Origin of the sequence: Lentzea sp. CC55, assembly GCF_021056325.1 — a bacterium.
Classification (GTDB): domain Bacteria; phylum Actinomycetota; class Actinomycetes; order Mycobacteriales; family Pseudonocardiaceae; genus Lentzea; species Lentzea jiangxiensis.
The window spans coordinates 111,752-165,667 of the sequence record NZ_JAJCXE010000027.1 but is presented as its reverse complement, the minus strand read 5'-3'; the positions used below and the strand labels follow the sequence as shown (position 1 = coordinate 165,667).

The 53,916-nt window shown below is 68.9% G+C and carries 64 protein-coding genes (1 of these 64 running past the window's edge); 31 read left to right on the top strand and 33 right to left on the bottom strand.

Going from position 1 to position 53,916, the window contains the following annotated elements; all coding sequences use genetic code 11:
- Window positions 1-44: 44 nt before the first annotated feature.
- Window positions 45-410: a hypothetical protein gene (locus tag L6E10_RS23465; protein WP_236221684.1), complete on the top strand. Its 366-nt coding sequence runs from the start codon at window positions 45-47 to the stop codon at window positions 408-410.
- 120 nt (window positions 411-530) lie between these two features.
- Window positions 531-2,450, top strand: coding sequence for an ATP-dependent DNA helicase (locus tag L6E10_RS23460; RefSeq protein ID WP_236221747.1), 1,920 nt, complete (start codon window positions 531-533; stop codon window positions 2,448-2,450).
- Here L6E10_RS23460 and L6E10_RS23455 read toward each other — a convergent pair.
- From L6E10_RS23455 to ctaD, 8 genes are all read right to left on the bottom strand, one after another.
- On the bottom strand, window positions 2,419-3,015 hold the full coding sequence (locus tag L6E10_RS23455; protein WP_236221683.1) for a hypothetical protein: 597 nt from the start codon (window positions 3,013-3,015) through the stop codon (window positions 2,419-2,421). The two genes, L6E10_RS23460 and L6E10_RS23455, sit on opposite strands and share 32 nt — an antisense overlap.
- A gap of 48 nt (window positions 3,016-3,063) precedes the next feature.
- On the bottom strand, window positions 3,064-3,363 hold the full coding sequence (locus tag L6E10_RS23450) for a hypothetical protein (protein WP_236221682.1): 300 nt from the start codon (window positions 3,361-3,363) through the stop codon (window positions 3,064-3,066).
- On the bottom strand, window positions 3,360-3,665 hold the full coding sequence (locus tag L6E10_RS23445) for a helix-turn-helix transcriptional regulator (RefSeq protein ID WP_236221681.1): 306 nt from the start codon (window positions 3,663-3,665) through the stop codon (window positions 3,360-3,362). The genes L6E10_RS23450 and L6E10_RS23445 overlap by 4 nt, the downstream gene beginning before the upstream one ends.
- Before the next feature lie 10 nt (window positions 3,666-3,675).
- Entirely contained in the window at window positions 3,676-4,245 is a 570-nt protein-coding gene (locus L6E10_RS23440) for a VOC family protein (protein WP_236221680.1), read from the bottom strand.
- Window positions 4,246-4,267: 22 nt separating this feature from the next.
- Window positions 4,268-5,656 (bottom strand): phospholipase D family protein, encoded by a 1,389-nt coding sequence (locus L6E10_RS23435; protein ID WP_236221679.1) that lies wholly within the window; start codon window positions 5,654-5,656, stop codon window positions 4,268-4,270.
- Window positions 5,657-5,686: 30 nt separating this feature from the next.
- On the bottom strand, window positions 5,687-6,364 hold the full coding sequence (locus L6E10_RS23430) for a peptidyl-tRNA hydrolase (RefSeq protein ID WP_236221678.1): 678 nt from the start codon (window positions 6,362-6,364) through the stop codon (window positions 5,687-5,689).
- Complete coding sequence (serB, locus tag L6E10_RS23425) at window positions 6,364-7,578, bottom strand: phosphoserine phosphatase SerB (protein ID WP_236221677.1); 1,215 nt, start codon at window positions 7,576-7,578, stop codon at window positions 6,364-6,366. The genes L6E10_RS23430 and serB overlap by 1 nt, the downstream gene beginning before the upstream one ends.
- 81 nt (window positions 7,579-7,659) lie before the next feature.
- Complete coding sequence (ctaD, locus tag L6E10_RS23420; RefSeq protein ID WP_236221676.1) at window positions 7,660-9,450, bottom strand: cytochrome c oxidase subunit I; 1,791 nt, start codon at window positions 9,448-9,450, stop codon at window positions 7,660-7,662.
- Between the two features lie 143 nt (window positions 9,451-9,593).
- On the opposite strand from ctaD, the gene L6E10_RS23415 reads away from it, so the two are divergent.
- Both L6E10_RS23415 and L6E10_RS23410 read left to right on the top strand, forming a co-directional pair.
- Window positions 9,594-10,100 carry a DUF305 domain-containing protein gene (locus tag L6E10_RS23415; RefSeq protein WP_236221746.1) on the top strand — a complete coding sequence of 169 codons (507 nt, stop codon included), beginning with the start codon at window positions 9,594-9,596 and terminating at the stop codon, window positions 10,098-10,100.
- Between the two features lie 16 nt (window positions 10,101-10,116).
- The gene (locus L6E10_RS23410; protein ID WP_236221675.1) at window positions 10,117-10,893 is read left to right on the top strand and encodes an aminoglycoside phosphotransferase family protein; all 777 of its coding nucleotides are present in this window, start codon (window positions 10,117-10,119) and stop codon (window positions 10,891-10,893) included.
- Here the strand turns inward: L6E10_RS23410 and L6E10_RS23405 are convergent.
- The 5 genes from L6E10_RS23405 to L6E10_RS23385 all read right to left on the bottom strand — a co-directional run bounded on the left by L6E10_RS23405 (window position 10,890) and on the right by L6E10_RS23385 (window position 14,529).
- The gene (locus L6E10_RS23405) at window positions 10,890-11,609 is read right to left on the bottom strand and encodes an LPXTG cell wall anchor domain-containing protein (RefSeq protein ID WP_236221674.1); all 720 of its coding nucleotides are present in this window, start codon (window positions 11,607-11,609) and stop codon (window positions 10,890-10,892) included. The two genes, L6E10_RS23410 and L6E10_RS23405, sit on opposite strands and share 4 nt — an antisense overlap.
- A 200-nt stretch (window positions 11,610-11,809) precedes the next feature.
- Window positions 11,810-12,478, bottom strand: coding sequence for an LPXTG cell wall anchor domain-containing protein (locus L6E10_RS23400; protein ID WP_236221673.1), 669 nt, complete (start codon window positions 12,476-12,478; stop codon window positions 11,810-11,812).
- A 247-nt stretch (window positions 12,479-12,725) separates the two neighbouring features.
- Window positions 12,726-12,917 carry a hypothetical protein gene (locus L6E10_RS23395; RefSeq protein WP_236221672.1) on the bottom strand — a complete coding sequence of 64 codons (192 nt, stop codon included), beginning with the start codon at window positions 12,915-12,917 and terminating at the stop codon, window positions 12,726-12,728.
- Window positions 12,917-14,170, bottom strand: coding sequence for an HEXXH motif-containing putative peptide modification protein (locus L6E10_RS23390; RefSeq protein ID WP_236221671.1), 1,254 nt, complete (start codon window positions 14,168-14,170; stop codon window positions 12,917-12,919). The genes L6E10_RS23395 and L6E10_RS23390 overlap by 1 nt, the downstream gene beginning before the upstream one ends.
- A 206-nt stretch (window positions 14,171-14,376) precedes the next feature.
- The gene (locus tag L6E10_RS23385) at window positions 14,377-14,529 is read right to left on the bottom strand and encodes a hypothetical protein (protein WP_236221670.1); all 153 of its coding nucleotides are present in this window, start codon (window positions 14,527-14,529) and stop codon (window positions 14,377-14,379) included.
- Between the two features lie 157 nt (window positions 14,530-14,686).
- Here L6E10_RS23385 and L6E10_RS23380 point away from each other — a divergent pair, with 157 nt between their 5' ends.
- From L6E10_RS23380 to L6E10_RS23350, 7 genes are all read left to right on the top strand, one after another.
- Window positions 14,687-15,484: a FadR/GntR family transcriptional regulator gene (locus L6E10_RS23380; protein ID WP_236221669.1), complete on the top strand. Its 798-nt coding sequence runs from the start codon at window positions 14,687-14,689 to the stop codon at window positions 15,482-15,484.
- A 90-nt stretch (window positions 15,485-15,574) separates the two neighbouring features.
- Window positions 15,575-16,708 (top strand): hypothetical protein, encoded by a 1,134-nt coding sequence (locus tag L6E10_RS23375; protein WP_236221668.1) that lies wholly within the window; start codon window positions 15,575-15,577, stop codon window positions 16,706-16,708.
- A gap of 195 nt (window positions 16,709-16,903) precedes the next feature.
- Window positions 16,904-17,887, top strand: a complete 984-nt coding sequence (locus tag L6E10_RS23370; RefSeq protein ID WP_236221667.1) for a LacI family DNA-binding transcriptional regulator — start codon at window positions 16,904-16,906, stop codon at window positions 17,885-17,887.
- A 108-nt stretch (window positions 17,888-17,995) separates the two neighbouring features.
- Complete coding sequence (locus L6E10_RS23365; RefSeq protein WP_236221666.1) at window positions 17,996-19,333, top strand: ABC transporter substrate-binding protein; 1,338 nt, start codon at window positions 17,996-17,998, stop codon at window positions 19,331-19,333.
- On the top strand, window positions 19,334-20,191 hold the full coding sequence (locus L6E10_RS23360) for a carbohydrate ABC transporter permease (RefSeq protein WP_236221665.1): 858 nt from the start codon (window positions 19,334-19,336) through the stop codon (window positions 20,189-20,191).
- Window positions 20,188-21,021: a carbohydrate ABC transporter permease gene (locus L6E10_RS23355; protein ID WP_236221664.1), complete on the top strand. Its 834-nt coding sequence runs from the start codon at window positions 20,188-20,190 to the stop codon at window positions 21,019-21,021. Before L6E10_RS23360 ends, L6E10_RS23355 begins: the two co-directional genes overlap by 4 nt.
- An 11-nt stretch (window positions 21,022-21,032) precedes the next feature.
- Window positions 21,033-22,514, top strand: a complete 1,482-nt coding sequence (locus tag L6E10_RS23350) for a glycoside hydrolase family 13 protein (RefSeq protein ID WP_236221663.1) — start codon at window positions 21,033-21,035, stop codon at window positions 22,512-22,514.
- A 37-nt stretch (window positions 22,515-22,551) separates the two neighbouring features.
- Here L6E10_RS23350 and L6E10_RS23345 read toward each other — a convergent pair whose 3' ends face one another.
- From L6E10_RS23345 to L6E10_RS23330, 4 genes are read right to left on the bottom strand one after another with little or no spacing between them, the layout of a single operon-like run.
- Window positions 22,552-23,427, bottom strand: coding sequence for a WXG100 family type VII secretion target (locus L6E10_RS23345; RefSeq protein WP_236221662.1), 876 nt, complete (start codon window positions 23,425-23,427; stop codon window positions 22,552-22,554).
- Window positions 23,424-23,762: a type VII secretion target gene (locus L6E10_RS23340; RefSeq protein WP_236221661.1), complete on the bottom strand. Its 339-nt coding sequence runs from the start codon at window positions 23,760-23,762 to the stop codon at window positions 23,424-23,426. The genes L6E10_RS23345 and L6E10_RS23340 overlap by 4 nt, the downstream gene beginning before the upstream one ends.
- Window positions 23,763-23,767: 5 nt before the next feature.
- Entirely contained in the window at window positions 23,768-24,232 is a 465-nt protein-coding gene (locus L6E10_RS23335; RefSeq protein WP_236221660.1) for a YbaB/EbfC family nucleoid-associated protein, read from the bottom strand.
- Window positions 24,233-24,718 carry a DUF6346 domain-containing protein gene (locus L6E10_RS23330; RefSeq protein ID WP_236221659.1) on the bottom strand — a complete coding sequence of 162 codons (486 nt, stop codon included), beginning with the start codon at window positions 24,716-24,718 and terminating at the stop codon, window positions 24,233-24,235. It abuts the gene before it with no gap.
- A gap of 276 nt (window positions 24,719-24,994) precedes the next feature.
- Here L6E10_RS23330 and L6E10_RS23325 point away from each other — a divergent pair, with 276 nt between their 5' ends.
- From L6E10_RS23325 to L6E10_RS23285, 9 genes are all read left to right on the top strand, one after another.
- Window positions 24,995-25,756, top strand: coding sequence for a DeoR/GlpR family DNA-binding transcription regulator (locus L6E10_RS23325; protein ID WP_236221658.1), 762 nt, complete (start codon window positions 24,995-24,997; stop codon window positions 25,754-25,756).
- 72 nt (window positions 25,757-25,828) lie between these two features.
- Window positions 25,829-27,163 carry a sugar ABC transporter substrate-binding protein gene (locus L6E10_RS23320; protein ID WP_236221657.1) on the top strand — a complete coding sequence of 445 codons (1,335 nt, stop codon included), beginning with the start codon at window positions 25,829-25,831 and terminating at the stop codon, window positions 27,161-27,163.
- A 1-nt stretch (window position 27,164) separates the two neighbouring features.
- On the top strand, window positions 27,165-28,097 hold the full coding sequence (locus L6E10_RS23315) for a carbohydrate ABC transporter permease (RefSeq protein WP_236221656.1): 933 nt from the start codon (window positions 27,165-27,167) through the stop codon (window positions 28,095-28,097).
- Window positions 28,094-28,909 carry a carbohydrate ABC transporter permease gene (locus L6E10_RS23310; protein WP_090098417.1) on the top strand — a complete coding sequence of 272 codons (816 nt, stop codon included), beginning with the start codon at window positions 28,094-28,096 and terminating at the stop codon, window positions 28,907-28,909. The genes L6E10_RS23315 and L6E10_RS23310 overlap by 4 nt, the downstream gene beginning before the upstream one ends.
- On the top strand, window positions 28,906-29,895 hold the full coding sequence (locus L6E10_RS23305) for a zinc-dependent alcohol dehydrogenase family protein (protein WP_090098419.1): 990 nt from the start codon (window positions 28,906-28,908) through the stop codon (window positions 29,893-29,895). The genes L6E10_RS23310 and L6E10_RS23305 overlap by 4 nt, the downstream gene beginning before the upstream one ends.
- Before the next feature lie 119 nt (window positions 29,896-30,014).
- Window positions 30,015-30,239: a hypothetical protein gene (locus L6E10_RS23300; protein WP_090098420.1), complete on the top strand. Its 225-nt coding sequence runs from the start codon at window positions 30,015-30,017 to the stop codon at window positions 30,237-30,239.
- Window positions 30,218-32,092 carry a sensor histidine kinase gene (locus tag L6E10_RS23295; RefSeq protein WP_236221655.1) on the top strand — a complete coding sequence of 625 codons (1,875 nt, stop codon included), beginning with the start codon at window positions 30,218-30,220 and terminating at the stop codon, window positions 32,090-32,092. The genes L6E10_RS23300 and L6E10_RS23295 overlap by 22 nt, the downstream gene beginning before the upstream one ends.
- Window positions 32,092-32,748 carry a response regulator transcription factor gene (locus L6E10_RS23290; RefSeq protein WP_236221654.1) on the top strand — a complete coding sequence of 219 codons (657 nt, stop codon included), beginning with the start codon at window positions 32,092-32,094 and terminating at the stop codon, window positions 32,746-32,748. Before L6E10_RS23295 ends, L6E10_RS23290 begins: the two co-directional genes overlap by 1 nt.
- Before the next feature lie 72 nt (window positions 32,749-32,820).
- Window positions 32,821-33,366 carry a radical SAM protein gene (locus L6E10_RS23285; protein WP_236221653.1) on the top strand — a complete coding sequence of 182 codons (546 nt, stop codon included), beginning with the start codon at window positions 32,821-32,823 and terminating at the stop codon, window positions 33,364-33,366.
- Here L6E10_RS23285 and L6E10_RS40915 read toward each other — a convergent pair.
- From L6E10_RS40915 to L6E10_RS23265, 4 genes are all read right to left on the bottom strand, one after another.
- Entirely contained in the window at window positions 33,353-33,463 is a 111-nt protein-coding gene (locus tag L6E10_RS40915) for a DUF397 domain-containing protein (RefSeq protein ID WP_236221652.1), read from the bottom strand. The genes L6E10_RS23285 and L6E10_RS40915 overlap by 14 nt on opposite strands.
- A 201-nt stretch (window positions 33,464-33,664) precedes the next feature.
- Complete coding sequence (locus L6E10_RS23275; RefSeq protein WP_236221651.1) at window positions 33,665-33,838, bottom strand: DUF397 domain-containing protein; 174 nt, start codon at window positions 33,836-33,838, stop codon at window positions 33,665-33,667.
- Entirely contained in the window at window positions 33,813-34,658 is an 846-nt protein-coding gene (locus L6E10_RS23270; RefSeq protein ID WP_374237331.1) for a helix-turn-helix domain-containing protein, read from the bottom strand. The genes L6E10_RS23275 and L6E10_RS23270 overlap by 26 nt, the downstream gene beginning before the upstream one ends.
- A 61-nt stretch (window positions 34,659-34,719) precedes the next feature.
- Entirely contained in the window at window positions 34,720-35,655 is a 936-nt protein-coding gene (locus L6E10_RS23265) for an asparaginase (RefSeq protein WP_236221649.1), read from the bottom strand.
- A 23-nt stretch (window positions 35,656-35,678) separates the two neighbouring features.
- Here L6E10_RS23265 and L6E10_RS23260 point away from each other — a divergent pair, with 23 nt between their 5' ends.
- Window positions 35,679-36,167, top strand: a complete 489-nt coding sequence (locus L6E10_RS23260; protein ID WP_236221648.1) for a GNAT family N-acetyltransferase — start codon at window positions 35,679-35,681, stop codon at window positions 36,165-36,167.
- On the opposite strand, the gene L6E10_RS23255 is transcribed toward L6E10_RS23260, so the two are convergent.
- From L6E10_RS23255 to L6E10_RS23230, 6 genes are all read right to left on the bottom strand, one after another.
- Window positions 36,152-36,829, bottom strand: coding sequence for a polysaccharide lyase family 7 protein (locus L6E10_RS23255; protein WP_236221647.1), 678 nt, complete (start codon window positions 36,827-36,829; stop codon window positions 36,152-36,154). The two genes, L6E10_RS23260 and L6E10_RS23255, sit on opposite strands and share 16 nt — an antisense overlap.
- Before the next feature lie 111 nt (window positions 36,830-36,940).
- Window positions 36,941-37,504, bottom strand: a complete 564-nt coding sequence (locus L6E10_RS23250; RefSeq protein WP_236221646.1) for an acireductone dioxygenase — start codon at window positions 37,502-37,504, stop codon at window positions 36,941-36,943.
- Window positions 37,501-38,097 carry a methylthioribulose 1-phosphate dehydratase gene (gene mtnB / locus L6E10_RS23245; RefSeq protein WP_236221645.1) on the bottom strand — a complete coding sequence of 199 codons (597 nt, stop codon included), beginning with the start codon at window positions 38,095-38,097 and terminating at the stop codon, window positions 37,501-37,503. The genes L6E10_RS23250 and mtnB overlap by 4 nt, the downstream gene beginning before the upstream one ends.
- On the bottom strand, window positions 38,094-38,750 hold the full coding sequence (gene mtnC / locus L6E10_RS23240) for an acireductone synthase (protein WP_236221644.1): 657 nt from the start codon (window positions 38,748-38,750) through the stop codon (window positions 38,094-38,096). Before mtnC ends, mtnB begins: the two co-directional genes overlap by 4 nt.
- Window positions 38,747-39,748 (bottom strand): s-methyl-5-thioribose-1-phosphate isomerase, encoded by a 1,002-nt coding sequence (locus L6E10_RS23235; RefSeq protein ID WP_236221643.1) that lies wholly within the window; start codon window positions 39,746-39,748, stop codon window positions 38,747-38,749. Before L6E10_RS23235 ends, mtnC begins: the two co-directional genes overlap by 4 nt.
- Window positions 39,748-40,848, bottom strand: a complete 1,101-nt coding sequence (locus L6E10_RS23230) for an acyl-CoA dehydrogenase family protein (RefSeq protein WP_236221642.1) — start codon at window positions 40,846-40,848, stop codon at window positions 39,748-39,750. Before L6E10_RS23230 ends, L6E10_RS23235 begins: the two co-directional genes overlap by 1 nt.
- A gap of 140 nt (window positions 40,849-40,988) precedes the next feature.
- Here L6E10_RS23230 and L6E10_RS23225 point away from each other — a divergent pair, with 140 nt between their 5' ends.
- Window positions 40,989-41,192 (top strand): cold-shock protein, encoded by a 204-nt coding sequence (locus L6E10_RS23225; RefSeq protein ID WP_090098440.1) that lies wholly within the window; start codon window positions 40,989-40,991, stop codon window positions 41,190-41,192.
- Between the two features lie 487 nt (window positions 41,193-41,679).
- On the opposite strand, the gene L6E10_RS23220 is transcribed toward L6E10_RS23225, so the two are convergent.
- Entirely contained in the window at window positions 41,680-42,426 is a 747-nt protein-coding gene (locus tag L6E10_RS23220; RefSeq protein ID WP_236221641.1) for a hypothetical protein, read from the bottom strand.
- Window positions 42,427-42,926: 500 nt separating this feature from the next.
- On the opposite strand from L6E10_RS23220, the gene L6E10_RS23215 reads away from it, so the two are divergent.
- Entirely contained in the window at window positions 42,927-44,123 is a 1,197-nt protein-coding gene (locus L6E10_RS23215; RefSeq protein ID WP_236221640.1) for a PI-PLC domain-containing protein, read from the top strand.
- 30 nt (window positions 44,124-44,153) lie between these two features.
- Window positions 44,154-45,230, top strand: a complete 1,077-nt coding sequence (locus tag L6E10_RS23210) for a PLP-dependent aminotransferase family protein (RefSeq protein WP_236221639.1) — start codon at window positions 44,154-44,156, stop codon at window positions 45,228-45,230.
- Here the strand turns inward: L6E10_RS23210 and L6E10_RS23205 are convergent.
- Complete coding sequence (locus L6E10_RS23205) at window positions 45,196-46,020, bottom strand: glycosyltransferase family 2 protein (protein ID WP_236221638.1); 825 nt, start codon at window positions 46,018-46,020, stop codon at window positions 45,196-45,198. The two genes, L6E10_RS23210 and L6E10_RS23205, sit on opposite strands and share 35 nt — an antisense overlap.
- Before the next feature lie 92 nt (window positions 46,021-46,112).
- Between L6E10_RS23205 and L6E10_RS23200 the strand changes: the two genes are divergently transcribed.
- The 6 genes from L6E10_RS23200 to L6E10_RS23175 all read left to right on the top strand — a co-directional run bounded on the left by L6E10_RS23200 (window position 46,113) and on the right by L6E10_RS23175 (window position 50,102).
- Entirely contained in the window at window positions 46,113-46,691 is a 579-nt protein-coding gene (locus L6E10_RS23200; RefSeq protein ID WP_236221637.1) for a TetR/AcrR family transcriptional regulator, read from the top strand.
- On the top strand, window positions 46,688-48,019 hold the full coding sequence (locus L6E10_RS23195; protein ID WP_236221636.1) for an FAD-binding oxidoreductase: 1,332 nt from the start codon (window positions 46,688-46,690) through the stop codon (window positions 48,017-48,019). The genes L6E10_RS23200 and L6E10_RS23195 overlap by 4 nt, the downstream gene beginning before the upstream one ends.
- An 11-nt stretch (window positions 48,020-48,030) precedes the next feature.
- A complete protein-coding gene (locus L6E10_RS23190) occupies window positions 48,031-48,855 on the top strand; it encodes an alpha/beta fold hydrolase (protein WP_236221635.1) in 825 nt (274 codons plus the stop codon).
- Window positions 48,856-48,924: 69 nt separating this feature from the next.
- Window positions 48,925-49,374 (top strand): MarR family winged helix-turn-helix transcriptional regulator, encoded by a 450-nt coding sequence (locus tag L6E10_RS23185; protein WP_236221634.1) that lies wholly within the window; start codon window positions 48,925-48,927, stop codon window positions 49,372-49,374.
- Window positions 49,371-49,766 (top strand): DUF5313 family protein, encoded by a 396-nt coding sequence (locus L6E10_RS23180; protein WP_236221633.1) that lies wholly within the window; start codon window positions 49,371-49,373, stop codon window positions 49,764-49,766. The genes L6E10_RS23185 and L6E10_RS23180 overlap by 4 nt, the downstream gene beginning before the upstream one ends.
- Before the next feature lie 6 nt (window positions 49,767-49,772).
- Window positions 49,773-50,102: a hypothetical protein gene (locus L6E10_RS23175; RefSeq protein WP_236221632.1), complete on the top strand. Its 330-nt coding sequence runs from the start codon at window positions 49,773-49,775 to the stop codon at window positions 50,100-50,102.
- Here the strand turns inward: L6E10_RS23175 and surE are convergent.
- The 4 genes from surE to L6E10_RS23155 form a co-directional block, all read right to left on the bottom strand.
- Window positions 50,065-50,820 (bottom strand): 5'/3'-nucleotidase SurE, encoded by a 756-nt coding sequence (surE, locus tag L6E10_RS23170; protein WP_236221631.1) that lies wholly within the window; start codon window positions 50,818-50,820, stop codon window positions 50,065-50,067. The two genes, L6E10_RS23175 and surE, sit on opposite strands and share 38 nt — an antisense overlap.
- Before the next feature lie 4 nt (window positions 50,821-50,824).
- Entirely contained in the window at window positions 50,825-51,679 is an 855-nt protein-coding gene (locus L6E10_RS23165; RefSeq protein WP_236221630.1) for a PfkB family carbohydrate kinase, read from the bottom strand.
- Between the two features lie 109 nt (window positions 51,680-51,788).
- On the bottom strand, window positions 51,789-51,974 hold the full coding sequence (locus tag L6E10_RS23160) for a hypothetical protein (RefSeq protein WP_236221629.1): 186 nt from the start codon (window positions 51,972-51,974) through the stop codon (window positions 51,789-51,791).
- 24 nt (window positions 51,975-51,998) lie between these two features.
- Window positions 51,999-53,726, bottom strand: coding sequence for a family 20 glycosylhydrolase (locus L6E10_RS23155; protein WP_236221628.1), 1,728 nt, complete (start codon window positions 53,724-53,726; stop codon window positions 51,999-52,001).
- Between the two features lie 146 nt (window positions 53,727-53,872).
- Here L6E10_RS23155 and L6E10_RS23150 point away from each other — a divergent pair, with 146 nt between their 5' ends.
- Window positions 53,873-53,916 carry the 5' portion of a DUF6461 domain-containing protein gene (locus L6E10_RS23150; RefSeq protein WP_236221627.1) on the top strand. Its footprint extends 1,504 nt past the window's final position, so only the first 44 of its 1,548 coding nucleotides appear in the window; its start codon is at window positions 53,873-53,875; its stop codon lies beyond the right edge, outside the window.

Sequence of the window (53,916 nt, the reverse complement as noted above, 5' to 3'; positions counted from 1 at the left end):
ACATCGAAGGCAAGGTGTGCGCGGCACTCGGGAACGTAACTCTCGTGAACAAGGAAAAGGGTCACCACTTCGCACGCCCCTACATGACGGCCTACCAGCTCGCGCTCAAGGTCCACGAAGTCGATCCGGACCTGGCGGATCAGCTCGACAAGAAGCTGGGCGGCTCGGACGGCGACCAGCGGGACAGCCTGGCGCGCTACCTCGCCAACCAGCTGTCCAGGCGGATCAAGCGGCAGGGCGAGGGCTTTCCCGTGGAAGGTGCGTTTCTGTCGAACGACCGGGTGGAGGCGCTCCAGTACACGACGAGCGACGGCAAATCCTTGACCAGCAGCGTCAGCCGCACCGGGAAGGACCTGTCGTTGTTCCGCTTGCGCGAGACGCCGGAGCCCGACCCACTCCGCCACTCCTGACCGGGGCTGTCGGACCCGCCGGGTACGGTCTGTCCCGTGCCTGAAGTCCCCCCCACCCTGAGCCTGCTCGAAACCGCCGTCCACGCCGTCGGCGGTGCGGAGCGCCCCGGTCAGGTGGAGATGGCCGAGGCCGTCGACCACTCGATCCGCACCGGCGAGCACCTCGCGGTCCAGGCGGGCACGGGCACGGGCAAGTCGCTGGCGTACCTGGTGCCGTCGATCCGGCACGCGGTGGCCGAGGAGGAGACGGTGGTGGTCTCGACGGCCACGATCGCCCTGCAGCGGCAGCTGGTGGACCGGGACCTGCCGCGGCTCGCCAAGGCGCTCAAGAAGGATCTGGGGCGGGAGCCCACGTTCGCCATCCTCAAGGGCCGCAGGAACTACCTGTGCATGCACCGCGTGCACAACGGGGCGCCCGACGAGCCGGAGGACGACGCGCTGTTCGACCCGTTCGCGGTGTCGAAGCTCGGGCGTGAGGTGAAGCGGCTGCACGAGTGGTCGTCGGACACCGAGACCGGTGACCGCGACGAGCTGGTGCCCGGTGTCAGCGAGCAGGCGTGGCGGCAGGTCAGCGTCACGGCCAGGGAGTGCCTCGGGGTCAGCAAGTGCCCGATCGGGTCCGACTGCTTCGCGGAACGGGCGCGAGCCGAGGCGGGCAAGGCCGACGTCGTGGTCACGAACCACGCGATGCTCGCCATCGACGCGTTGGAGGGCTACCAGATCCTGCCGGACCACGACGTGGTGGTCATCGACGAGGCGCACGACCTGGTCGACCGCGTCACGTCCGTGGCCACCGAGGAGCTCAGCGGCGCGTCCGTGTCCATGGCGGCGCGCCGGTGCGGCAGGCTCATCGACCAGGACATCGCGGACAGGCTCGCCGAGGCGGGCGACGGGCTCGCGATGATCCTCGAGGACATGCCGTCCGGCCGGCTCGACGCGCTGCCGCGGGCGCTCGCGGGGGCGCTGGCGGCGACGCGCGACGCGGCGCACAACTGCGTGTCCGCGATGGGGCCGGAGAGGAAGGAAGACCCGGACGGGGCGACGGCGCGCAAGCTCGCGCTGGCGTTGCTCGAAGAGGTCCACGACTGCGCGGTGCGCGTGCTGGAGGCGTTCGACGAAGAGCGCGACGTCGTGTGGGTGTCGGGCGACTTCAACCAGAAGGCGCCGTCGCTCAGGGTCGCGCCGCTGGGTGTGGGCGGGCTCCTGAGGGAGCGGCTGTTCGCCAAGCGCACCACGGTCCTGACGTCGGCGACGCTGACGCTCGGTGGCGCCTTCGACGCGATGGCGCGCCAGTGGGGGCTGCCGCCGTCGGAGAAGGTCCGCAAGATCGAGGGCGCGGCGACCGAGAAGGACATCGACGGTCCGAAGTGGACCGGTCTCGACGTCGGCTCGCCGTTCCAGCACGGCACGAGCGGAATCCTCTACGTGGCACGGCACCTGCCGCAGCCGGGCAGGGACGGGCTGCCGCCGGAGTACCTCGACGAGATCGAGGGCCTCGTGAACGCGGCGGGCGGTCGCGCGCTCGGGCTCTTCTCCTCGATGCGGGCGGCGAAGGCGGCCACGGAGGCGTTGCGGGACAAGCTCGACCACCCGATCCTCTGCCAGGGCGACGACGCGACGGGCCTGCTGGTCAAGAAGTTCGCCGAGGACGAGCGCTCGTGCCTGTTCGGCACGCTGTCGCTGTGGCAGGGCGTCGACGTGCCGGGCCCGAGCCTCCAGCTCGTGATCATGGACCGGATCCCGTTCCCGCGCCCGGACGACCCGCTGGCCTCCGCACGGCAGAAGGCGGTGAACTCCCGTGGCGGCAACGGCTTCCTGACCGTCGCCGCCACGCACGCGGCCCTGCTGATGGCCCAGGGTGCGGGCCGCCTGCTGCGGTCGATGTCGGACAAGGGCGTGGTGGCCGTCCTCGACCCGCGCATCGCCACTGCGCGTTACGGCGGTTTCATCCGCGCCTCCCTCCCCCCGTTCTGGACGACCTACGACCCCGAGGTGGTCCGGGCGGCCCTCAAGCGCCTGGACGCGGCTCGGACGAAGTGATCCGCTCGACCAGCTCGTCGCGGTAGGCCTGGGCTTCCGGCAGTTCCGGTTCGGAGCCGTCGGCCTGCTTCAGCGCGCCTTCGAGGAGCTTCAACGCCTGCCGCTCGTCCCCGCGCGCGTCCGCCTGCCGGGCCGCGTTCTCCAGAGCTCGGGCCAGCTTCGTGCGCGCCTCGGGTTCCTGGGCCGCCTTGGTGATCCGGATCCAGTTGCCGGCCGGGTCGACGACGGCGAACCCGGTGTACCGGTCGTTGCGCACCCGCGGCCGGGTCATCCGCGGGATGCCGGAGATGAGCACCTTCCCGTGCACCGCGCGCATCCCCGCCGCGAACGCCTCGTACAACGGCCCGGTGTCCTCGACGACGACCACGCACGTGCTGTGCGAGTTCTCCGGAACGTGTCCCTCCAACCCGTAGAAGTGCAGGTTGAGGTCCTCACGCTGTAACGCGACATACGGGTTCGGCCGGGTCTGCCGATAGGTGACCGAGAAGCCGAGCATCTCGTAGAAGGCCGCCATCTCGTCGATGTCGGCACAGGGCAGGAGGGGGATCGTCAGTTCGTTTGCCACCGCCCGAAGCTAAGCCTGGCATCGTCGAAACGACACCGAGCTATTTGCTCAAGCGAACAGCATCACGATGCCGCCGAGCAAGAACAACGCCGACACCACGGCGATGGCGAGCACCCGTCCACGCGACGCCCCGGCGTGCTTCAAAGCGATTCCCAACGGACCGATTCCAGCCACAACAGCCCCTTTCGAAGGCATGGCAACGGCGGCGCGCACGGTCCCGAACGCCACCCCCAACGGCGACATGCCGAGTTCGTGCGCCCCTACGACATCTGCTTCCCACTGCTCGCGATAACGGTCATCACCCACAACCGCCGCCGCGAACCGCACCAACAACAACGCCGCTCTCACTGCGCCGTCCTCGGCACCAACCGCGGCGCCGGAGCAGCCCGCGCCACCACCCGGCGCGCTTCCGCCGCACCTTCGGGCGTCAGCCGGTACATGCGCCGGCGCGGCCCACGCCGTTCGGCGTCGTCGTCCCAGGCCGAAGTGACCCAACCGGCCCGCTCCAGGCGGTCCAGCAGCGGGTAGACGCTCCCGGACGGCCTGCCGGTGAGCTTGATGACCTCCAGGCCCCACCGCGGCTCCTCGGCGTCGAGCAGCACCTCGAGCACGTCGACCGTGGCCTTGCCGATGCGTTGCAGTGGCTCCACGCCACTAAGACTACCTATGTAGATTAAGGCGTTCAAGCAGCTCTTCGCGGAACCGCAGCGCCGACGCCCGCTCCTCCTCCGAGGCGTGCACCTCCCGCGCCAGCGCACCTTCGAGGATCTTCAACGCCTGCCGCTGGGCACCGTGCGACCCGGCCAGCGTCACCGCGCTGGTCAACGCCCGCGACAGGCCGTTCGACCGCACGGATTCCGGCACGGCCGGCACCACGCGGATCCAGTTGCCGCCGGGATCGACCACCAGGAACCCGTCCCGCCGGGGCCGAGTCATCCGCGGGATGCCGGTGAGCAGCACCTGCCCGTACACCGCGCGCATGCCCGCGGCGAACACCTCGTACAGCTCCCGCGGATCCTCCACCTGGATCAGGCACGAGCTGTACGACCGTTCGGCGTCGTGGCCGGGGACGCCGAAGAAGTGGAGGTTGATCTCCTCGCGCCGCACCGAGAGGTAGGCGTTCGGCCGGTGCTGCCGATAGGTGACGGTGAACCCGAGCATCACGTAGAACTCGGCCACCTCGTCGATGGACTCGCACGGCAGCAGCGGGATCGTCACCTCGTTGGCCACGCCGCCACGCTAGACCCGCAGGTCAGCCGTCGACCAGCAATCCGCGCAACGGTCCTTGCAATCTTCCGGCACGGCGGGACACGCCGGGCAGCGACGTCACCCGCGCCGGACGCTCCAGCGCCGGACGCCACATCCCGTCCACGACCTCGTGCACGGGACCGGAGACGTCGCCCTCGAGGCCGTGCAGGTGCTCCGCCCACAGCTGGAGCCGCGTCGCCCGCACGACGTCCGCGTCGTCGGTCACGACGTTGACCTCGGTGTCGTTGAACAGCGAGTGCTCGTTGAGGTTCGCCGAGCCGACGGACATCCACTTGTCGTCCACGATGCACAGCTTCGCGTGCACGTAGACGGGCGCGTCACCGTGGGAGACGAGGGTCGCGGCGAGGACGTGCTTGCCGGGATCGGCGTCGAGCATCCGGCCGAGCTGCCCGCGCGTGGTGTCGGCGCCGTTGCTCGGCTTCTGCGGCAACACCAGCACCAGCCGGAAGTCCGGCGAGGGCGGGTTGCTCAGCTTCTCCAGCAGCACCTCGGTGATCTCGGGCGACCACAGGAACTGGTTCTCCACGTACACGAACGACTCCGCCGCCCGCAGCGCCCGCAGGTACGAGTCGAGCAGGCTGAAGTCGCCGTGCGGGGAGAAGTCGTAGGTCTTCTCCGGGACCGTGCGGACCAGCTGCACCGACGAGGACCCGGCCTCGGGCGGCACCTCCGGCGCGGGCAGGGTCTCCCCCGCGATCTCGAGCCAGCGCGCGGCGAAGTGCGCGGCCACCTCGGCGACGACGGGCCCTTCGAGGCGCGCGATGTGGTCGTGCCAGCCGAGGTCGCGCGGCGGGTGGTCCGGCGAGTCGTGGCGGTCGCCCTCCACGGCGGTCATGTCGAGGCCTCCGACGAACGCCACGTCGTCGACGATCACGATCTTCTCGTGGTGGCAGTGCAGGGTGCGTTCGCGCGCGTCGAGCTCGCAGCGGACCGCACCGCACTCCAGGAACGCCTTCTGCGCCGCCAGAGCGCGCTTCCGCGTCGGTTCGAAGAACGGCACGGGCGGGCCCGCCCACAGCAGCACGCGCACCGGCACCCGTTCCGCGGCGGCCGACAGCAGTTCGCGCAGCTGCGGCGCCCCCGGTTCGCGGGTCAGCCGGAAGTCGGGCGACGCGTGCCAGTTCGCGATGTGGACGTACTTCTGCGCGCCCTCGATCGCCTTCGCGATGACGGGGAACGCGTTGGCCCCGTCCACCAGGACCTCGATGCGGTTGCCGTGCTGCACCGGACGGCGCGGGGTGAACCACCCCGCGCCGTCGCCTTCGAGCACGTCGCCCCACCCCAGCCGCCGCAGTCTTCGCGTGTGGTGAGAGCAGAGCAGATTCTCCAGCCCGTCGCCGAGCCGGGCGTCGAGAACGTCGAGTAGGCCCACGAGACGCGGATTTACCCGATTCACGCGCTTCTAAACAGCGAGCACCGTGGTCGTGCCGGGTTCGACCTCCGTGAACCCCGCGTCCCGCACCGCCACGACGTCGTCACGGCCGAGCAGCGCGTCCCACTCGGCCGGGGACGGCGTGCGCACGGCGCAGCGGTAGTCCAGGTCCGCCCACGCCTTGAGCTCGGTCTCGGACAGCCGTGGAGCCAGCAGCATCGACGCGTGCCCGACCTGGGCCGCGAGCTTGCCCGCGGACATCTCGACGCGCGGGTTCACGTACAGCAGCCGGGCGCCCTCCGGCACCTCCCCCGGCTCGTCCACGGGCAGCTCGGAGCCCGAGATCTGCAGCTTGGCGACCTCGCGGGGCGTCTCGGACACCAGCACGGGCAGCAGCGACCGCACCGACGCCCCGTCCACGGTGATCGTCACACCCGGCAGGTCCTGCACGGCCTCCCACTGCACGCCACGAGCCCGCCGCGACACCTTGCGGATGCGCCCGGCCACCCAGGCGCGAACGGCCTCGTGCCACTCCCCGCCCACGTCGGCACGGGGGTCGAGGCACACCGCGACCGCCGAAGCGGCCGCGGCCTCCAGCAGCGCCGTCCTGGACGGCGGGTCGACGCGTTCGATGCGCAGCACCATCGGCATCGCGCGGACTTCGGACTCCTCGGCGTAGTTCCGGGAGGCGATCAGGTCGAGGATCATCACAGCCGGGTCAGCTCCAGGCCGTCCGCGGCGTCCGCGGCCTCCACCTCGGCCCGCGTGACGCCGAGGATGAACAGCACCGCGTCGAGGAACGGGTGCGACAGCGCGGTGTCCGCCACCTCGCGCAACGCCGGCTTGGCGTTGAACGCGATGCCGAGGCCCGCCGCGTTGAGCATGTCGATGTCGTTCGCGCCGTCGCCGACCGCGACGCACTGGGCGAGCGACACGCCCACCTCCTCGGCGAACCGGCGCAGCGCGACCGCCTTGCCCGGCCTGTCGACGATCTCGCCGACGACCTTGCCGGTCAGCTTGCCGTCCACGACCTCGAGCGTGTTCGCGGCGCAGAAGTCGAGCTGCAGCTCGTCGGCGAGGCCCGTGATCACCTTCGTGAACCCGCCGGACACGACGCCGCAGAAGAACCCGAGGCGCTTCAGCGTGCGGATCGTCGTGCGCGCGCCTGCCGTGAGCTCCAGCGACGCCGCGACCTCGTCCAGCACCTTCTCGTCGAGGCCCTCCAGCAGCGCGACCCGCCGGCGCAGCGACTCGGCGAAGTCGAGCTCACCGCGCATCGCGGCCTCGGTGATCTCGCGCACCTGCTCCTCGCACCCGACGTGCGCGGCCAGCATCTCGATCACCTCGCCCTGGATGAGCGTGGAGTCGACGTCGAAGACGACCAGGCGCTTGGCGCGGCGGGTCAGCCCGGCGCGTTCGACGGCGATGTCGAGGCCCACCCGCACCGACACGTCGGCGAGCGCGGACCGCAGCTCGGCGTCGTTCTCCAGCGTGTCGTCGGCGACCGAGACGCGCAGCTCCAAACCCGTGACGGGGTAGTCGGCGACACCGCGGATGGCGTCGATGTTCACGCCGAGCGACGCCAGCCGGCGCGCGACCTCGGTGAACGCCTTCGCCGTGACCGGGCGGCCCAGCACGATCAGCACGTGCGAGGACTCCAGGCGCGCGCTGCGCTTCGAGTCGGCGCCGACCTCGATCTCCACCTGCATCGAGACGGTGGCCATGGCCTGCTCGACCGACTCCTGCAGGCCCTCCGGGTCGTGGTCGGTCGAGACCAGCGCGCCGAGCACCAGCCGGCCCCTGATGACGACCTGCTCCACGTCCAGCACCTCGACGCCGTGCCTGGTCAGCACGGCGAAGAGCACGGAGGAGACACCGGGCTTGTCGGGTCCGGTCACGGTGATGAGCACGGGCGTTTTCACGTCGTCGTCTCCTCGTAAGACGCGGCGAGCCCCGGCCGCGCGAAGCAGCCGGGGCTCGTCGTTGAACCTGTGAAGAGCAGGTTACTTGTCGTGCTCTGAATCGTCCTTCTCGGAGGCGGTGCCCGACTTGATCGCCGATGCAGCCATCTCCGACAGCGCCGGCGGCGCCTGCTCGTGCGGGATCGTCTTGCCGGTGAAGGTCACGTGGCCCTCGTTGCGGATCCGCTCGATCATGTGCGGGTAGTGCAGCTCGAACGCCGGGCGCTCCGAACGGATCCGGGGCAGCTCGGTGAAGTTGTGCCGCGGCGGCGGGGACGACGTCGCCCACTCGAGCGAGTTGCCGTAGCCCCACGGGTCGTCCACCGTCGTGACCTCGCCGAAGCGGTAGCTGCGGAAGATGTTCCAGATGAACGGCAGCGTCGAGGCACCCAGCAGGTAGGCGCCGATCGTCGAGACCATGTTCAGCGTCGTGAAGCCGTCGGACGCGAGGTAGTCGGCGTAGCGGCGCGGCATGCCCTCGTTGCCCAGCCAGTGCTGGACGAGGAAGGTCGCGTGGAAGCCGATGAACGTCGTCCAGAAGTGCAGCTTGCCGAGCGGCTCGTCGAGGAACCGGCCGGTGATCTTCGGGAACCAGAAGTAGATGCCGGCGAAGGTCGCGAACACGATCGTGCCGTAGAGCACGTAGTGGAAGTGCGCGACGACGAAGTACGTGTCGGACACGTGGAAGTCGATCGCGGGCGCGGCCAGCAGGATGCCGGACAGACCACCGAAGAGGAACGTGACGATGAAGCCGATGCTGAACAGCATGGGCGTCTCGAACGTGAGCTGGCCCTTCCACATCGTGCCGATCCAGTTGAAGAACTTCACACCGGTCGGGACCGCGATGAGGAACGTCATGAAGGCGAAGAACGGCAGCAGCACGGCGCCGGTCGCGTACATGTGGTGCGCCCACACGGCGACGGACAGGGCGGCGATGCCGAGGGTCGCGTAGACCAGGCCGTTGTAGCCGAAGATCGGCTTGCGGCTGAACACCGGGAAGATCTCCGACACGATGCCGAAGAACGGCAGCGCGACGATGTAGACCTCGGGGTGGCCGAAGAACCAGAAGAGGTGCTGCCACAGGATCACGCCGCCGTTGGCGGGGTCGAACACGTGGGCACCGAGGTGGCGGTCGGCCAGCAGTCCGAGCAGCGCGGCGGTGAGGATCGGGAACGCGAGCAGCACCAGCACCGACGTCACCAGGATGTTCCAGGTGAAGATCGGCATCCGGAACATCGTCATGCCGGGCGCGCGCAGGCAGACCACGGTGGTGATCATGTTCACCGCGCCGAGGATGGTGCCGAGACCACCGACCACCAGGCCGGAGATCCACAGGTCGGCGCCGACACCCGGCGAGTGGATGGCGTTGCTGAGCGGGGTGTACGCGAACCAGCCGAAGTCAGCCGCACCACCGGGGGTGATGAAGCCCGCCATCACGATCAGGCCGCCGAACAGGTACAGCCAGTACGAGAAGGCGTTGAGCCGGGGGAACGCCACGTCGGGCGAGCCGATCTGCAGCGGCAGGATGAAGTTCGCGAAGCCGAAGACGATCGGCGTCGCGTACAGCAGCAGCATCACGGTGCCGTGCATCGTGAAGAGCTGGTTGTACTGCTCCTGGCTCAGGAACTGCATGCCAGGCCGGGCAAGCTCGGTTCGGATCAGCATGGCCATCGCGCCGCCCACCATGAAGAAGGCGAACGAGGTGACCAGGTACATGATGCCGATTTGCTTGTGGTCCGTGGTGCGGAACATCCGCAGCAGGAAGGACCCCTTGACCGCAGTGCGCGTCGGATAAGGACGCGTTGCGATCGGCTGCGGGGCTACGGCCGTCACGGTGCCTCCAGGCCTTGGTGGGACCAGTCGTTCGGGAAACTCCCCGGGATATTAGACGCAACCGATCAGCTCCATTCGGGTGGGCCGGGGCCGATGGCCAGCGGCGTAGCGCAGGTCACACGTATTCTGCCGCCGTGCTCCGAATGCTCGCTGTCGCTTCCGTCCTGTCGCTGGCCGCCTGTGGCACCCCCGCCACGCACAACTCCGCGGACGTCGCGTTCGCGCAGGGCATGGTCCCGCACCACGAGCAGGCGCTGGAGATGAGCGGCCTCGTCGGCGACCGCACCGACAACCCCCGCCTCGCCGACCTGGCGAAGCGCATCTCCGCCGCCCAGCAGCCCGAGATCGACCGGATGAACGGCTGGTTGCGGACCTGGGAAGCGCCGGTCCAGGCGTCGTCGCACACGTCGCACGGCCACTCGGAGTCGCACGGTCTGGTCGACCTGGGCAACCTCGCCGAGCTCGAGGGCACCGAGTTCGACCGCCAGTGGCTCTCGCTGATGATCCAGCACCACCGCGGCGCCGTGGAGATGGCCCGCAAGCACCTGACGGCCGGCACCGACCCGGAGACGCGCAAGCTCGCCCAGGACGTCGTCAGCCTCCAGGAGAAGGAGATCGCGGAAATGGAGTCGCTCCTCCCCCAGGGCTGATGCCAGCCTTCCGCCCGTGGACGCTCTGTCAGCCGCGGTCTCGTTGGCAACCTCACACGGCCTGGTCTCCTCCGACCCGGTCGTGCTGAAGCGGGGCAGCAACGTGCTCGTGCACCTGCGTCCGGCCCCGGTCGTGGCCCGCGTGGCCGCACGCACGGCCCTGGTCAGGCCTTCCGTCGCCGACCACTTCGCGCGAGACCTGTCGATCTCGGCGTTCCTGGCGGCTCGCGGCGTGCCGGTCGTGCCACCGTCCAGCGAGCTGCCCGCAGGACCGCACGCGTTCGGGGGCTTCGTGGTGTCGTTCAGCACGTATGTCCCGCACGAGTTCGGTGCCCGGCTACCGCGCGAGGACGTTCTCAAGCTCCTACCGGACTTGCACGCCGAACTGAGGCACTACGAGGGCCCGCTCCCCGTTCGCGGCCCTCTGGACGACGTGGACAACGTCCTGGCCTACCTGGCCTGCTGTGGCGTGCCGGACCTCGGCAGGTTCCACGCGTGGCGCGACTCGCTGGCAGCCCGCTGGACCGAGCACCACCGCGACGTCCAGCCCCTCCACGGCGACGCCCACCCCGGAAACCTGCTGCTCACCCCGACCGGCCCCGTCTGGAACGACTTCGAGGACGCCTGGCTCGGACCGGTCGCCTGGGACCTGGCCTGCTCCACAACCGAAGAAGCCGTCCCACGCGCCGTAGAGCTGTACGGCGGCGGAGCGGCTCCTTCGGACGTGGAGTTCCACGTGGAGACACGAACCATGTTCGGCACGCTCTGGGGCGTGCTCGTGGAGTGGTCTTAGGCGCGACGCCTGCGCAGCACGAGCAGCACGGCGGCACCGGCGGCCACGAGCGCGGCACCGAGGCCGAGCAGCCAGGCGGACCCGAAGCCGGTGGCGGCGAGGTCCCTCACCTCGGCGACCGGCACGGGCGCGACGGTGGTCGTCGTCGTGGGCGCGGCCTCGGCGGAAGGAGACGACGTGGCCGGCTCGGAGCTCGAAGCGGAAGTCGGCGCCGACGAGTGGGTCGCGGTCGACTCGGACGTGGTGGTCGTCGTCGTGGTGGTGGTCGTGGTGCTGGTGGGCGGCTGTTCGACAGCGATACCGCACCCGAACCACTGGCCGATCTCCGGAAGGGCGCCGCCGTCGACGACCGGCGCGCGGAGCTCGTTCCACGGCAGCGTGTCTCCGAGCTCGTCGGCCAGGTAGACGTTGAAGACGTCCCCCGCCTTCACGAGCATGCCCGTGACCTGCACGTCCTCGGGCAACCCGGTGATGTTCAGGTGCTTCTGGTTGTCGCCGCCGGTGTGGACGAACTCACCGGGTAGGACCACGTTCCCGCTCAACCCGCCCACGGCGCAGGCATCGGGGTGGTTGACGTCGACGAACTGGAAGAACGGCTGCGCGCGCGGGTCGTCCGTGGTCACCTCGTCGGCGGACGCGCTGGTCGCGAGCACCAGCGAGGCCACGGCCGCCAGAGCGGCCGAGGCGAGCAGGCCGGAACGTCTCAGAGGCGTCACACACATCGGTCACTCCGTGGGGGTCGGCGGATGCCGCGATCCAAGACGATCGATGTCCCCCGAACGGGTTAGATGACGATCAACAGTGCACCTCGTGGCCGAGTTGTTATTGCTCCGTGAGGTGTAACCCCAAACGAAAAGCCGCCCCACGCGCCGTAGTGATCTACGGGCGCGTAGGGCGGCCCCTTTACGGCCTGGGCTTAGGCGCGACGCCTGCGCATCACGAACAGCACGGCGGCACCGGCGGCCACGAGCGCGGCACCGAGCCCGAGCAGCCATGCGGACCCGAAGCCGGTGCTGGCCAGGTCGTCCTCGTCGGCGACGGGCACGGGGGCGACCGTCGTGGTCGTCGTGGGCGAGGCCGCACCGGAAGTCGTGGTGGTCGTCGTCGAGCTCGTGCTGGAGCTGGGCGACGAGGAGTGCGTGACCGTCGAGACCGTCGTGGTGGCCGTCGTCGTGGTCGTGGTCGTGGTGGTGGTCGTCGTCGTGTCCTTGACACCGCAGCCGTACCAGTGGCTGATGTCCGGAACCTTGTCGTTCTTCAGCGGCGACCGCAGGTCGTTCCACGGCAGCGACCCGAGCTTGCCGGCGAGGTAGACGTTGTAAGCGTCGGCGCCCTTCACCACGATGCCGGTGACCTTCACGCCCTCGGGGCCGGCGGTGATGTCGAGGTCCTGCTTGTCCACGCCACCCGTGAAGGTGAACTTGCCAGGCGCGATCGGGGTGCCGCTCAGCCCACCGACGGTGCAGGCGTCGCTGTGGCTGATGTCGACGTTGCCCGCGTACGCGACCGCGCGGTCGTCGCCAGAGCCGGGAGCCGGCTGGTCAGGCCGGGCGGACGCGGTGGCGACCAGCGTAAGGGTGGCCACGGCAGCCACGGCTGCGGCACCGGCCAAGCCGGATCTTCTCAGGGGCGTCAGGCGCATCGTCATTACTCCGTGAGGGTTGGCGGATTCGGCGATCTAAGACGATCGACGTCGCCCGATCGGCCTAGATGACGGTCAACTACACCCTTGTGGCCGAGTTGTTATGCGTCCGTGAAGTTGAATCCTGAACGACCGAACGCCGAAAGGGCCGCCGCGGCGGCCCTTTCGGGTGAAAACAGCACTGCGGCGCTCAGTCGTTCTGCTCGACCTCGGCAGGACGCAGGAACACGGTGCCACCGCCGGTCGGCATGCGCCGGAACCAGTCCACGGAGCTCACGGGCTGGCCGATCACCGGGCCGGCCCCGGTCGGAAGATGAGGGAGCGAGGCGCCTGCGCTGTGCGGAGCCTGCGGCCGGCGAAGTGGTTCGTTCGGGGTGGTCATCATTCCTTCTCGGATGTATGTGCTGGCTCGATGAGGGACCACGACGCCAGCGAACCGATCGTGGTTCTCAAGCGCCGCAATGCGAGATCCGAGATGGTCTGCCATTCCTCGCACGCCTGTGGCAGGAGGAGCTCAACCGATCTTGGGGTTTTGTCGTTGAGTTGGCCTACAACCCAGCTCGCGTCGGGATCGAGCCAAAAGATGCCGGGTGGCTGGGTGGCACGGCCGACAACCGCGCGTCCGGTGGACGCACGCCGGATGCGCACGTCCGGATGGAGGCGGAAGTGGCCGTCATCAAGGGTCTCGTCGCAAAGGGTGGCACAGTCCACTTCGGATCGCCGAATCACGTCACCAGCGGGTGAACCGAAGAGGCCGTGGAGCAGCTGACGCGCGTCGGAGAGCAGGACTTCTTCGTGCTCCAGCAACCAATCACCGATCTCGGTCGCCCGCGCGCGGGCGACCGGGAGCAGTGAGAAGGGGCCGGGCGGTTCGGTGCCGGCGGACGTGCTGAACTGCGCGAGGCAGGTGTAGGCGTGCCATGCCGCGAAGGTCTGTTCCAGCGGCCATCGAGCGTGCGACCACGAGTTCTCGAAACAATCGGCGTCTTCCGCCCTGGCGTCAACAAATTCTTTCACGATCGCCAGGTCGAAGAACTTTTCGTGCGCACCCTCGTGGACCAGTGCCTCCGCGACTTCGAGCGGAGTGGACGGTTCGTCGATGAGCACGATCCCCGGGACGTAGCGCGACGATGCCGAGACGACACCGCCTGACGTCTCCCGCTTGAGCACGGCAAGCATCGACACGTGCGCAAGCAGGTCGTCCGCCATTTCCGGAGCGATCTCGCGGAACAGCCGGACTCCCTCGGACACCATCCCCAGAGCGTTGCCGAACCTCGCTCCGTCCGCCTCGGTGAGCGGCTCGGGACTGACGCCGGGTGGTGCCACGATGCGCAACGGCGCTTCGACCAACCGGGCCGCGGCAGGGTCGGACACCACGGCGACGCCGACGTCGCACACGCGCACAGCCGCGGCTTCAGCCAGCCGCTCCAGGTCGAGGTGGCCCTGCCCGGCGAGCACGCGGCCGATCTCGTAGCGGACGATCGGGTGGTCGGCGAGGTTGTCCGACAACTCGGCACCGGGCGCGAACAGGTCGACCGCGAGCCGGTAGAGCGCGCGTCGCTCATCGACCAGCGCGGCCGCGGGTGCGATCGCGGCATGCAGTGCATGCGTGCTCGCAACTGGCGAACCAACCACCGAGACTCCGTAGTGACAGACCCGTGCCGACGTCCCCCGATGAAAAGAAAGTCAGGGACACCCCTGCACGTGCGGCGCGTCCCTGATCGCGCGAAGCGTACGGCACGTCGTGATGCGCGCAACACATCGGGAGGCCGCACAAAGGCCGGTGCCCCGGCTCGCGTCTGGCGACGCGGACCGGGGCACCGACTTCCCGCTGGTCTTTCTCACCCGAACATGATGCTGGTGACGTTCACGAAGCCGACGACGGCGAGCGCGATGACCGACACGACGATCATCGTGAGCACGGTGCGCCAACCGATAGCGGTGACGGCGACTGCTACGGCGGCTGCTATTCCGAGTGCACTCCCTGCAGACATCTCGTTACCTCCCGACCAGGCGAGCGTGGGCTCCCAGGAGTGGGCGGTCCTGGGCGTCTCACCTGTGTTCAGGGTCTCGCCTTGTATGTTGTCTGTCAACCGTCGACTGGTTGCCAGACAAGTTGCAACCTGTCCGCAGCAGGCCTAAGCTGGACCGATGTCCGCCGACGACACGCATCTCGGTGAGAGCTGGGCGCTCTCGCCGGACTCGCGACGGCCTCTGCCGGAACTGATCGAGCAGAAGCTCCGCGAGCAGATCATCGGCGGCACCCTCAACGCGGGAGACCGCCTCCCCACCGAACCGGAACTGGCCCGCAAGCTCGACGTCGCGCGGTCGTCGCTGCGCACGGCTCTGCAGCGCCTCCAGCTCCAGGGCATCGTCGAGGTGCGACGCGGTCTGGGCTGGTTCGTGCGCCGCACCGACCTGACGGCCGTGGAGGAACACCTGGAAGGCCGGCTCGCGGCCCGCCAGTTCTCCCAGTCGGACCTGCTGGAAGTGCGGATCGCGCTCGAGACCACGGCCACCAGCCTGGCCGCGGTCCGGGCGGGGGACGGTGAGCTGGACGAGCTGGCCAAGCTGAACCGCCGCTACCAGCGCGCGCCCGTCGACGACGTCCAAGAGGTCCTGGAGTCGGACGAGGAGTTCCACTCGGCGCTGATCCGGGCCAGCCACAACGAGCTCCTCGAGCAGATGTACCAGGCACTCGTGCCCGGCCTGCAGGACTGCAAGCGGCACGCGCACCCTTCTCGTGAGGTGCACATCCGTTCCGCCAACGAACACGACCAGATCGTCTGGTTCCTGCGCCGGCACGACGAAGTGGGCGCGAAGAGCGCGATGACCACGCATCTGCTGGGTCTGTACGACGACGTGGCAGCGGACGACACGACACCCAGGGCGACTCTCAGCACGTACGTAGGGGTGTCGGACAACCCGATCTGGGGCAAGTCGCGCTGATACGGCGTGCACCGAAAGGCTCTGGCGCTCGTCCCCCATCACTCCCACCATGTATGCACGAACGCGGAGTGAGGGGGCGGGCGGCGAGTGGTGGCGGCGCGCAGGCACAAACAAGCGCTGGCTGTCGCGATCGCGTTGCTCGTCCTGGCAGCCGCGGACCTGGCGGTCGCGTTCCTCTGGCAACCGGAGACCCGCAACCTCCTGCACGACGTTCTCGTCGTGTTCTGGCCGTTGCCCGCGCTGGCCGGCTTCCTGCTCCTCGCCTACGAGCTGTTCCTGCACCGCCGCCTGGTCAGCGAGCTGAGCCAGATCTCAGGTCCGAGCATCGTCGAACACCTGCTGCCGAACGACGTGCTGCGCACGTTCCTCTCCTCGATCTACGGCTCGCACGAGGCGAACCAGGACGTCGTCTCCGGCGTGCTGGGGGGCGACGGCCTGCGCCCGCACGGCAAAGACCTCACGATCAGCACGAACACGACGGTGAAGCTGGAGCTCCAGGGCATCAACGCCAAGACCTACCACCTGATCACGACGCAGAGCTACCAGTTCCGGCACAGCGTTCCGGTCGACCGGTTCGTCATCTTCGCCACCAGTGACGTGCTGCTGCGGGACACCATCAGCGCCGCCTGCCGCTACCCGCTCTTCGAGCTGTACTACATCACCGACCCGTCGCTGTTCCTCGACTCGGTCGACGACGTCCTGCACTCGACGAAGATCGCCATCGACTACATCGACCACGACGGCGTGAGCCGTTCCGCCGCACCGAGCCAGATCCCGCTGCTCGAGGTGAAGTTCGACCAGTGGCCGAACTACCTGACCTTCTTCCGCGAGTCCACGAGCACCCAGCCGAAGCGGAGCCCGCACAGCCACCTCGGGGACCTGCGCATCTTCGAGTGCGACCTCAGCGGAATCGCCGAAGACCACCTGGTGAGCGCGATCCGCGGGTTGACGATCACGTCGCGGATGTTGCAGCGGACCAACGAGGGCTTCTGCTACTGGCAGGCGCCTTATCCGTCCTATGTGGAACAGATCTGCTTCGAGGCACGAGGGCTCGCGGTCGACCACTCCCCCGGGCACGAGTTCTCCATCATGCCGTTCCTGTTCCGCTCCAACACGGTGACCGGGCAGTGGCTGAAGGCGGACGACCTGGACGACCTCACCGTTCGGTCGTGGCTGCTCCCCGGTCACGGGGTGGCTCTGATGTGGCGGGAGGCGCGGCATTGACGGTGCCGCCGTTCGGCATGCGCCGGAACCAGTCCACCTGGTGCACGGACTCGCCTTGAGGGCGAGGCACCCGAGGAAGCAAGGAACCCGGCGATGTCCCCATGCCCGGGCTCGCGAAGCGCGTGGCCGCGGTCGCCTGCCGAGCGGGTGAGCGCGGCTTGCAAACGGACGCAAGAAATTGCGTACACTTGCGCCATGACGCAACGGAGGCTGGCCGAGGTCGCGGCCAAGGTCGGGGTCAGCGAGGCCACCGTCAGCCGGGTGCTGAACGGCAAGCCGGGTGTCTCGGACGCCACGCGCAGCGCTGTGCTCACCGCACTTGACGTGCTGGGATACGAGCGGCCGACGCAGCTCAGGGGTGAGCGGGCGAGGCTCGTGGGGCTCGTGTTGCCCGAGTTGCAGAACCCGATCTTCCCCGCGTTCGCGGACGTGGTCGGGAACGCGTTGGCGCAAAGGGGTTTCACGCCCGTGTTGTGCACCAGGACGGCCGGCGGGGTGACGGAGGCCGAGTACCTGGAGCTGCTGCTCGAGCAGCACGTCAGCGGGATCGTGTTCGCCGGCGGGTTGTACGCGCAGAAGGACGCCAGTCACGGGCACTACCAGCAGATGATGTCCCGGAAACTGCCCGCGGTGCTGGTCAACGCCGCCATAGACGACCTGGCGTTCCCGCGGGTCTCGTGCGATGACGCGGTGGCGGTCGAGCAGGCGTACGGGCATCTCACGTCGTTGGGGCACAGGAGGATCGGGGCCGTGCTGGGACCGCCGGACCACGTGCCCAGCCAGCGGAAGCTCGAGGCCATCACCAAGAGTGGCGGTGCGGACGTCGAGCACGCCATGTTCAGCCTGGAGGGTGGGCAGGCGGCGGCCACGAAGCTGGTGCAGCGCGGGGTCACGGCGATCATCTGCGCCAGCGACCCGTTGGCGCTGGGTGCGATAAGGGCCGTCAGGCGGGCCGGGCTGGACGTGCCCAAGGACGTGTCGATCATCGGGTACGACGATTCCGCCTTCATGACCTGCACTGATCCGCCGCTGACCACCGTTCGCCAGCCCATCGAGTCGATGGGGCGGGCAGCTGTGGAGCTGCTGGCCAACCAGATCTCCGGCAACGCCGTGGCACCGGACGAGCTGCTCTTCGAGCCCGAGTTGGTGGTGAGGGCGTCGACCGCTCCAGCCAGGTAGCAGGTCAGTCGACTTCTTGCGAGTTTTCGTCTGGATATTGCGTTCAGATGTAACGGCGTCTTATGGTCGCCGTCACATCGACGCGCTCGCGAGAAGGGCGGCTCCACCATGAAGAAGTCCGCTGCCGTGCTGATTGGCGGTGTCCTGGCCCTGAGCTCGGTCGGCTGTGGGAGCGATTCCACGCCCGAGTCCGGCGGCAAGGTCCAGATCAACGTCAACGGTCAGCCGCCGCAGACGCAGGCGTTCGACCGCAAGGTCTTCGACGAGGACGTCGCGGAGTTCGAGAACGCGAACCCGGACATCGACCTCGTGCCGCACGAGGGGTTCATGGACCCGAAGACGTTCTCCGCCAAGCTCGCGGGCGGACAGCTGGAGGACGTCTTCTACGTCTACTTCACCGATCCCGCGGCGCTCATCGCGCGCAAGCAGGCCGCCGACCTGACGGCCTACGTCAAGGACGTGCCGCACTACGGCGACCTCAAGCAGGAGCTCAAGGACGTCTTCACGGTCGACGGCAAGGTCTACGGGCTGCCCACCGCCAACTACACGATGGGCCTGCTCTACAGCCGCACCAACTTCACCAAGGCGGGGCTCGACCCGAACTCGCCGCCGAAGACGTGGGACGAGGTCCGGCAGGCGGCCAGGAAGCTCAAGGACGCCGGGGTCACCGGGTTCGCGGAGTACAGCAAGAGCAACCAGGGCGGCTGGCACTTCACGACCTGGATGAAGTCCGTCGGCGGTGACATCGCCCGCAGGGACGGCGACAGGTACGTGGCCGACTTCGACAACGACAAGGGCAGGGAGGTCCTGCGCAGGCTCAAGGAGATGCGCTGGGACGACGGCTCCATGGGCGAGAAGCAACTCCTGGAGATCGGCGACGTGCAGAACATGATGGGCGCGGGCCAGCTCGGCATGTACCTGGCCGCGCCGGACAACGTCGCCGCGATCGTCAACCAGTTCAAGGGCAGGTACGACGACTACGGCCTGGCCGCGATCCCGGAGCAGAAGGGCACCCTGCTCGGCGGCGAGGGGTACATGATCAACCCCAAGGCGTCGCCGGAGAAGATCAAGGCCGGCTTGAAGTGGATCCAGTGGAAGTACCTGAACCCGGACCGCCTCGAGGGCAACCTGCGGAAGTACAAGGACCGCGGTCAGCCCGTCGGCCTGCCGATCCCGCCGATCTCCGACATCTGGACCGGTGAGCCGCGCAAGCAGCAGGAAGAGCTGAAGGCCAAGTACGCCACGATGCCGGTGCAGAACTTCCAGGCCTACGTGGACGGTTCGGAGAGGACCAGGGGCTCGCTCGAACCGCCGCAGGCGCAGCAGGTCTACGCGATCCTCGACAGCGTCGTGCAGGCGACGCTCACGAACAGGGACGCGGATCACGCGGCACTGCTGAAGGATGCGGAGACCAAGGTCAACGCCGTCCTGGCGCAGGTGAAGTGAGTGCGGCGCCACGTCACCGCGTACGGCTTCCTGAGTGCCGCGCTGGTCGTCTTCGCGGTCTTCTCCTGGTATCCGATCGTGCGCGGGGTGGTCCTGAGCTTCCAGCAGGTCGACTTCGTCACGAGTCCCGACTGGGTGGGCTGGGAGAACTTCGAGCGGCTCTTCGCGGACCCGCTGTTCGGGGTGGCGTGGCGCAACACGTTCTACTTCACGGTCCTGGCCCTGCTCATCGGGTTCGGGGTCCCGTTCCTGACGGCCGTGGTGCTCAACGAGCTGCGGCACGCCAAGGGCTACTTCCGGTTGCTGGTCTACCTGCCGGTGATGCTGCCGCCGGTCGTCACGGCACTGCTGTGGAAGTGGTTCTACGACCCGGGACCGGGGCTGTTCAACTCCGTCCTCAGAGGACTCGGCCTGCCCCCGCTGCAGTGGCTGGACTCCGCCGGCACCAGCATGATCAGCCTCGTCCTGGTGATCACCTGGGCGAACATGGGCTCGGCGACGCTCATCTACCTGGCGGCGCTGCAGACCATCCCCGGTGAGCTGTACGAGGCGGCGGACCTGGACGGCGCGAGCCTGGTCAGGAAGGTCTGGCACATCACGGTCCCGCAGACCAAGTTCGTGATCCTGATGCTCCTGCTGCTGCAGGTCGTGGCGACCATGCAGATCTTCACCGAGCCGTTCATCATGACCGGCGGCGGCCCGGAGGAGTCGACGGTCACGGTGCTGCTCCTGCTCTACCGCTACGCCTTCTACTACAACGACTTCGGCACCGCGAGCGCGCTGAGCCTCATCCTCTTCGCGGTGCTGGGCGTCTTCTCCTTCCTCTACCTCCAGATCACGAAGAAGGCCGACGGATGAGGACGCTCACCAAGAACAACGGCCCGCTCTACTGGGTCGTCCTCGCCGGCACGCTGGTCCTGTTCACCGCCGCGTTCCTGTTGCCGCTGGTCTGGGTGCTGCTCGGCGCCTTCAAGCCCCCGGCGGAGCTGGCGCGGCAGCCACCGACGATCCTGCCGGAGACGTGGGAGCCGGGCGCGTACGCCGACGCCTGGAACTACATGGACCTCGGCCGGTTCTTCCTCAACACCTTCGTCGTCGCGATCGGCGCGTGGGCGGTGCAGATGGCCGTGATCGTTCCCGCGGCCTACGCGCTCAGCAAGCTCCGGCCGATGTTCGGCAACGTCGTCATGGGCCTGATGCTGGCGACGCTGATGCTGCCGTCGACGGCCGTGCTGGTGCCGGTGTACCTCACGCTCACCGACCTCGGCCTGCTCAACAACCCGGCGGGCATCTGGCTGCCGGCCGCCGCCAACGCGCTGAACGTCTACCTGCTCAAGCGGTTCTTCGACCAGGTCCCCGAGGAACTGCTGGAGGCGGCCAGGATCGACGGCGCGGGCACGTGGACGACCCTGGTCAGGGTCGTCCTGCCGATCTCGCGGCCCATCCTCGCCGTCGTCTCGATCTTCGCCGTCGTGGCGGCGTGGAAGGACTTCATCTGGCCGTTGCTCGTGTTCCCCGACCCGGCGCGGCAGACGCTCAGCGTCGCGCTCCAACGCTTCGCGCCGGACACCCCGATCAACCTCCTGCTCGCGGGCCTCGTGCTGGCGAGCCTGCCGATGGTGGCGCTGTTCCTGGCGTTCCAGCGGCACATCCTCGCGGGGCTCACCGCGGGCGGCGTAAAAGGCTGAAAGGACACCAGATGAGTTGGTGGCGCAACGCATCCATCTACCAGGTCTACCTGCGCAGCTTCGCGGACGGCAACGGTGACGGCATCGGCGACATCGCGGGCCTGCGCGCCAGGCTCCAGCACATCGCGAGCCTCGGCTTCGACGCGATCTGGCTCAACCCCTGGTACCCGAGCCCGCTGGCCGACGGCGGCTACGACGTGGCCGACTACCGCGACATCGAGCCGGTGTTCGGGTCGCTCGCCGACGCCGAGAAGCTCATCGCGGACGCGCACGGGCTCGGCATCCGGGTCATCATCGATCTCGTCCCGAACCACTGCAGCGACCAGCACCCGTGGTTCGAGAACGGCCTGTGGGACCGCTTCCACATCCGCGAGGGCGAGGAGATCCCGAACGACTGGCAGTCGCGCTTCGGCGGCCCGGCGTGGAGCAGGCTCGACGACGGCCGCTGGTACCTGCACCTCTACGCCGCCGAGCAGCCGGACCTCAACTGGGAGAACCCGGTCGTCCACGACGAGTTCGACGACATCCTGCGGTTCTGGCTCGACCGCGGCGTCGACGGGTTCCGCATCGACGTGGCCGACGGCCTGGTGAAGGACTTCTCCAAGCCCGACGCGGAGCTGCCCTACTCCGACCAGGACGGCGTGCACGAGATCTACCGGCGGTGGCGCCGGATCGTCGACTCCTACGACGGCGACCGCATCCTGGTCGGCGAGATGTGGCTGCCGGACCCGGAGCGGTTCGCCCGCTACCTCCGCCGGGACGAGATGCACAGCGCGTTCAACTTCGACTTCCTCTGCTGCCCCTGGAACGCCCGGGAGCTCAGGAAGGTCGTCGACAGCACGCTGGCGGCGCACGAACCCGTCGGCGCACCGCCGACCTGGGTGCTCTCCAACCACGACGTCACGCGGCACGTGACCCGCTACGGCCGCGAGAAGACGGGTTTCTCGTTCGCGGACAGGCAGCACGGCGCCCCCACCGACTTCGAACTGGGCACCCGCCGGGCACGCGCGGCGATCATGCTCACGGCGGCGCTGCCCGGTGGCGTCTACGTCTACCAGGGTGAGGAACTCGGTCTCTGGGAGGTCGAGGACCTGCCGGACGAGCTGCGCGAGGACCCGGTGTGGCACCGTTCCGGCTTCACCGACCGGGGGCGCGACGGCTGCCGCGTGCCTCTCCCCTGGTCGTCGGAAGACGGTCCGAGCTGGTTGCCGCAGCCCGAGAACTGGCAGCGGTTCTCGGTCGAGGCCCAGACGGACGACCCCGACTCGATGCTCGCCCTGTACCGCGAGGTGTTCGCGCGGCGCCGCGGCATCAGCGGCGACCTCGAGTGGCTCGACCTCGGCGAGGACGTGCTGGCGTTCAGGCGGGGCGGCCACACCTGCGTCGTCAACCTGTCGGAGAAGCCGGTGGAACTCCCCGCCGTGCCGTCGTTGTCCAGCGTTCCGCTCAGCAACGGCCAGCTGCCGCCCGACGCCGCGGCCTGGCTCGGCTGAGAGGACCGGGGGTGGCCGGGAGGCCACCCCCGGAGCGTCACCTCGTCGCGTAGGGTGAGTCGTCGGCCTTCGCGGCCTCGGTCGGCAGGTTCTTCGCGATGCCGATGGCCGTCGTGTCGACGATGGCGTCCGCCGCGGCTTTCGGCATGATCGCCTGCAGGCCGGTCTTGCACTTCTCCAGGATCTCGAAGATCTTGTCGACGACCTTCGAGAGGTTGCGGATGGTCGTGATCACCTTGTCGAGCCAGTCCGAGACCTTCTTGGCCCACTTCATGACCAGCCGGATGCCGTCGGCGACGATGCCCGGCGTCGCGAGCCCGACCGTGAGCAGCGCGGCGGCCGCCCACCTGATCAGCGCCTGCACCAGCTCGCTCATCGCCATCGAGATCAGGTCGCGCACGATCGTCCGGACCGTGGCGACGGCGACGCCCGCACCGGTCAGCGCGGCACCGACGCCCTCGGCGGCGAGACCGGCCGCCTTCACGCCGGTCGCCTCCGCCTTGGCCACCGCGCTGTAGGCGGTGATCGCGGCACCCTGCCACGCGCTGGTGTCGTTCTCGACCACCCGCGTCATGTCCTCGCCGGCCCTCTTGAGGTGATCGGCGACGTTGCCCCAGGTCGCGGCGTTCTGGTTGATCACGCCCGGGTTGCCCGCCAGCGAGTCCAGCATCGACTTCAACGGCTCGACGTGCTCGATGAACCACGCGAACGCCGACGACAGCAGCGTGCCGAACGGGTCGGTCAGGAAGCCCAGCGCGTCGATGCCCGCGCCGAGGACGTTGATGCCCGCCTCGGCCCAGTCACCGCGCTGGACGGCGGCGACCGCGTCCGCCGCCGGCTCGACGAGGTTGAGGCCGGCGAGCGCGCCCGGAGCCTCCGGGGCGGCGGCCACCAGCGGGTTCGGTGCGGTCATGACGTCAGCTCCCCGAGCTTTTCGACGATCTTCGTGAAATTGCCGCCGAGCGCCTGGTCGACGGTGTCGTAGGTGTCGGCCATCCCGTTGACACCGTCCACAGTGGCGTTGACGACGCCGTGCGCGGTGGTGACGGCACCGGTGCCGGCCGCCTCGATGGTGCCCATGATCGGCTCCAGCAGCGGGCTGCAGAGGATGCCGTACGCGTTGGCGCCGTTGATCCGCGCCTGCCCGATGGCCTGCTGGGCCGTCTCGATCTGCCTCACGATGCCGTCGAGCCGCCTGGCGTGCTCGCGCATCGCCTGCGTCTGGACGTTGAACCCCGGCGCGGTCATGCGCCTCACCACCCCTTGTCGTCGCGGGCGAAGTTGTGCCCGCCGAAGTCGTCGTCGTCAGCGGGACCGGTGGGACGCGGCGGCGCGACCGGTTCCCCGGGCGGGGGCTCGGGGAAGCGCTCGTGGTACCCGCCCACCAGCGCGCCCATGGTCGCGGAGTCGTCGCCGATGATCGGCGCCATGGCCTCCTGCATCCGGGACGCGATCTGCGCCTGGGCGGTGCGCATCACGCCGAGGATCTCGGCGGACAGCCGCGCGGGCTGCTTGCGCAGCGCCGCGTCGGTCAGGTCCAGCGCCGAGACGACACCGTTCTGGTCGACCGTCACGGACACCGAGCCGTCGGAGGAACGCTGCGTCACCCTGACCGCGTTCGCGACCTGCTTCATCTCGTCGGCCTGCCGGAGCTTGGCCTGGATCTGCGCGTTCCACTGACGCATCATCGCGTCGGGATCGGCTGCTGCCGGGTTCATCTAGTAGTCCCTCTCCTGTGCCTTCTTGCGCCGGGAGGCGGCCGCTCCCACCACGGCCAGCGCCCCGATCCCACCTACCGCCAGACCCCCGAGCACCGATCCGATGCCGAGCACGACGCTCGGTTCGAAATCGGCGCGGTACACCGGCGCATTACCGGAGCCGCCCCGGACCTTCCCCTCACCCCGCTGCACGACGGGCACCGCGGCGCCCTCGTCGGACGGTGTGAGCTGGCCCGGCTCGGCCGTCACCCGCGCCGTGGTCCCGTCCTCCCACTCGACGTCGGCCCGGCAGATCCACCAGGTGCCGAAGCCGTGCCTGCTGACCGGTCCCCTGCTCGTGCAGTCGGTCACGCGGGCGACACCCCGGTCCGCGACCGGTCTGGTGTTCGTCCCCGCGACCGGGTCGAACCGCGTGAAGCCGGTGAGACCCAGCCACACCCCGAGCCACAAGACCACCAGGGCGAGCGGCCCAGCGATCCACCTCATGCGCCTCGTCCCCTCGTCCGTCCTGGTTGGACTTCGTCCCGGTCCGCCCGGTTCCACCGAGTTCGGCGGCCACCTGGAGACCATTCGGGCAGCTCTGGGGGCCAGTTCGGGCGTGCCCAGTCTGGCCGAACTGTGTGAATGCGGTCTCACCTGGGACGAAGCGGGCGAAAATCGGGCAGGATTGCACCCAGTTGTGGTAGCGACCACAGTGTTACCAGGGTGTTTCATCTATGCACAGCCCGAACGGGCATACCGATAGCCGAGTGGGCAGGTGAAATGCGAGCCGAGGAACGCAAACGTCGCATCCTGGCCAGGGCCCGCGCCGACGGCCGCGTCGACGTGGTGGAGATGGCGCAGGAACTGCGCGTCGCGCCCGAGACGGTTCGACGCGACCTGCGCGTGCTCGACGAGCACGGCTTGGTCCGCCGCACGCACGGCGGCGGCGTCCCGGTCGAGAGCGCCGGCTTCGAGACCGGCCTGAGGTTCCGGGCCGGATCGCACGTCCCGGAGAAGCGCCGCATCGCGAAGGCGGCCGCCGAACGGCTCGACGACGCCGAGACCGTCTTCATCGACGAGGGTTACACGCCGCAGCTCGTCGCGGAGGCGCTGCCGACCACCAACCCGCTCACGATCATCACCGCGTCGCTGCCGACCGCGGCGGCGATGTCCGAGCACCCGTCGTGCACCGTCCTGCTGCTGGGCGGGCGCGTCAGGGGCCACACACTGGCCACTGTGGACCACTGGACCACCAGGATGCTCGGCGAGATGGTCATCGACCTCGCCTACATCGGGGCCAACGGCATCTCCCGCGAGCACGGCCTGACCACACCCGACCCGGCGGTCGGCGCGGTCAAGGCCAAGGCGCTCAGCTCGTCCCGGCGCAAGATCTTCGTCGGGACGCACACGAAGTTCGGCGTCTCCAGCTTCCACCGGTTCGCCGAGGTCTCCGACCTGGAGGCGATCGTCACCGACAGCGGCCTCAGCGCCCACGAGGCCCACCGCTACACCCTGCTAGGCCCCAAGGTCATCAGAGCCTGACCTGCCCTCACCCCTTCGGGCGCTCCATCCCCCTTCTTCAGCGCGCCCGAAAACCCTGGAAAGGAACCGACGATGTCGTCGATTCGCACACTCGGAGCCGCCACCGCGGTGTTGCTGCTGGCTTCCGCCTGCTCCGGAGCAGGCGGCGGGGGTGGTGGTGAGAACTCGGTGAACGTGCTGATGGTGAACAACCCGCAGATGCAGGACCTGCAGAAGCTCACCGCGGACAACTTCACCAAGGACACCGGCATCAAGGTGAACTTCACCGTGCTGCCCGAGAACGACGTCCGCGACAAGATCAGCCAGGACTTCTCCAGCCAGGCCGGCCAGTACGACGTGGCGACGATCTCCAACTACGAGACGCCGATGTTCGCCAAGAACGGCTGGTTGGCGCCGATGGACGACTTCGTCGCGAAGGACAGCGCGTTCGACCAGGCCGACATCCTGGAGCCGATCCGCCAGTCGCTGACCGCCGCCGACGGCAAGGTCTACGCGCAGCCGTTCTACGGCGAGTCGTCGTTCCTCATGTACCGCAAGGACATCTTCGAGGCCAAGGGCGTCACGCTGCCCGACAAGCCGACCTGGCAGCAGGTCGCCGAGGCCGCCGCGAAGGTCGCCACCCCCGAGGTCCGCGGCATCTGCCTGCGCGGCCAGCCGGGCTGGGGCCAGGTCATGGCGCCGCTCACGACGGTCGTGAACACCTTCGGCGGCACGTGGTTCACCAAGGACTGGCAGGCGCAGGTCAACGCGCCGGAGTTCAAGGAGGCCACCAAGTTCTACGTCGACCTCGTCCGCAACCACGGCGAGAACGGCGCCCCGCAGGCCGGCTTCGCCGAGTGCCTCAACAACATGACGCAGGGCAAGGTCGCGATGTGGTACGACGCCACGGTCGCCGCCGGTCTGCTCGAGGCGAACGACTCGCCGGTCAAGGGCAAGCTCGGCTTCACCCAGGCGCCGGTCGTGAAGACCGACAGCTCCGGCTGGCTCTACACCTGGGCGTTCGGCATCCAGAAGGCGTCGAAGAAGCAGGAGAACGCCTGGAAGTTCGTCTCCTGGGCGTCGGGCAAGGGCTACGAGGAGCTCGTCGGCAAGAACCTCGGCTGGTCGAAGCTCCCCGACGGCAAGCGTGCGTCGACCTACCAGCGTCCCGAGTACAAGCAGTCCTCCGGCAGCTTCTCCGCGATGGCCGAGGCCGCGATCAAGAGCGCGAAGCCGCTGAACCCCGGTGTGCAGGAGCGCCCGGCGCCCGGCATCCAGTTCGTCGGCATCCCCGAGTTCACCGACCTGGGCACGCAGGTGTCGCAGCAGATCAGCTCGGCGATCGCGGGTGCGACGTCGGTGGACGACGCGCTGAACAACGGCCAGGGTCTCGCCGAGAAGGTCGCGGCGAAGTACAAGGGACAGTGACATGGCCGTCCTGACGCGCGAGGAGCGGTCGGTCGTCGACCGGCCGCCCCCCGTCCCCCGCAAGGGGTACTCGAAGTGGGCCCGGCGGGCGCCGCTGCTGCCCGCCCTCATCTTCCTGATCATCGTGACGCAGCTGCCGTTCGTGGCGACGCTCGTCATCTCGTTCATGAAGTGGAACTCGCTCGACCCCACCAACCGCGGGTTCGCCGGGTTCGACAACTACGTCAACGTGTTCACCGACCCCGACCTGCGTTCGTCGGTGGTCAACACGATCGTGCTCACGGCGTCGGTCGTGATCATCAGCCTGGTCCTCGGGCTGGGCCTGGCGCTGCTGCTGGACAAGAAGTTCGCCGGTCGCGGGTTCGTGCGCACCATGCTCATCGCGCCGTTCCTCGTGGTGCCGGTCGCGGCGGCACTGATCTGGAAGCACGTGCTCTACAACCCGGAGTACGGCCTGTTCAACGGAATCCTGAACTGGCTGGGCTTCGACGCCCAGCCGGACTGGATCTCGACCATGCCGATGAGCGCCGTGGTGCTGTCGCTGGTGTGGCAGTGGACGCCGTTCATGATGCTGATCCTGCTGGCGGGCCTGCAGTCCAAGCCGGTCGAACCCGTCGAGGCGGCCACGATCGACGGCGCGTCGTCGTTCCAGGTCTTCCGGTACCTGACGTTCCCGCACCTGCGGCAGTACCTGGAGCTCGGCGGTCTGCTCGGGTCGATCTACGTCGTGCAGAACTTCGACGCGGTCTTCACGATCACGTCCGGTGGTCTGGGCACGGCGAACCTGCCGTACATGATCTACCAGACCTTCTACCAGGCCCACGAGTACGGCGAGGCCTCCGCGGCCGGCGTCATCGTGGTCGCGGGCTCGATGGTCATCGCGACGTTCGCGCTGCGCGTGGTGTCCTCGCTGTTCAAGGAGGAGAAGCGATGACCGCCAAGTGGGTCGGACGCGGCTGGGGTGTCCTCGCCTGGCTCGCCGGCGTCGTGTTCTTCGCGCCCGTGGCCTGGATGTTCCTGACCTCGCTGCACAGCGAGACGGACGCCGCCACGAACCCGCCGTCGATCGCGGCGCCGCTGACGCTCGACGGCTACGCGGAGTTCTTCGACTCCGGCGCGTGGCCTCCGCTGATCAACTCGTTCAGCGCCTCGATCGGGTCGACGATCATCGTGCTGCTGCTGGCGATCCCGGCCGCGTACGCGTTGTCGATCAAGCCGGTGGAGAAGTGGACGGACGTCCTGTTCTTCTTCCTCTCCACCAAGATGATGCCCGTCGTCGCGGCGCTGCTGCCGATCTACCTGATCGCGCAGTTCTCCGGGATGCTCGACAACATCTCGTTCCTCACGCTGCTGTACTGCTCGATGAACCTGCCGATCGCGGTGTGGCTCATGCGGTCGTTCCTGTCCGAGGTCCCGAAGGAGATCCTCGAGGCGGCCTCGATCGACGGCGCGGGTCTGCTCACGATCCTGCGCCGGGTGGTGGCGCCGATCGCGATGCCCGGCATCGCGGCGACGGCGTTGATCTGCTTCATCTTCAGCTGGAACGAGCTGCTCTTCGCACGGGTGCTCACCGGTGTCGTCGCCGGCACCGCGCCCGTGTACCTGACCGGGTTCGTCACGTCGCAGGGCCTCTTCCTGGCCAAGGTCTGCGCCGCGGCGGTCGTGGTCTCTCTGCCGGTGCTCATCGCCGGGTTCGCCGCCCAGGACAAGCTCGTCCAGGGCCTTTCGTTGGGAGCGGTCAAGTGAAAGCAGCAGTGATCACCGGCGTCGGATCCGTCGAAGTGACCACTGTGGACGATCCCACGTGCGGTCCTCGCGAGGTCGTCGTCCAGGTGGCGGCCTGCGGCCTGTGCGGCACGGACCTGCACATCCTGCAGGGCGAGTTCGCGCCGACCCTGCCGGTCGTGCCGGGTCACGAGTTCGCCGGCACGGTCGTCGAGATCGGTTCGCAGGTGAACGAGGTCGCCGTGGGCGACCGGGTGGCCGTCGACCCCTCGCTGTACTGCCACGAGTGCCGGATGTGCCGTTCCGGCAGGAGCAACCTCTGCGAGCGCTGGGCGGCCATCGGCGTCACGACCTCCGGTGGCGCGGCGGAGTTCGCGAAGGCCCCGGTGGCGAACTGCGTCAAGCTGCCGGACCACGTGCGGACCGAGGACGCGGCGCTCATCGAGCCGCTGTCGTGCGCGGTGCGCGGCTACGACGTGCTGCGCTCGCAAATGGCGTCGCGGGTGCTGATCTACGGCTCGGGCACGATGGGCCTGATGATGCTGCAGCTCGGCAAGCTGACCGGCGCGTCGTCGATCGAGGTCGTCGACCTCAACCCGGAGCGGCTGGAGACGGCGAAGCAGCTCGGCGTCACGGCCGTGGCGGCGACGCCGGACGAGCTCGACCGGCCGCAGGGCTGGGACGTCGTCATCGACGCGACCGGCAACGAGAAGGCCATCCAGGACGGTCTCGGGCGCGTCGCCAAGGGCGGCACGTTCCTCCAGTTCGGCGTCTCGGACTACTCCGCGCGCGTGACCATCGAGCCGTACAAGATCTACAACCAGGAGATCACCATCACCGGCTCGATGGCGGTGCTGCACTCGTTCGAACGGGCGGCGGACCTCTTCGCGACCGGGGTGCTCGACCCCGAGGTGTTCATCAGCGACAGGGTGCCGCTGGACGACTACGCGGGAGCGTTGGACCAGTTCAAGGCGGGCAAGGGCCGCAAGATCCAGGTCCTGCCCTGAGTCCGTCGTAGGAAGTCCGCCGGAGTTCGTGGGCACTCGTGTATCCAGACGAGTGCCCACGACTCCTTCCAGACATGTCGAAGTCCGGGCAGAAAGTAGTACCGCCGTACTTTTCGCACATGTCCGACGAAGAGCTCCTCGCGTGGTACGCGGAGCTTCAGGCGCGGGCGATGAACCCGCAGCCTGGGGACGTCGATTTCGACCACGTCCACAAGGCCGCCGAACCGGTGTCCGTCGAGCAGCTGCGCCACCGCATCATGACGTTCCAGGGCTGGCCGGGAGGTCTCTCCACGCTGGACGCCGGATCTCCGTTCCACAACCTGTGGCACTGGCTCAGCGACTGACGCGGCGCGAGGTCACCCTCGCTCGCGTCATCGGCGCCCTGGTGGCCGCCGGCGTGCTCTACGCCGTCGCGCTCGCTGCGGTCACCGGTGCCGTCTCACATCCGCGGAACTGGCTGGTCGCGGTCGCCTGCACCCTGCTCGGGGTGCGGGTGATCGGTCACGTCCGCAGGTCACCGGTCGGGTGGCTGTTGCTGGTCATGGGCGTGTTCGGCGCCATCGCCGTCGCGGCCGCCGGTCAGCCGGAGAACCACCCCGCCCGCTGGCTCGAAGCGTGGATCTGGTGGCCCACGTACTCGTTGCTGCCCGCGGTGGCGCTGGTGTTCCCGAACGGCAAGCCGCTGAGCAACCGCTGGTGGATCGCCATCGGCGCGTCGCTGTTCAGCACTCTCGTCGGAACCATCACGATCGCGTGGGCGTCGTGGGGCAACCCCGCCGAGTTCTGGCAGCTGAGCGGGGACGGGCTCGCGAAGACGATCACGAAGATCGCGGTGCTCGCGGCCGGCCTGTCGGTGGTCGCGGCCGTGGCGTCGTTGTTCCTCCGCTGGCGGCGGGCCGAGGGGGACGAACGACGCCTGCTCGTCTGGGCGTTCGCGCTGCTGGTGTTGGCCGTCGTGGCGACCGTTGTGGAGACGACGGACGGGCACGTCGCCTGGATCATCGGTGTGCTGGCGTTCCCTGCTGCCGCGGTGATCGCCATCGTGCGGTACGGCCTGTACGACATCAGCCTGCTCATCCACCGGTCGTTGCTCTACGGCTCGTTGACGGTCGTCCTGCTTCTCGTCTACCTCGGCGTGATGGTCGCGGCGGGCGCGCTGCTCACCGACGACGCCGAGGTCGTCGGGGTAGTGGCGGCGGGTCTGGTGTTCGCGCCGATCCGCAGCTGGGTGCAGCGCAAGCTCGACCGGTGGTTGTTCGGTGAGCGCTCCGACCCCTATGGCGCTTTGTCGACTTTGAGCGAGAAGCTCGAACGGTCGCAGGACGTGCTGCCGACGGTCGCGCAGACCGTCGCCGAGTCGCTGAAGCTGCCGTACGTGGCGATCCGCGGTTCGTCGGTGCTGGCCGAGCACGGGCGCAGCCGCGGGTGGCCGCAGCTCCGCTTCCCCATGACCTACCGGGGCTCGCACGTCTGCGACCTCGTCGTCGAGCCGCGCGCACCGGACGAGCGCCTCAGCGACCGGGAGCTGACCCTGCTCGGCGACCTCGCCCGCTCCACCGCTCCCGCCGCGCAGTCGATCAGGCTGACCGCCGACCTGCAGCTCGCGCGCGAACGGCTGGTGCGGGCGCGCGAAGAGGAACGGCTGCGGTTGCGACGCGACCTGCACGACGGCGTCGGACCGGCACTGGTCGGCATCCGGTTGCAGCTCAAGGCGTTGCGCCGCTCGCTGGGCGACGTGCTCGACCCCGTGCTGGCCGACGTCGACACGACCGCCGTCGAGGTGCGCCGGCTCGTGGACGGCCTGCGACCGCCGATCCTCGACCAGGGCCTGGCGCTGGCCGTGCGGGACGAGGCCGCGCGCTTCCGCGGCGACCTGCTGGTCGAGGTCGACGCCGAGCAGCTCGACGGGCTGTCGGCCGCCGTCGAGGTCGCCGCCTACCGGATCGTCGCGGAGGCGCTGACCAACACCGCACGCCACTCCGGAGCGTCGACCTGCACGATCAGCGTGCGGACCGACGGCGACCTGGTCGTGGAGGTCGTGGACGACGGACGCGGCGTCGCGGCGGACTCCAAGCCGGGTGTCGGCCTCGACTCGATGCGAGAACGCTGCGCGGAACTGGGTGGATCGTGCACAGTGGGACCCGCTCACCCCCGAGGGACGCGGGTGGTGGCGCGGATCCCGTTGGAGGCCCAGTAGTGGCAGGCACAGCGACTCGCGTTGTCATCGCCGACGACCACCCGGTGTTCCGGCGCGGTCTGAAGGCGTTGCTGGACGGCGAGGACGGCATCTCCGTCGTCGGCGACGCCGCGGACGGGCAGGAGGCCGTGCGCGTCGTCCTCGACCTGGAGCCGGACGTCGTCGTGATGGACCTGCACATGCCCGTCCTCGGCGGCGTCGAGGCGGCCAAGCGGATCCAGGCGGCCCTGCCCGGCGTCGGTGTCCTCGTCCTGACGATGCACGAGGACGACGAGCTCGTCTTCGCGGCCATGAAGGCCGGTGCGCGCGGGTATCTCGTGAAGACCACGGACGACGACGAGATCGTGCGCGCGGTGCAGGCCATAGGAGCCGGAGAGGCGATCTTCAGCGCCACCATCGCGCAACGCATGATGGGCTACTTCACCGCGATCTCCTCCTCGGAGGTCGTGGCGTTCCCCCAGCTCACCGACCGGGAGCGGGAAGTCCTGAAGCTGATGGCGTCCGGCCTCGACAACCCGTCCATCGCGCACAAGCTGCACCTCTCCGGCAAGACCGTCCGCAACCGCGTGTCGGCGATCTTCACGAAGCTCCAGGTGGCCGACCGGGCGCAGGCCATCGTGCGCGCCCGCGAGGCGGGACTCGGAAGTCCCCGGTAAGTCGGGACAACGGTCACCTGACGGCGGGACAAGACCCCCGGTGGGATCGGCGTATCCGCCGAAGGGGGCCCGATGGACATCACCTGGGACGTCGCACACGCGCGGCTCAGCCACGACCGAATGCTGCACGTCGCCCAAGCGCTCATCTCGATGCGCCCGGAGACCGTCACGCTGGGCGGCGGCGAGCCGCTCGGCGTGCCCGGCCTGTTCGAGATCGCCGCACTGTTCCGCGAAGCCGGAATCGACCTCGTCCTGCGCACGTCCGGCAAGTCGCTGCACCCGTCGATGGTGCGGACGCTGTTGGAGTCGTGCGTGCGCATCGAGGTGTGCGCGATGGCGTTCGCCCACGCCATGCACGCCCTGCACCTGCTCGACGTCGGCGCCGCCAAGCTCGACCGGCACGCCGCGTTCGGCCTCGACGCCACCGGCATCCGGCGCGGCTTCGACCGGCTCGAGGACTTCTGCGCCACGACCGCGTTCGAACTGCCGCACCTCTCGTTCATCGCGTTCAGCGACACGATCGGGCCGGACCACGCGCAGTACCTGCAGTCGCTCGCGCCTCAGACCGTACGGGTGACGGTCGAGACCGCGAACACCTCGGTGGTCAGAGCGAGCTGAGCAGAGCGCGCCAGGCAGGGGTGGAGAACGCGAGAACGTCACCGCTCGCGTTCTTCGTGTCGCGGACGAGGACGTCCTGGGCCAGCGACACCTCCACGCAGCTCTCTGCGGTGCCGCCGTTGCTGTAGCTGCTCTTACACCAGGTCCGGTCCGCCGTCATGGGAATCCTTTCGAATCCTCCTGGTTCGCGCGACAGCCGTGCTGTCCTGCGAATACACGCAGCGTGCTGACGCTCCCGGACAGCCGCTCGCGCCTCAGACCGTACGGGTGACGGTCGAGACCGCGAACACCTCGGTGGTCAGAGCGAGTTGAGCAGGGCGCGCCAGGCAGGGGTGGAGAACGCGAGAACGTCACCGCTCGCGTTCTTCGTGTCGCGGACGAGGACGTCCTGGGCCAGCGACACCTCCACGCAATTGCCGGAGCCGCTGCCGCCGCTGTAGCTGCTCTTACGCCAAGTCCGTTCCTGGAACATCTGAGTCCTCTCGCAGGCCACTGATGCACTCCATCAGCTTGCTCCGCGATTGTTCCTCATCCAGGGCAACGGCATCCAGCCGCTGAAAGAGCCGCTTCGCCCGCGCGACGGCGGTGTTGTCCTGCGCGAACACCTTCGCCATGTCGGTCTCGCAGTACACGACCGATGATGCCTTCTCGAACTCGTACAACACACACGGCGAACGGAACGCGGTCATGTGCGCAGGCACCACGCGGAGGATGTGGGTGTTGAAGAGGAGACGCAGGTACTGGTCTTCACGGAGTGAGGCGCTGCCCAGCGGCATCCGCAGCGCCAGCTCGTGCACGTAGAACAAGCACTCCGGGCGATTCGGCCGCCTCAAGATCGCCTGTCGCTCCATACGCGCCCGGACGAACTTCTCGATGTCCTCCGGCGCTTCGATGTGCGAGTCGACGAACAACTCCCGCGTGTAGCCCTCGACCTGCACAAGACCGGGCACCGTCATGATGTCCAGGCTGATGATCTTCGTGGCCATTGCCTCGGTCATCGCGAGTGTGCGCAGTTCGTCCGGCACCTGAGCGAAGAACCGGTCGAAGGCGTTGTAGTAGCGGCTGCGGAACTCGTTGACGAAGTCGATGTCCTTGCCGCACGTCGCCAGGTACTGGACGAGGTCGATCTCGCTCGCGCGGGCCTTGCCGAGCTCGATGTCGGACACCTTGCTCGGGTCCCAGCCGAGCTGGACGGCCATCGCACGGCCGGTGAACGAGGTGCACGACTCGCGGACCCGGCGCAGTTCGTCGCCCAGGCACCGGCTGTACGGGGTGGAGATGGTGGCGGTCATGCCCTTCGACGGTAGGGCTTGGATTCGATCCACACCACTGGCTCATTCGGGTGAAAACAAGCTAGAAAATGCCGCCGCGAGCAGCGAAAACGTCCTCGATAGGCGCCATAGCGCCGAGGGCGAGACGCAGCAGCACGCGTGCCTTGCGGGGACATAGCCAGCCGGCCATCACGGCGCCGCGCTTGATCAGGTCCGACTCGGACCCGACGAAGCCGTAGGTGTCGCGGAACGTCGTGCCCGCGCCCGTCCGCGTCGCCACCACCACCGGGAACCGGGCTCGTGAGATGGCCTCCGCCATGCCGGCCGACACGTGGCCGACGCCGGTGGCGGCGACGACGGTTCCCCCGACGTTGAGCCAGTCGAGGATCGAGCCGTCGTCGTCCACAGTGGCCTCGATGAGCGGAACCGCCGGTGCGTCGAGAGGTCGCGGCAGCGCGGTCAGCCTGTGCGCGGGGTGGAAGTACCGCGGCGAGCCCTCGACGACGAGTCCGAGGGGGCCGGGGAACGACTCGAAGGCGTTGGGGAGGCTGCTGTGCGTCTTGCGGACCCAGCGCGCGGCGTGGACCTCGTCGTTGAGGACGAGCAGGGCGCCGCGGCCGCGTGAGTTGGGTGCCGCCGCGACCGCGACGGCGGCGGCGAGGTTGGCGGGGCCGTCGGCGCCGGGGAGGCCGGGGTTCCGCATGGCGCCGGTGACGACGACCGGTTCGTCGTGCGGCCACAGGCAGTCGAAGAAGTACGCGGTCTCTTCGAGGGTGTCGGTGCCCTGGACGACGACGACACCGGCGGCGCCTCCGGAGACCTGCTCGTCGGCCCAGTCGAAGGCCTCCAGCAGGGTGGTGAAGGTGAGCGAGGCGCCCGGGACCGTCGCCAGGGTCGCGATCTCCCCCACCTCCAAGCCCCGCACGAGGTCCCCGGCGCCCAGGGTCGGCGACACCGCGCCGGAGCCCGTCATCGTGATCGTGCCGCCGAGCGATGCCACCGCCACCTGTGAGCTCATGACCTCACTCTAGGTTGGACGTCATGACCGGACCCGCCGCCTGGCCACCTGCGCCGATCCGAACCGAACGGCTCGTGCTGCGCGAGTCCGAGGCGCGCGACCGGGACGCGTTCCTCGACCTGTTCTCGTCGCCGGAGGTGGGCACCTACACCGGTGGCTCGAAGCCGCGCGACGAGGTCGACCGCACGGCGCCCCCGATCCCGGGCCGGCGGCACGGATTCTTCGTCGTCGCGCTGGACGGCGCGATGATCGGCATGGTCTCGTTCGACGTGGTGGACGAGGAACGGTTGCTGGGCTACCTGTTCCTGCCGTCCGCGTGGGGCAAGGGTTACGCGTACGAGGCGTGTGCGGCGGCGCTTGACTGGTACGCCGCCGCACACCCCGGTGAGCCGCTCGCGAGCATCACCCGAACGGCGAACGTCGCCTCGATGCGCCTCTTGGCGAAGCTGGGCTTCACCGAAGGCGAGCGCTACGAGGCCTACGGCGCCGAGCAATGTCACTGGCGCCAATAGGTGATGTTGCGGAAACGGGCCTCCGCGCGACCGCTGCCGTGGTGGTAGACGCCGTTCTTGAAGTAACGCGTCGCCGGACCTTCGTCCTGGTGCGTGAGTTTCAGCGAACCGTTGTAATAAGTCCGCACCGTGCCCCGGCCACCCGCGACCGCGGTGTGTTCCACGCGGATCTTGAACCATTTGTTGTAAATGCCGGTGGCGATGACCTGGTTGCTGTCCTTGCGCAACGTGCCGCCGTCGATGTCGGCGACGTTGAGCATGACGTCCGTGGCGCGGGTGCCGTCCGGACGGCTGCCGCGCAGGATCTGCACGACCGTCGGGCCGCTGACGCCGGACGGGACGTAGATCTCGCCCTCCCAGGCGCGTGAGCCGCTGGAGTACTCCTGGTGGAAGCGCAGCTCGGTGCGCGGATCAGTCGGGCTGCCCTGGGTGTGCGGCTGGTCGTAGTCGTAGACCCACATGGTGTGCACGCCGCCTTCGAACTTGTAGCGCGCGCTGGTGGCGAGGTTGTACGGCTTCTGCACGGTGTAGGTGTACGGGGCGCTGACCCACTGCGCGGACGGCGGCTGAGCGAGGGCCTGAGCCGCCGGGGCCACGAGCAGGGGTGCGGTCAGCGCAAGCGCCAGAACGGAGCGTCGTGTGTGGAGTGCAGGGGTTTCCACGGTGAATCCCTCCGACCTTCGACAAGTGGTCTGCACCACTGTGAGGGCAGGAAGGCGGAGGGATCAACACTTACCGGAAATTCCGGAACAATGTTCAGGTGGGCGAACTTTTCACATTCCTGAACGGAGCTCGTCGAAAGTCGGGAACTTCGTGGCGATGTCGCTACCGGTGAAGTTGCCGATCCACCCGTCGTCGTCGTGGAAGAACCGGATCGACACGTAGTCGGGCTCGGTGCCCATGTCGAACCAGTGCGTCGTGTTCGCCGGGACGCTCAGCAGGTCGCCCGCCTCGCAGAGCACCGCGTACACCTTGTCGCCGATGTGCAGGTAGAAAACGCCCGCGCCGCGGGCGAAGTAGCGGTCCTCGTCGTCGTCGTGCGTGTGCTCGGCGAGGAACTTGTTCCGGAACTCGACGGCCTTGGCGCGGTACTCGTCGGTGTCGGCCGGGGTCATCTCCATCGCGTCGACGTAGCCGTAGCCCTCGGTCTCGCTGACGCGGGCGATCTCCTTCTCGAAGACCTGGAGGGCGTTCTCGGCGGTCACACCGTCCACAACAGACCAGCGGCTGAAGCGCACGCCGTGTTCCTTGAGGGTGGTCGTGATCTCCTCGGCGTCGGTGGTGCGCAGGACGGTCTCCTCGGGGCCGGTTTCCGGCCACACCGTCAGCAGCGTCATGAGTGCCTCCCCGTAAAGATGTCCCGTGTCTCCACCTTGAAGCGCAGCAGCCACTCCAGGCATTCCAGGCGGTGCCGTGCCTGCACCAGGTCGTCGCCCCACACGTACACGCCGTGACGTGCGACGAGCAGCGCCGGAACCTTCGGGTCGAAGCCCTTCTCGAAGGCGTCGCCCAGTTCGGCCATGTCCTGCGAGTTCTTCACGACCGGGATCACGACCTCCTCGTGGGCGTACCGGCCGAACCCCTTGAGCATCTCCAGGTCCTCGAGCACCACGCCGTTCGGCCAGTGCTCCGCCGCGACGACGGGGGCGAGGGCGTGGACGTGCACGACGGCGCCCGCCCCGGCCACGCGGGCGATCCGCGCGTGCAGACCGGCCTCGGCGGACGGGACCTTGGCGCTGTCCACGGCGTTGCCGTCGGCGTCGATGACGACGCTGTCCTCAGCGGTGATCTCGCCCTTGTCGACGCCGCTGACCGTGACGGCGAGGCGGAGCGGATCCCGTTGCAGCACAACGGAGAGGTTGCCGCTCGTGCCGCGCATCCAGCCCATCTGCGCGTAGCGGACGCACTCGCGCGCGAGCTCCGCGGTCATGAAAGCTCCCACACCGTCGGGTGGGGCGTGAAGTCGGCGTTGCCGTACGGCTCGCCCGCGCGCGCGACGCCCACCGTCTTCCAGCCCGCCTCCGACGCGGCGTGCAGCTCGGCCGGGACGTCGCTGTAGAACGTGATGTCGTCGCTCCGCAGCGTTTCCGCGATCTTGTGATAGGACGCGGCTTCGCGCTTCGGGCCGGCGTTGACCGTGTCGAAGTGGTGCTCCAGCAACGGCGTCAGGTCGCCGTCGGTGGTGTGCCGGAAGAACGCGATCTGGCCCGCGACCGAGCCGCTGGAGAAGATCGCGAGCTTCACGCCGTCGTCGTGCCACTTGCGGATGGCCGGGACGACGTCCGGGAAGAACTCCGCGACCAGGTCGCCCTGCGCGTAGCCCTGCTGCCAGATGAGGCCCTGCAACGTCTTGAGGGGCGTGACCTTCTGGTCGGCGTCCATCCAGTCGTGCAGCGCCTTGACGACGTCGTCGTGGCCGGACAGCTCCTTGACCTGCCGCACGGCGTCGGCGACCACCGGGTCGTCACCGTGCTGCTCGATCCACGGCCCGAGCCGCGGGCGCGCGTAGTCGTAGAGGACGACCAGCACCTGGTCCGTCGCGCTCAGCGTGCCCTCGATGTCGAGCACGACCCACTTGCTCACCGCTGTTCTCCCTCGTAGTACTTGTCCAGCTCTCCGGCGCGGTAGACGCCCCTGTCCGTCACCACGTCCGTGACGAAGCGCGGCGGCGTCACGTCGAACGCCGGGTACAGCCCCTTCACCCTCGGCGTGGCGCTGGGCCTGCCGAGGACCTGCAGCACTTCCGCGCCGTCGCGGTACTCGATCTCCACGTGCTCGGTCGTCGGCGCCAGGTGGTCCGGCGCCTGCACCTGGGCGTGGAACGGCACCCCGAACGCGTGGGCGGCGACGGCGAGACCCAGTGTGCCGACCTTGTTGACGACGTGCCCGTCCATGGTGACGCGATCGGCCGCCGTGACCAACGCGTCGACCTCGCCGCTTTGCAGGACCGCGGCGCCCATGCCGTCCGTGATGAGGGTCGTGTCGACGCCCATCTCGACCAGCGTCTCCGCGGTGAGCCTCGCCCCCTGCAGGTACGGCCTGGTCTCGGTGCAGAAGAACCGCAGCGTCTTGCCCTGCTCCTGGGCCGCCCGGACGGTTTCCGTCAGGTACAGGTCGGCCCAGCAGTGGGTCATGACCGTGTCGTTGTCCTCCAGCAGGTTCGCGGTGTGCTCGCCCAGCGCCCGGCTCTTCGCGCGGTACCGGCGGTCGCCCTCCTGCGCGCCTTGCAGGGCGTGCGCGACGTCCCGGGCGGCGTCCACGTGCTCCAGGACGATCGCGGTGGCCTTGCGCAGGGCGTTGTTGGTGCGCCTGGTGTTCTCGAGCATCAGCGCGGTCCTGCCGAGCTCGGCGCGTGCTTCCTCGAACGGCTTCCCTTCGAGGGTCCGCGCCTTGAGCACCATCGCCTGCAGCACGGCGAAGTACGGGCCCGAGGACTGGGTGACCATGTCCTCGACGGCCCGCGCGACGTCCTCGGCCGTCCGGCACAGCACCCAGTTCCGCTCGAACGGGAACTGCCGGCGGTCGAGGATCAGGACGCCGTCGTCGGTGAGCCTGACGGAGTCCGCGAGGACCGGCCGCATCAGCTGTACCCGGTGTAGGCGGGGCGCGCGCCGGTCAGGAAGTACTCGCCGACCTCGCGTGCCTTGTAGACGACAGGGTCGTGCAGCGTGAGCGTGCGCGCGTTGCGCCAGAAGCGGTCCACGCCGTGCTTGGCGGCCGTTCCGCGCGCGCCGACCTGCTCGAAGATGCGGCTGGTGACCTCGTTGACGAGCTTGGTGCTGACGACCTTCGCCTCGGAGATCGTCACGGCGACCTCGGCCCGCTTCGCCGGGGTGAGGTGGCGGCCGAACTCGCTGGCCTCGTGCAGCCGGCGGGCGGCCTCGTCGGCGAGCAGCCCGGCGGCCCTGGTGTGCGACACCATCTCGCCGTACGCGGCGACGATGTACGGGTCCTCGGTGGCGGCGTCGACACCGCTGACGAACCACGGGCGGGTCTTGGTGCGGGTGTAGTCGGCGGCCTCCGCGAGCGCGCCCTCCGCGATGGCCACGTAGAGCTGGGCGAGCACGAGCTGGAAGCCGAGGGCGGCGAGGCTGAGGCGCGGGTCCTCCCCCGCGGGCTGCACGCCGAGGACCTCCGTGACCGCGACGTCCTCGAAGGCGACGCCACCGGACGCCGTGAGGCGCTGGCCGATGTTGTCCCAGTCGTCCAGGTAGGTGATTCCGCCGGCCTTGCCGTCGAGCAGGAACGTGAGCTTGTCGCCGTTGTCCGCGCGGGTCGCGCTGACCACGAGCCGGTCGGCCACGGCCGCGCCGGTGGCGAACGTCTTGCGCCCGTTGAGCCTGTAGCCGTTCTCGGCGGGCGTGAGCTCGAGGGCCGCGTCGAGGGGGTTGCTGACGCCCGCCCAGAACTGGTCGCGGTCCCTGCCGAACGGGACGTCGAACAGGCCGCTGCGCCAGATCTGCAGGTAGTGGTACCCGAGGAGGTGTCCGGCGTTGGCGTCGGCGGCACCGACGACCCTGGTCACCCGCTGCTGGGTCGCCCAGTCGTCGACGTTGAGCAGACCGCTCTGCCGGAGCAGTTCCACCTCTTTGGCGGGTGGCTGGTTGGCCCGGTCCCTGTCCGCGGCGTCGGACCTGAGCGTCGCCGCAACCTCGTGCGCGACGTCCAGCCAGTTCGTCATCCCTGCTCCTCTCAGCGGTACCCGGTCCAACTTACTTCTTCACACCACCGGGCTAACCACGATGTGGGAGGACCTGTCCACTGGCAGACTGCCCGCGCACCCCGCTCGGCGGGGGCACCAACATCTAGGGAGCAATCGGTATGGCGCAGGGCACTGTCAAGTGGTTCAACGGCGAGAAGGGCTTCGGATTCATCGCGCAGGACGGCGGTGGTCCGGACGTCTTCGTGCACTACTCGCAGATCCAGGGCAACGGCTTCAAGTCGCTGGAGGAGCAGCAGCGCGTGGAGTTCGAGATCGGCCAGGGTCAGAAGGGACCGCAGGCGCAGGCTGTCCGCGCGCTCTGATTCCGCTCTCCGGGGCCCGTCCGGCTGTGCGCCGGGCGGGCCCTTTGGCGTCTTCAACCGCCCCTGACCTGCGGTTGCCGAAAATTGTCAGACCTGCCTGTCATGGTGATCACAGCACTTCGTCCGGGGTGCCACGACTTCTCGGAAGGCTGGTCCTGTCATGCGTGTCGTCGCGTCTCTTCGTGGTGCGGGTGTCGTCCGCTCGTCGGTCCTGGCGCGACCGCTCGGTGTCGAGAACCGGGGGCTGCCGGCGGGTCGTCGGGTGACCGGGCCCGGGCACGTGGCGCCTTCTCGCCGGGAGCGGTGACGGGGCTGCGGTGCGGGCTGCGGGCTGCGGGCTGCGGCGGTCGAGCATCGGCGGTGGAGGCCGGGCGCGGTATCCCGGGGTGGCCAACCGGGAGTTGAACGACGTGATGGGGCGAAGCGGACCGGGTGGGGTGTCGGGGCGTCGTTCGGCGAGGACGCACCGGTCTGAACGTGGCCTCGCTCAGGTCGCAAGCCCCAGCGACCGGGACAGCAGGTCGACCTCGTGAGCACGCGAGCTTCCCGTCGGGACCATCTCGCGCAGGCGCTTCAAGACCGCGGCCAGCTTCGGCGTGACCTCCGACGGGTTGGCGAGTCCGGTGAGCACGCGCAACGCCTTGATCGCCCAGTACTGGTTGAACGCGCTCTGTTCACGGGCGAGCACGTCGACCACGGCTTCGACGAGTTCGGCATCGGGCTTGCCGTGCAGCCCTGCGTACCCCGCCAACCGGCGGTCCGGGTCGTCGTCCCGCAACGCCGCACCTATGTCGAAACCCGGTTCCCGGCCGGCGACGACGATCATCGCGCCGAAGACCTGGTCCCTGATGTCCGTTCGACTCTCCGAGTACGGCAACTGCCGGAGGCGCCGCATCTCGAGGACCAGTTCGTCCAGGTCGGGAAGGTTGCCGGCCGGTTGGCGGTGCTGCACGGCGCTACCCAGCCGGGCAGCACCGAGGGCAGCCTGGGCGACGCTGGAGGCGTCGTCGATGCTCGCCTTGCCCTCTGTCTCGACCTGCTCCACCCGTTCCTCAAGCTCGCGGTACTGCAACTTCAGCCCGCCCGGCAACTCGAGGCTCTCGAGCAGATTGCCCAGCCAGGGCACCAGTGCGAGGCCGAGCAACAGCACGGTGGTGGCGTCGATCTTGGCTGAAGGCCACACGACGTGCACCACGGCCGCGGCGAGCGCGGCACCGGAGATGACGTAACCCAACCACCGCGTCCTGCTCCCCCGGTCCGCCACCTGTCCCCTTCCCGAGCGACATGCGCAAGGCGACCAGGCAACGCCCAGTCGTCCTGTACTGAGCAGTCGGAGGAGGAAGGAGTGGCGTTATCGGACTCATGTCCAGACGCGAGAACTTCACTCGCAAGGCCGATCGGGGCCTTGAGCGGGGTTGGTGACCGCCGAGGTGAGGCGAGCCGCGAGGTGGCCCGGGAACGAAGCGGGCGCCGCAGCCCGTCGGCCGCGACGCCTCCACTTCCCGCCGCGGGATCGACGGCCGGCGACAAGTGGCAACCGAGGGAGTCGAACCCTGCGCGGCTTGTGAAGGCGGCGCCCGAGTACCGGCCCTAACCCTTCGGTCGGGCGACGGCTGCCGTGGAGTTGTTCTACCTCGTAAGAGGGCTTTACGCCGCGTGAGATACCCACAGTGTTAAACGTCCACACGCCTGAAGGCTTTTCATGTTTCACTGGCGTAGGTGACTCTGGTCACCATGCGATACCTCCCTGCTGTCGCGGCCCTGCTGCTGCTTCCCCTGGTGCCCGCCACCGCGCAAGCGGCTCCGTCGGGCACGTTCTACGTCACCGGTGTCAAGACCGGGCTCAACATCGCCCAGAGCGGCACCGGGCTCGCGCTGCACCGCCCGAAGGGCAACGAGGACCACCAGCAATGGCGGCTGGGCGACGGGAGGTTCGAGAACACCGACTCGCCGGGTCAGTGCATCACCCGCCAGCTCACCATGGGTTCGTGTGCGCAGGCGGACGCAGTTCACGAGTTCCGGCAGTTCGGTGACCAGTGGGAGTTCTTCGGCCTCGGTGGCGAGACGCGCTGGTACCTGACGCCGGTGCAGAACCAGACGTCTCCGATGCCGCAGGACCCCCGGCTCGACCAGATGACGTTCCTGACCGCCCACAACGCCTACGCGAACGGGGTGGACGGCGGGTTCGCGCCTCCGTTCGTCAACCTCGCCAAGAACCAGACGCGCGGCATCGTGCAGCAGCTCGGCGACGGCGTCCGGGGTTTCATGCTCGACATCCACCAGACGCCGGACGGCGCGATCCTGTGCCACAACAGCTGCACGCTGGTGAGCAAGCCGGTGGCGCTGAACGTGGACGTCCAGCGGATCGTGGACTTCCTGAAGAACAACCGCGGCGAGATCGTCACGGTCTTCCTGGAGGACTACGTCGACGCGAACACGCTCAGGGCCGAGCTGCGCAAGGTGCAGGGGCTCGGTGACGTCCTGTACCGGGCGGAGGGTGTGCAGCGCAACGGCTGGCCCACGCGCAGCCAGATGGTGGACAGCGGCAAGCGGCTGATCATCTTCACCGACCACGCGAAGGACGGGCGCGAGGACAGCGGCGTGCTATACCAGAAGGACTGGACCGTCGAGAACTACTGGTCGATGGGCTCCGGGCTCGGCAGTTCCGACTGGTCCTGCTACAGCCGATGGGATGAGAAACCGCTCACGGCGACCGGGAGCTTCCAGCCGTTGTTCGTCATGAACCACTTCCGCGACGTTCCGTTCAGCAGCACCGCCACGACGGACAACAGCAAGCTCGTGAACCGCGCCCAGCAGTTCTGCCAGCCCGCGGCGAGGAAGAAGCCGAACTTCCTCGCGGTCGACCTCTACCACCTCGGCAACGCCCAGGGGGCCGTGAGCACGCTCAACTCATACGTATACAGGCCGTAGCCCAAATCGTGGGAGTTGTACGCTCCGCGCATGGCCTCGATCCTGTTCACGCGCGGAGCGCCCTCCCTCGACATCATCGACCAGGAAGGTCTGCGCGAAGCAGCGCAGAAAGCCTTCACGGACGACCCCGGCGGCACCTTCGCGTACGGCACGAGCGTCGGTTACGTGCCGCTGCGCGCGTGGCTGGCCGAGCAGCACGATGTCGAGCCGGAGCAGGTGCTCGTCACCAACGGTTCGATGCAGGCCGACGCGTTCCTGTTCGAGCTGCTCGTCGGCGAGGGCGACGACGTGGTGGTCGAGGCGCCGACCTACGACCGCACGCTGCTGAACCTGCGCCAGCGCGGCGCGAACATCCACGCGATCGAGCTGGAGACCGACGGCATCAACGTCGACGCGCTCGAGAAGCTGCTGGAGAGCGGGGTGCGCCCGAAGCTCGCGCACATCATCCCGAACTTCCACAACCCGGCCGGCTACACGCTGTCCGAGGCGAAGCGCACGCGCCTGCTGGAGCTCTCGGCGAAGTACGACTTCGTGCTGTTCGAGGACGACCCGTACGTGAAGGTGCGGTTCGAGGGCGAGCCGCTGCCGACGATGCTGTCGCAGGACAAGAACGAGAAGGTCGTCTACGCCTCCTCGTTCTCGAAGACCATGGCGCCCGGCATCCGCTGCGGTTACCTGGTGGGGCCGAAGGCCGTCATCAAGAGCATCCAGGACATCGCCACCACCACGTACATCTCGCCGAACATGGTGGCGCAGTCGATCGTGAACTCGTACTGCCGCTCCGGCCGTCTCGAGGAGTCGGTCGCGAACGTCCGCACCGCGCTGCGCGCCCGCAAGGACGCCTTGGTCGCCGCGTTGCGGCGTGAGCTGCCCGAGGCCGTCTTCACCGCTCCTCAGGGCGGCTACTTCATGTGGGTCGAGCTGCCGGGCGTCTCGATCGACGAGCTCGTGCCGGTCGCCAAGGAGCACGGCGTCGAGTTCGTGAAGGGCTCCGACTTCCTGCTGGAGGGCGGCGACAACGCCATCCGCCTCGCGTTCTCGGGTGTGACGCCGGAGCAGATCGACGAGGGCATCACGCGCCTCGCCGCGGCCGTTCGCTCGCTCTGATCTGCGCTTCCAGGTGTTCCGGCAGCCCACGGCGCTGCCGGAGCGCCTGGCGCAGGCGCGGTAGCGCCGCCCGGAACGCCCGCGGGTCCTTCAGCGACACCGCCAGGGCCGTGGTCACGGGCCTGCGCATCCACGACGTCAGCACCGCGTTGCGCCGCTGCACGACGTCCCCGTCCGGCTCCCGTCCGGCGGCAGGGTGGTGGTGCGCCACCACGGCCTCGACGTAGCAGAGCGCCCACCCCGCCGCCGCGAGGTCCCACGACAGCAGCGTCTCCTCGCCGCGGAAGAACAACACCGGGCTGAACCCGCCCACCTCCAGGAACGCCTGCCGCCGCACGATCGCCGAGCAGGCCAGGAACCCGAGCACCGCAGGCCCCGCGACGCCTTCGCCGAGCGGGCTGTCCCGCAGCAGCGGGGTGAGCGGGTCGGGGGTCTCCGCCGGGCCGACCAGCGTGTGCGCGGCTATCACCGCCAGGTCCGGGTGCTCGTCGAAGATCGGTTCGGCCCGTTCGAGCGCGGTGGGCGCCCACCAGGAGTCGTCGTCGGCGAAGGCCACGAACGGTGTCCGCGCCGCCTGCACGCCGAGGTTGCGCGCGACCGCACCCCGGTTGACCGCCGACTCCAGCATCAGGACGTGCGGGAACTCCTTGCGCACACGGGAAACCGTGTCGTCCGAGGACGCGTTGTCTACCAGGATCACGGGCACCGCGAGCTCGCTGAGGTGGGACAGCGTGCGGAGCAGGCTGTCCGCGCGGTTCCGCGAGGCGATCACGACGGTGGTCCGGGCCATGACGTCGTCTACCCCGCAGCCCGCCCATGACACTTTGACATCAACTGACACCAAATCTGGCAACAACTGACACTTTGGACTAGGTTGGCGGCGTGGAAACGCTCACCCCTCGTGCCGCGAAGGACCTGCGCACCCGTCTCGCGATCCAGGAGGCGGCGATCGCGCTCTGCCTCGACCAGGGCTTCGCCGCCACGTCGACCAGGGCCATCGCCGATCGGGCCGGCGTCTCGGAGCGCACGCTGTTCCGCACGTTCGGCACCAAGGCCGCGATCTTCTGGTACGACGCGTTCCTCAGCCGCGTCGTGCGCGCGCTCGTGCCGGACCCGGATCCCGTTGCGGCGCTGGTGGAAGCGGTGCGCACGGCCATCGGCACGATCACGCCGGAGCAGTGGGCGCTGGAGCTCGGCCGGCGTGCCGTGATCATCGGGGCACCGGACCTCATCGCCACCGGCACGCAGGAGCTGAACACCGGCGCGACGCAGATCGCGACGATCCTGACCCCTCCGCTGGCCTCCCCCGCGCGGGCCTTCGACCTGCTGCTCTTCGCCCGGTTCGCGGTGGCGGGCTTCGGCGTCGTCCCGGTCCACGCGGACACCACGCCGGGCGAATGGGGCGCCGAACTCGAAAAAGTCGTGCACAAGGCCGCGCACGGCGCGTTGGAGCGTTCATGAAGCTGCCGAACCTCATCACCGACCCGAACACGCTGGCCGGTCTCAGCCACGACGAGGCGGAGTGGGCACCCGTCGGCACGCCCCGCGCCGCGTTCCGCCCGAAGTCCACAGAGGACGTTCAGCAGGCCGTGAGGGCCTGTGCCGAGAACAACGTCCCGGTCGTGCCGCGAGGTGCGGGCACCGGGTTGTCCGGCGGCGCCAACGCCGTCGACGGGTGCCTGGTCCTCGACCTCAGCCGGATGGACCGGGTGCTCGAGATCGACCGGGAGAACCTGCTCGCGGTCGTGCAGCCGGGCGTCGTGAACGACGACCTGAAAAGGGCCGTTGCCGAGCAAGGGCTCTGGTACCCGCCCGACCCGGCCAGCTCGCCGTGGTCGACGATCGGCGGCAACGTCGCCACGAACGCCGGCGGCCTCTGCTGCCTCAAGTACGGCGTGACGCGCGACTACGTGCTCGGACTGCAAGCCGTGATGGGCGGCCCCGTTCCGTACGGCACCGCGGTGCGGGTCGGCAGGCGCACGACCAAGGGGGTCGCCGGCTACGACCTGACCGGGCTGCTCGTCGGGTCGGAGGGCACGCTCGGCGTCGTCACCGAGATCACCGTGCGGCTGCGGCCGGCCCCGCGCCCGTCGGACACCGTCGTCGGCGCGTTCTCCAGCCTCGTCGCCGCGGGTCGGGCCGTTGCCGTGACGACGAGCCGGGGCCTGCGGCCCGCCGCTCTGGAGCTGATCGACCGCGCGTGCCTGCAGGCCGTCGAGGACTGGAAGCACCTCGGCATCGAGCCGGACACCGAGGCCATGCTGCTGGCCCGCGCCGAGACGTCCGAGGACGCCGACGGCCTCGTCACGGCGTTCACCGACGCGGGTGCCGTCTGGACCGAGCGGTCCACCGACTCGACCGAGGCCGAGGCCCTCTTCGCCGCCCGCCGCCTGACCTACCCGGCGCTGGAACGGCTGGGCCCGCTGCTCACCGAGGACGTGTGCGTGCCGCGCTCGCAGGTGCCGGCCATGCTCGCGCGCATCGAGGAGATCGGCGCGCGCCACGACGTCCGCATCGCCACCATCGCCCACGCCGGCGACGGCAACCTGCACCCGTTGCTGATCACCCCGCCCGGCGACGACAACGCGCGCATCGCCGCGCAGTCGGCGTTCGAGGACATCCTCGACCAGGCCCTGGAGCTGGGCGGCACCGTCACCGGCGAGCACGGCGTGGGCCTGCTCAAGCGCGACGGCATGATCCGCGAACTCGGTCCCGACGCGTGGGCGGTCCAGCGGGCGATCAAGACCTCGCTCGACCCCCTGAACCTCTTCAACCCCGGCAAAGCCTGAGGAGTCCGCTCATGTTCGTTCCTGTTGACGGTGGCGACCTGGCCGTCGAGCTGCACGACGGCAACACCGCACCCGTGCTGGCCGTCCACGGCGTCAGCGGCAGCCGCAAGCTGTGGGACCGGGTGGCGGCGCACGGCTTCACGCTGATCACGCCGGACCTGCGCGGCCGCGGCGACAGCTGCGACCTGCCCGGTGCGACGACCAGGCAGCACGCCGACGACATGGTGCGTGTGCTCGACGCCCTGGACCTCGCGTCGGTGACCGTGGCCGGGATGTCGATGGGCGGGTATGTGGCCGTGGACCTGGCCGTGCGCCATCCCGACCGAGTGCGCGCGCTCGTGCTCGTGGACGGCGGCCTCCCCATGCCGATGCACGCTCACATGACCGAGGAAATGGTGGCGGCCGTCCTCGCCCCGCAGCTGGCCGCACGCGAACGGACGTGGACCGTCGAGGAGTACCTCGCGGTCCAGGCCGCGGCCAACCCGCTGGTCGACCCCTCCGACCCGCTGACCCGCGAGTACTTCGCGCACGACCTGACCCCGGACGGCCGGCTGCGCCTGTCCGGCGAGGCCCTGGCCGCCGACACGCGCGACGTCGTCTTCGGCGAGTCGCGCTGGCGGGAGCTGACCGTGCCGACGTGGTTCGTCCACGCCGAGTGGAGCGTCGGACCGGACAGCGCGCCCGCCTACACCGTCGAGCAGGCGGCCGAGTACCGCGCCGCCCTGCCCGTCCTGCGCGAGCCGGTGCTGATCAACGAGGTCGACCACGGCGGCACCGTGATGACGACGGCCGGAGCCGCGGTCACCGCGGAGGTGCTGGCCGAAGCGCTGAAGTGATCACCTAAAAACGTCTGCCGCACCACATCCCTTGGAGTTCAGCGCGCCCGCCGGTTAGTGTGTACACCAATGATTAGTGCACCAAGTATTCCGGAGAACCCGCTCGAGCTCGAGCGGCAGGTCTGCTTCGCCCTCGCCGTGGCGTCCCGCACGGTGATCGCGGTCTACCGGCCGATCCTGGAGCCGCTGAACCTCACGCACCCCCAGTACCTGGTGATGCTGGCGCTGTGGGAGCGGTCACCGCGCACGGTCAAGGACCTGAGCGCCGTCCTGCAGCTCGACCCCGGCACCCTCAGCCCGCTGCTCAAGCGGCTGGAGGCGATCGGGTACGTCGAGCGGCAGCGGGACAAGGCCGACGAACGCGCGCTCGCGCTGACGCTCACCCCGGCGGGCAGGCAGCTCCGCGAGGAAGCGCTGAAGATCCCCTTCAAGGTCGTGGAGCAGCTGGACATGACGTTCGAAGAGCTCGCGCAGCTGAACGAGGTGCTGCACAAGGTGATCGGCAAGGCGACCCGGTGAACCCCGCGCTGAAGGTCTGGTACTACGCGGGCGGACGGCTCCCGCTCAAGTACAGGCAGTTCGTCTACGACGACGTGACCGGCCCGAAGTGGTTGCTGCGGTTCACGGTGCGCAGCCTCGTCCAGGTCACACCACTGACGACGGTCATCGCGCTGGCCCTGGTGTTCGGGCTGGGATCGTCGTGGCCGCTCGCGATCGCGTGCGGTGGACTGGGTTTCGTTGTGGGGCTGTACTTCGCGCTGTCCTACGCACCTGAAAGTGTGGACCATAGGCTCACGAAATACGGGTACCCGAGAGGCTCAGCGACGCACGGGCGCCGTGAGCGCACCGCAGCACAGGACCGCGAGAAGCAGGCGAACTACGACGCGGTTTGGCGGCGATCCGAAGGGTAGAGACCTATGGCCTTGGTGAGCGAGAAGTTCGAGTTCACGAGGCCGCAGGCGCTCACCCTGGTGGCCGGCGTGCTCCAGCTGACCTTCGGGTGGCTGGACCTGTTCGGCCTCGATCCGAACTACCGCGTGGTCCAGCTCGGCATCGGGGTGATGGGCATCGTGATGGCCTGGCGGCGGACCCACGCGCGGATCTACGGCCTCCTGCTGCTCCTGGGCTTCGGGATGCTGGCCTTCTCGCTCGACGACCTCACGGCGGAGAGCTTCCTGGAGGTCAGAACGGCCCTCATCGGGCTCGTGATCACGCTGGCCAGGCCGGCAAAGCGCGCTCCGGGCTGACGTCGCGGCCCACGGAGTGCAGCGCGGTCACGGTCGCGAAGCCCTCGGCCAGCAGAGCGGTGTCCGTGCCGGGCACCAGCGAGTCCTCCGCGTACACGTGGACCAGCTCCACCTCACCTTCGCCGACCTCGTCCACCCGGCTCTGCACGGTACCGAAGCGGGCGAGCTCGGCCCAGCGAAGTCCCTTCACCTCACCGGCGTTCGGCACGTTCAGCGAGAGCACCGAGGCAGCGGGCATCTCCAGCAGCACCGGCAGCACCGCGCGCACGACCTCACCCGCCGTGTCCCACAACGGCTCGGGCTCGTCCAGGCCGACGTCGAGCGACACGGCCATCGCCGTCACGTCGTTCACGTGCGCGGTCAGCGCCGCGCCGACGGTGCCGGAGTGCAGGATCGCGCGCCCCACGTTCGCACCGAGGTTGATGCCGGAGAGCACGACGTCGGGCTTGCCGCCGAAGCCGCCGTTGCAGGCGATCAGGGCGATCAGACCCGGATGTGCGGCGACCGCGTGCGCCTCCACGTCCAGGCCGGGCAGTGTGCGGCGCTCGCTGACCACCCTGCCGGAGTCCCCGACGGCCGCGACCGACGCGCTCGTGCCGCTCGCCTGGGTGGAAGGCGCCGCCACCACCACTTCGAGACCGCACGCGAGCGCGGCGGAGGCCAGCGTCGCGAGGCCGGGAGAGTCGATTCCGTCGTCGTTCGTGATCAGCGCGCGCATCCGCTCATTCCTCGATCGGCTCCAGTTCCACGCGTTTGCTCAGCTCGCGCACGGCTTCCCCGCTTCCGCTGCCGAGACCGTGCCTCGTCACGTTCACCGCTCCGGCGGCCGCGCCGAGCTTCACCGCGTCCGTCAACGGCATACCCAGCGCGAGGCCCGCTGAAATCCCCGCGGTCATCGAATCGCCCGCGCCGCGCGTGTCGACGGGTTCGAGCTTCGGCATCTTCACGAGGTAGAGCTGGTCCTCCAGCAACGCCAGCGCCGGTTCGTCGGCACGCGACACGATCACGCCGTGCACGCACGACTCCGCGATCTCGCGGGCCTTCTCGATGAGCTTGGACAGGTCTTCCTCGCCCAGTTCCTCGTGGGAGACCTTCACGACGTGGGGACCACCGCGCACGGCCTCGGCGAGGCGGTCCCCCGCGAGGTCGACGATCACGCGGCAGCCGTTGCCGGTCAGGTCCGAGGTGAGGCGGTAGTAGGTGTCGTGGGGCAGCACGCGGTCGTCGGACGGCCCGCTCAGCACGGCCGTGCCCGCGCGGATGCCTTCCACGAGCGCGAGTTCGTACACGTCGTCGAGCTCGTGCCGGGACAACGCGTCCGGGAGCATCTCGACCATCTCGGACCTGCTGCCGTCGCGGCGGTCGTGCACGTAGGAACCGTTGCGTGCGGCCACTTCACGTGCGCGCAGGTCGACGTTCTCGCCTTCCAACAACGTGCGCAAGACTCGGCCGGTCTCACCGCCGAAAGTCGCGCAGACGACGGCTTCGACACCGAGAGCGGCGATCATCCTGGACTGCCAGAAACCCTGGCCACCGGCGTGCAGGTGCACGTCCGGTTCTCCATCGAGGTCTTCCACGGTGACGGTCAGTTGGGGGGACGGGGCGAATACGGCAACTCGGGCATCCACGACAGCCTGGTACCCGGTGCGGGCGAAGGATATTCGCCCGCACCGGATGAATCAGACATCACGCCCCGGAGCCGCCGGTCGGGTCGTCCCCGTCCTGCGGTGCGGGCGCGTCGCCCGGCTCCATCTTCTCGTCGGCGCGCCACTCACCGGGCTGCGTCATGTCGCGGTACTGGTCGACCTCCTGAGGCGTGGGGTCGACACCGACCTCTTCCGCGAACTCCTCGGCCACTTCCGGATCAGTCATGGTCGAGCGAGTACCCCGGAAACGTCAGCAAACGCCTCCGTCGCGCCAGACGCCCCACTGACCGGTGGTGCCGGGCTCCTCGCCCCGCGTCCACCACTGCGCGGTCCACTTCTTGCCGTTGTGCGACACGACGTTGCCGCCGGTGTAGACCTTGTCGCGCTCCCACGCGGGCTGCGTGCAGGGGCCGGGACCAGGGCCTCCGGTCTCCCACGGGACCTGCGTGGACCTGTAGAAGTTGATGCCCATCGTCGTCCAGCGCGGACCGTGGGCGCCCAGACGCGTCTTGAACTGGTCCCAGTTGTGCGTCGACCACGGCGACCAGGCCAGCTCGGCGATGGCCGCGAGCCGCGGGAACGCCATGAACTCGATGTCCTGCGCGGTCACCAGCGTTTCGCTCCACAGTGGAGCTTCGACGCCGTGGACGGCGGACTCCGGGACACCGCTCAGGTGCGTGCCGGGGTTCCACTCGTAGGCGGTCTGGACCTCGATCAGACCGGCCCACGACAGGCCGAGCGGCGTGCTGGAGTTGTACTTCATGTCCAGGTACGCCTTGTTCGCGGGCGACATGATGACCTTGTGGCCGCGTGCCGCCGCCGCCTGCACCACGGCGTTGGACGTCGAGGTGCCCCAGTACTGCGGCATCGTGGCGGTGTCGGTCGTGGTCTTCGCGAACTCGTGCCAGCCGAGGGCGGTCTTGCCGTACTTCTTCACGATCGGCAGCGCGCGGTCCATGAACGCCTGGTAGTCCGCGTCGGACGTCGAGTGCGCCTCGTCGCCGCCGATGTGGAAGTACGGGCCGGGCGTGAGCGCCGCGATCTCGCGGACCACGTCGTCCACGAACTGGTAGGTGATCTCCTTGTTCACGCACAGCGAGGAGTAGCCGACCTCGATGTCCGTGCGCAGCGGCGGGGCCTGGCCGTCGCAGTTGAGCTCCGCGTACGAGGCCAGCGCCGCGTTGGTGTGGCCGGGCAGGTCGACCTCGGGGATCACCGTGATCTTGCGCGAGGCCGCGTACTGCACGATCTCGCTGTACTGCGCCTTGGTGTAGTAGCCGCCGGGGCCACCGCCGACCTGCGTGCTGCCGCCGTACGTGGCGAGCCGCGGCCAGCTGTCGACCACGATCCGCCAGCCCTGGTCGTCGGTCAGGTGCAGGTGGAAGTAGTTGATCTTGTAGAGGGCGAGCTGGTCGATGTAGCGCTTGACCGTCGAGACCGGGTGGAAGTGGCGGGCCACGTCGAGCATCGCGCCGCGGTGGGAGAACCGCGGGTGGTCGACGATCAGCGCGCCCGGCACGGTCCACGGGCCTGCCTGCACGGTCGTGCTCTCGACCTTGGCGGGCAGGAGCTGCCGCAGCGTCTGCACGCCCGCGAACAGGCCTTCGGGCGTGGTGGCGCGCAGCACGATGGCGTTCGCCGCGACGTCGAGCTGGTAGCCCTGCTGCCCCACCGCGGCCGGTGCGCCCGTGAGCAGCAGCGAGATGCCGTCGGACGGGGTGGTGGTCGTGTCGGACACGGGCAGCGCGTACCCGGTCGAGGGCCGCAGCACTCCGGCCAGGAAGGTGCCGACGTCCCGCGCGGCCGGGGCCGTGTAGATCTTCGAGGCGGCCGTCAGCGTGTGCGTGACCCCGCTCTTCGACTGCACCGACACCGGAACGGGCACCAGGCTCTGCAACGGTTCCGCGGCTTGCGACTGAGCGCTCACGGACAGCGCCGCCGTGACGGCGATGACCGCGGCGAGAACACGAGTTCTCACGACTCCTCCTCACGAGTCGGGGGCGGCGACCCTGCCTCCAGACTGCTCAAACATCCCTTTTGTCGTCAATGGTCTGAGCCAATTCTTTCTTCGTGACCTGGACGGCGGTGGCCGGGACCTGGCCGTCGACCGGCACAATCACCGGCATGGGGGACTTCGAAGAGCTGATCACCGCTGCCGCGACGCGGAT

What these genes read in the sequence shown, in the direction of transcription:
- L6E10_RS23460 (WP_236221747.1), top strand. Translation starts at nt 531, where the DNA reads ATGGCCGAGGCCGTCGACCACTCGATCCGCACCGGCGAGCACCTCGCG.
- L6E10_RS23430 (WP_236221678.1), bottom strand. Translation starts at nt 6,364, where the DNA reads ATGATCCTCGACCTGATCGCCTCCCGGAACTACGCCGAGGAGTCCGAA.
- L6E10_RS23415 (WP_236221746.1), top strand. Translation starts at nt 9,594, where the DNA reads ATGCTCGCTGTCGCTTCCGTCCTGTCGCTGGCCGCCTGTGGCACCCCC.
- L6E10_RS23395 (WP_236221672.1), bottom strand. Translation starts at nt 12,917, where the DNA reads ATGACCACCCCGAACGAACCACTTCGCCGGCCGCAGGCTCCGCACAGC.
- L6E10_RS23385 (WP_236221670.1), bottom strand. Translation starts at nt 14,529, where the DNA reads ATGTCTGCAGGGAGTGCACTCGGAATAGCAGCCGCCGTAGCAGTCGCC.
- L6E10_RS23380 (WP_236221669.1), top strand. Translation starts at nt 14,687, where the DNA reads ATGTCCGCCGACGACACGCATCTCGGTGAGAGCTGGGCGCTCTCGCCG.
- L6E10_RS23370 (WP_236221667.1), top strand. Translation starts at nt 16,904, where the DNA reads ATGACGCAACGGAGGCTGGCCGAGGTCGCGGCCAAGGTCGGGGTCAGC.
- L6E10_RS23365 (WP_236221666.1), top strand. Translation starts at nt 17,996, where the DNA reads ATGAAGAAGTCCGCTGCCGTGCTGATTGGCGGTGTCCTGGCCCTGAGC.
- L6E10_RS23355 (WP_236221664.1), top strand. Translation starts at nt 20,188, where the DNA reads ATGAGGACGCTCACCAAGAACAACGGCCCGCTCTACTGGGTCGTCCTC.
- L6E10_RS23350 (WP_236221663.1), top strand. Translation starts at nt 21,033, where the DNA reads ATGAGTTGGTGGCGCAACGCATCCATCTACCAGGTCTACCTGCGCAGC.
- L6E10_RS23345 (WP_236221662.1), bottom strand. Translation starts at nt 23,427, where the DNA reads ATGACCGCACCGAACCCGCTGGTGGCCGCCGCCCCGGAGGCTCCGGGC.
- L6E10_RS23340 (WP_236221661.1), bottom strand. Translation starts at nt 23,762, where the DNA reads ATGACCGCGCCGGGGTTCAACGTCCAGACGCAGGCGATGCGCGAGCAC.
- L6E10_RS23335 (WP_236221660.1), bottom strand. Translation starts at nt 24,232, where the DNA reads ATGAACCCGGCAGCAGCCGATCCCGACGCGATGATGCGTCAGTGGAAC.
- L6E10_RS23330 (WP_236221659.1), bottom strand. Translation starts at nt 24,718, where the DNA reads ATGAGGTGGATCGCTGGGCCGCTCGCCCTGGTGGTCTTGTGGCTCGGG.
- L6E10_RS23325 (WP_236221658.1), top strand. Translation starts at nt 24,995, where the DNA reads ATGCGAGCCGAGGAACGCAAACGTCGCATCCTGGCCAGGGCCCGCGCC.
- L6E10_RS23320 (WP_236221657.1), top strand. Translation starts at nt 25,829, where the DNA reads ATGTCGTCGATTCGCACACTCGGAGCCGCCACCGCGGTGTTGCTGCTG.
- L6E10_RS23315 (WP_236221656.1), top strand. Translation starts at nt 27,165, where the DNA reads ATGGCCGTCCTGACGCGCGAGGAGCGGTCGGTCGTCGACCGGCCGCCC.
- L6E10_RS23310 (WP_090098417.1), top strand. Translation starts at nt 28,094, where the DNA reads ATGACCGCCAAGTGGGTCGGACGCGGCTGGGGTGTCCTCGCCTGGCTC.
- L6E10_RS23300 (WP_090098420.1), top strand. Translation starts at nt 30,015, where the DNA reads ATGTCCGACGAAGAGCTCCTCGCGTGGTACGCGGAGCTTCAGGCGCGG.
- L6E10_RS23285 (WP_236221653.1), top strand. Translation starts at nt 32,821, where the DNA reads ATGGACATCACCTGGGACGTCGCACACGCGCGGCTCAGCCACGACCGA.
- L6E10_RS23275 (WP_236221651.1), bottom strand. Translation starts at nt 33,838, where the DNA reads ATGTTCCAGGAACGGACTTGGCGTAAGAGCAGCTACAGCGGCGGCAGC.
- L6E10_RS23270 (WP_374237331.1), bottom strand. Translation starts at nt 34,658, where the DNA reads ATGACCGCCACCATCTCCACCCCGTACAGCCGGTGCCTGGGCGACGAA.
- L6E10_RS23265 (WP_236221649.1), bottom strand. Translation starts at nt 35,655, where the DNA reads ATGAGCTCACAGGTGGCGGTGGCATCGCTCGGCGGCACGATCACGATG.
- L6E10_RS23260 (WP_236221648.1), top strand. Translation starts at nt 35,679, where the DNA reads ATGACCGGACCCGCCGCCTGGCCACCTGCGCCGATCCGAACCGAACGG.
- L6E10_RS23250 (WP_236221646.1), bottom strand. Translation starts at nt 37,504, where the DNA reads ATGACGCTGCTGACGGTGTGGCCGGAAACCGGCCCCGAGGAGACCGTC.
- mtnB (WP_236221645.1), bottom strand. Translation starts at nt 38,097, where the DNA reads ATGACCGCGGAGCTCGCGCGCGAGTGCGTCCGCTACGCGCAGATGGGC.
- L6E10_RS23235 (WP_236221643.1), bottom strand. Translation starts at nt 39,748, where the DNA reads ATGCGGCCGGTCCTCGCGGACTCCGTCAGGCTCACCGACGACGGCGTC.
- L6E10_RS23230 (WP_236221642.1), bottom strand. Translation starts at nt 40,848, where the DNA reads ATGACGAACTGGCTGGACGTCGCGCACGAGGTTGCGGCGACGCTCAGG.
- L6E10_RS23225 (WP_090098440.1), top strand. Translation starts at nt 40,989, where the DNA reads ATGGCGCAGGGCACTGTCAAGTGGTTCAACGGCGAGAAGGGCTTCGGA.
- L6E10_RS23215 (WP_236221640.1), top strand. Translation starts at nt 42,927, where the DNA reads ATGCGATACCTCCCTGCTGTCGCGGCCCTGCTGCTGCTTCCCCTGGTG.
- L6E10_RS23210 (WP_236221639.1), top strand. Translation starts at nt 44,154, where the DNA reads ATGGCCTCGATCCTGTTCACGCGCGGAGCGCCCTCCCTCGACATCATC.
- L6E10_RS23205 (WP_236221638.1), bottom strand. Translation starts at nt 46,020, where the DNA reads ATGGCCCGGACCACCGTCGTGATCGCCTCGCGGAACCGCGCGGACAGC.
- L6E10_RS23195 (WP_236221636.1), top strand. Translation starts at nt 46,688, where the DNA reads ATGAAGCTGCCGAACCTCATCACCGACCCGAACACGCTGGCCGGTCTC.
- L6E10_RS23190 (WP_236221635.1), top strand. Translation starts at nt 48,031, where the DNA reads ATGTTCGTTCCTGTTGACGGTGGCGACCTGGCCGTCGAGCTGCACGAC.
- L6E10_RS23185 (WP_236221634.1), top strand. Translation starts at nt 48,925, where the DNA reads ATGATTAGTGCACCAAGTATTCCGGAGAACCCGCTCGAGCTCGAGCGG.
- L6E10_RS23175 (WP_236221632.1), top strand. Translation starts at nt 49,773, where the DNA reads ATGGCCTTGGTGAGCGAGAAGTTCGAGTTCACGAGGCCGCAGGCGCTC.
- surE (WP_236221631.1), bottom strand. Translation starts at nt 50,820, where the DNA reads ATGCGCGCGCTGATCACGAACGACGACGGAATCGACTCTCCCGGCCTC.
- L6E10_RS23160 (WP_236221629.1), bottom strand. Translation starts at nt 51,974, where the DNA reads ATGACTGATCCGGAAGTGGCCGAGGAGTTCGCGGAAGAGGTCGGTGTC.